Genomic DNA, 57,671 nt, shown 5'->3' with positions numbered 1-57,671 from the left:
GATCGCCAGCCGTCTGCATTATCTCTCCTCCCGTTGGCAAGGGCCGTTTATTTCTCTTAACTGCGCGGCGTTAAATGAAAATCTGCTGGATTCCGAACTGTTTGGTCACGAAGCGGGTGCGTTTACCGGTGCGCAAAAACGTCATCCAGGGAGATTTGAACGTGCCGACGGCGGTACGCTATTTCTTGATGAACTCGCTACAGCACCGATGATGGTGCAGGAAAAATTATTGCGCGTGATTGAGTACGGTGAACTGGAGCGCGTTGGCGGCAGCCAGCCATTACAGGTGAATGTACGGTTGGTATGCGCGACGAATGCCGATCTTCCGGCGATGGTCAATGAAGGTACTTTTCGCGCGGATCTGCTCGACCGGCTGGCTTTTGATGTTGTGCAACTGCCACCACTGCGCGAGCGCGAAAGCGACATTATGTTGATGGCAGAACACTTTGCCATCCAGATGTGTCGGGAAATCAAGCTGCCTCTGTTCCCGGGTTTTACCGAGCACGCCAGAGAAACATTGCTGAATTATCGCTGGCCGGGAAATATTCGTGAATTGAAAAACGTAGTGGAACGTTCAGTGTATCGCCACGGCACCAGCGATTATCCGCTTGATGACATCATTATTGATCCCTTTAAACGGTGTCCACCTGAAGAAGCCATCGCCGTTTCAGAAACCACCTCGCTTCCAACGCTGCCGCTGGATTTACGTGAGTTTCAGATGCAGCAGGAAAAAGAGTTGCTGCAACTCAGTTTGCAACAGGGGAAATATAACCAGAAACGCGCGGCTGAATTGCTGGGGTTAACCTATCATCAGTTCCGCGCGTTGTTGAAAAAGCACCAGATTTAGCGGAGTTGGGCAATGCGATTCGCCGGATGCGGCGTGAACGCCTTATTCGGCCTACATAATCAATACGTCATTTGTAGGCCTGATAAGCGCAGCGCATCAGGCATTATTGCGTTGGCCTTCGCTTCTGCGTATTAATCTCTCAGCGCATCCTGCAAAATTTTCATTGCCGCATCGAATTGCGCATCCGGGATGGTCAGCGGATACAGGAAACGAATCACGTTGCCGTATGCGCCACAGGTCAGCAGAAGCAGCCCCTGCGCCAGTGCGCGTTGCTGGATTTTCTGTGCAATCGCCGCTGACGGTTCGCCCGTTTGCGGATCGTTAAACTCTGCCGCAATCATCGACCCCAGACCGCGTACCGCAGCAATGGCCGTAACGCTTTCTTTAGCATCAATCAGCGTTTGCGTCAGACGCTGGCCCAGTTGATTCGCGCGTTCGCAGAGTGATTCTTTGTCGATAATGTTGAGCACCGCGTGCGCGGCAGCCACCGCCAGCGGGTTCCCGGCGTAGGTGCCGCCAAGCCCGCCCGGCGCGGGCGCGTCCATAATATTCGCGTTACCGACCACGCCCGAAAGCGGCATGCCACCCGCGAGGCTTTTCGCCATCGTCATTAAGTCTGGCTTATCGGCGTAATGATCCATCGCAAACAGCTTACCGGTACGCGCAAAACCGCTTTGCACTTCATCGGCAATCATCACAATGCCATGCTCGTCGCACAGGCGGCGAATCGCAGAAACCAACTCTTTTGGCGCCACGTTAAAACCGCCTTCGCCCTGCACCGGTTCGAAAATAATCGCCGCCACCTGCTTCGCTTCAATGTCCGATTTAAACAAGCGTTCGATGGCATCAAGGGAATCTTGCGTCGAAATGCCATGCAGTTCTGACGGATACGGCACGTGATACACCGAACCGGGGAACGGGCCGAAGCCGATTTTGTACGGCGCGACCTTTCCAGTTAACGCCATGGTCATATACGTGCGACCGTGGAAGCCGCCACTAAACGCAATCACGCCAGGGCGTCCGGTATGGGCGCGGGCGATTTTCACCGCATTTTCCACCGCTTCAGCACCGGTGGTGAAGAACGCGGTTTTAGCCTGCCCGCTCACCGGGGCAAGGGCGTTAATTTTCTCCGCCAGCGTGACGTAGCTTTCGTATGGCACAATCTGGTACGCCGTGTGGGTAAACTGTTGCAGTTGCTGCTCCACCGCCGCCACCAGTTCAGGGTGACGATGACCGGTATTCAGCACCGCAATGCCTGCGGCGAAATCGATGTACTCGTTGCCCTCAACATCCTTCAGCGTGGCGTTTTCAGCCGACTGGGCGAAGAAGTTACACATCACGCCAACCCCGCGCGGGGTGGCAGAAAGACGACGCTGATGGAATTCATTGTTGCTCATGTTTCACACCTTTTGACTCTTCACGGTTAATCGGAAATTAAACGCCCAGACGATCGCGCAGGCTGTAATAAGCCGCGCCCATCGCGGTAAACGGCACGCGAAGCGTACGCCCGCCGGGGAACGGGTAATGCGGCAGATTGGCGAAGGCGTCGAAACGCTCGGCGTCACCGCGCAGCAGTTCGGCAATCAAGCGCCCTGCAAGATGGGTACAGGTCACGCCGTGGCCGCTGTAGCCCTGCATGTAATAGATGTTGGTATCGAGGCGACCAAACTGCGGCATACGCGACAGGGTCAGCAGGAAGTTGCCCGTCCAGCGGTAATCAATTTTCACGCCCTTCAGCTGCGGGAAGGTTTTCAGCAGTTTCGGCACCACAAGACGCTCAACGTCATCCGGGTCGCGCGCGCCGTAGACCACGCCGCCGCCGTACAGCAGGCGGTTATCGGCGGTAAGACGGTAGTAATCAAGCAGATAATTACAGTCTTCAACGCAGTAGTTTTTCGGGATCAGCGAACGGGCTAACTCATCGGAAAGCCGCTCGGTGGTGATCACCTGCGTGCCGCACGGCATACTGCGCTTCGCCAGTTCCGGCTCCACTTTATCGCCCAGGTACGCATTCCCGGCGACAATCACATACTTCGCCGTCACCTGGCCTTTGGCAGTGCGCACCACTGCTGGCGTGGTGTGCTGGATCTGCGTCACCGCAGAAAGCTCATACACGCGCCCGCCGTTCAGGCGGATGGCATCGGCTTCACCAATGGCGAGGTTCAACGGGTGAATATGCCCGCCGCTGTGATCCAGCAGCGCGCCGGTATAGCGATCGCTGGCGACCTCGCGGCGAATGGCGTTGGCGTCCAGCATCTCCAGCTGTTTATTACCGTAGCGTTCCCAGTTCTCTTTCTGCTCTTCGAGCGTGGCGAGCTGTTTATCATTCATCGCTACAAACAGGCCGCCGGGGCGGTAGTCGCAGTCAATCTGATAACGTTTGATGCGCTCGCGGATGATTTCTCCACCCTCAAACATCATGCTGCCGAGCATACGGGCAGTGTCCATGCCGTAGCTTTTTTCGATAACGTCGATGTCGCGGCTGTAGGAGTTTACAAGCTGCCCGCCGTTGCGTCCGCTGGCGCCGAAGCCGATGCGTGAGGCTTCGAGAACCACCACGTCAAAGCCCGCTTCTGCCAGATGCAGCGCGGAGGAAAGCCCGGTATAGCCGCCGCCAACCACGCAAACATCACAGGTGATTGACTCATTCAGCGTGTCGAAAGGCGCATATTTATTCGCACTGGCGGCGTAATAACTACTGGTATGTTCGGTCATTTCAGGCCTCCAGGCTTATCCAGATGGTTTTCAGTTCGGTGAATTTTTCAAGGGCATGCAGGGATTTGTCGCGACCGTTGCCGCTCTGCTTATAGCCGCCAAACGGTACGGTCATATCGCCGTCGTTGTAGTTATTGACGAAGACGGAACCGGCTTTCAGGCGGCGGCTCATGCGGTGCGCGCGGGAGAGGTCGCGCGTCCACACCGCCGCGCCGAGCCCGTACTGGCTGTCGTTGGCAAGCTGTAGCGCCTGGTCTTCTGATGTGAAACGCGTAACCACCAGCACCGGGCCGAAAATCTCTTCGCGACTTAAGGACGCATTCGGGTCCACATCCACGAAGATGGTCGGGCCGATGGCCGCAGCCAGTTCGGCATTACGACCATCCAGCAGCAGTTGCCCTTTACCTTCGCCTTCCCGAATAAAACTATGAACCGAGTCGGCGTGAGCGCAGTCGATTAAGGTGCCCATGGTGGTCGCGGGATCAAGCGGATGGCCCGGCTGCCAGTTTTGCGCCTGCTGTTTTAACAGGGCTAAGAATTCATCGGCGATGCTCTCTTCCAGCAACAAACGCGTTCCAGCGATGCACACCTGGCCCTGGTTGTAGAAGATACCTGCGGCTGTTGCGCTCGCGGCTTTTTGCAGATCCGGGCAATCAGCGAAAACGATGTTTGCGCTTTTGCCGCCCGCTTCCAGCCAGACGCGTTTCATGTTGCTGTCACCTGCATCTTTCAGCAGCTGTTTCCCGGTGCGGGTTGAACCAGTAAAGGCAATGGCGTCGATATCGTTATGACGAGACAGCGCCTGCCCCGCTTCATGACCAAACCCCGTCACCACGTTCAGCACGCCATCCGGCAGACCGGCTTCTTTCGCCAGCCCCGCGAGACGAATCGCACTGAGCGGTGATTTTTCAGATGGTTTTAGAATCACGCTGTTCCCTGCCGCCAGCGCTGGGCCAAGCTTCCAGCAAGTCAGCAACAACGGGAAGTTCCACGGCACAATGGCGGCAATTACGCCGACCGGTTCACGCACGATCATCGCCAGCTCATGGCTACTGGTGGTCGCCACTTCGCCATACACTTTATCAATCGCTTCGGCGTACCAGCGAATGGCGCGCGCCGCGCCGGGAATATCATCACGCAGGCTGTGACGAATCGGTTTGCCGGTGTCGAGAGTTTCCAGCAGTGCCAGCTCTTCGGCGTGGGCTTCCATTAAATCGGCGAGTTTATTCAGTACCGCTTTACGTTTTGCCGGGGCGGCCTGCGACCAGTCGCCGCGTTCAAATACGCCGCGTGCTGCGCTCACCGCACGGTCGATATCGGCGCTCTTGCCGCGCGCAATATCCGCCAGCGGAGCCTGGGTAACCGGATCAACGGTTTCAAAGGTTTCATTTTCCGCCGCAGCAGTATATTCACCGTTAATAAATAAGCGGGTTTCAATGGCGAGACTTAACGCTTTATCCTGCCAGTAAGCCAGATGATGAAAATTCATTATGACTCCTGTTTCACGTCTATCAGATATATGCAGTTTGTGAACGTCAGGGCGCAGAGATCCCCGGGCCGCATGCCCGTTTATTTCTGGCGACATTCTTTATGGATTGCCGGGCGCATTGCGCTTACCCGGCTTACAGAACAAAAAGATTAAAACGTGGTGGGCGTATGGGCGCTGATAATTCGGCAAATGCCTGCCGACGTATTACTGAAACTGTGCGGGATGCCGGTATTAATGGCATAACTTTGCCCCGCGACGAGGTGGTAATCCTGACCATTAATCGTCAGAACAATTTCACCTTCCAGTACAGTGCCTATTTCCTCACCCTGATGCTTGATTCTTTCCCCAGTGGTTGTGCCCGGCTGGTACGTTTCAAAGATCATCGCCAGCGTGCGATTCGGGTTACCGTTATGCACCAGCTTCATCGACACACCCTGACTGCCCATTTCAATTAAGTCGTCCTGATTAATGACGACCTGCGGTTCATCAGGTTTTTCCGGCTCGGAAAAGAATTCCGAGAGTGACAGACCATACACCTTCAGCAGCTTTTGCAGCGTACTGATGGCAGGACTGACTTTATCTTGTTCTATCGTACTGATAGCACTGTGAGTCAGCCCGGAGAGTTCGGCGGCACGACGTTGTGAAAGCCCCTGCTGCTGGCGGATTTCTGACAAGCGTTTTCCTGGCGCCAGTCCCTCATCACTCATATTTGCATTTCCTTAACTGTAGTGGTCAGAGTCGCTGTTTTTCAGCGATATGGTTCTGACAAGCGGTGATAAAGCCCTCGAACAATATACGCGAAAGCGCGTACTCGCTACTGTTCCATTCCGGGTGCCACTGTACGCCCAGCGCGAAAGGATGATTGATGACGCTCACCGCCTCAACCAGGCCATCCGGCGAGCGAGCTTCAACACGCAACTGCGGGCTAACGACCTTCGCCCCTTGTCCATGCAGAGAGTTTACCCAAAAGTTGCTACATTCAGGTAACAATGCAGACAGTAATCCCCCCTCTTCAACCTGAACTTCGTGCGACGGCGCATATTGCTGCTCCACCGGCAGTTCGGGATCTTCACGATGTTCCAGCAATTCAGGCTGTTCGCACAGTTTGCGATGCAACGAACCACCTGTTGCTACCACCAGTTCCTGTAACCCCCGGCAGATGGCGAAAATGGGGATGCGCCTTTCGAGTGCGGCATTAATTAACGCCATGCTCAGAAGATCACGCCCGGGATCGGCGTCAGGCTCATCGCCGTTTTCACCATATAGGTGCGGCTGCACATTGCTGGGGCTACCTGGAAGATAAATGCCATCGAGTTTAGGCAGCAGTTCTTCAAGTAATGACGGTTCCGCCAGCGCATGTGGCAGCGCAATCGGCAAACCGCCCGCGTGGATGATGGCATTCAGGTACTTTTCTTGCAGAGTCTGGGTCGTATGACCCTTAAGCCTGTTCCTGCACATTACGACACCGATAACCGGATTGTTCATTATATTTTCCATGCTCAATCTCACAAAGTGGACTAAATTATCGCCATTACTGCGGTTTAAATGACCTTTATGTTCAATATTTTTTCAATCTAGCAGTGGGTTTTCATTTTTGCAAACTCAATTTAACATTTGACAAACATTTAGTTTGCATACAGATTCGAATAGTGGTCATTATATTTTACGCTTTGCTAACGAGCGGAAAACAAACCAAAGGCGAAGAATCATGGAAACCAATATCGTTGAAGTAGAGAACTTTGTTCAGCAGTCAGAAGAGAGGCGGGGTAGCGCCTTTACGCAGGAAGTGAAACGCTACCTGGAGCGCTACCCGAATACACAATATGTTGATGTTTTACTTACTGATTTGAATGGTTGCTTCCGTGGGAAACGCATTCCTGTTTCAAGTCTGAAGAAGCTGGAGAAAGGGTGTTATTTCCCGGCCTCGGTATTTGCAATGGATATTCTGGGCAATGTAGTAGAAGAAGCGGGCCTGGGTCAGGAAATGGGTGAACCAGATCGTACTTGTGTGCCAATACTCGGTACCTTAACCCCTTCTGCCGCCGATCCAGAGTTTATCGGTCAGATACTCCTGACCATGGTCGATGAAGATGGCGCTCCCTTTGACGTTGAGCCGCGGAACGTACTTAACCGCCTGTGGCAGCAGCTACGCCAGCGCGGATTGTTCCCGGTTGTAGCGGTAGAGCTGGAGTTCTATTTACTGGATCGCCAGCGCGACGCTGAAGGGTATCTGCAACCGCCCTGCGCGCCCGGCACCGATGACCGCAATACACAAAGCCAGGTTTACTCCGTTGATAACCTCAACCACTTCGCCGATGTGCTCAATGATATTGATGAACTGGCGCAGTTACAGTTAATTCCCGCCGACGGTGCGGTCGCCGAAGCCTCGCCGGGCCAGTTTGAAATCAACCTTTACCATACCGATAACGTGCTGGAAGCCTGCGATGATGCGCTGGCACTAAAACGCCTGGTGCGCCTGATGGCAGAAAAGCATAAGATGCACGCCACTTTTATGGCGAAGCCGTATGAAGAGCACGCGGGCAGCGGGATGCATATCCATATCAGTATGCAAAATAATCGTGGCGAGAACGTGCTTTCTGACGCAGAAGGCGAAGATTCGCCGCTGCTGAAAAAGATGCTCGCCGGGATGATCGACCTGATGCCGTCATCAATGGCGTTGCTGGCGCCGAACGTGAATTCCTATCGCCGCTTCCAGCCAGGCATGTATGTGCCAACGCAGGCGTCGTGGGGCCATAACAACCGCACCGTCGCCCTGCGTATTCCGTGCGGCGATCGTCATAACCACCGCGTGGAATACCGCGTGGCGGGTGCCGATGCCAACCCATATCTGGTGATGGCGGCGATTTTTGCCGGTATTTTGCATGGCCTTGATAACGAACTGCCGTTGCAGGAAGAAGTAGAAGGCAACGGGCTGGAGCAAGAAGGCTTACCCTTCCCGATTCGCCAGAGCGATGCCCTGTGGGAGTTTATCGAGAACGATCATTTGCGCCGCTATTTAGGCGAGCGTTTTTGCCATGTGTATCACGCCTGTAAAAATGATGAGTTGTTGCAGTTTGAGCGCCTCATCACAGAAACAGAAATTGAGTGGATGTTGAAAAACGCATAGTACCCCTTGCGGGGTTGTTTCATCGGCCTGAGCGGAGCCAGGCCTGACATTTGCTGGTAATCCAGACATTTCCCGGATGTCGCGTTATGGAGCGCAGGCGGCAACGGGCTTCCGTTAACGATTAAGACTGTGACGAGGAAATGAGATGATGCCGATGATTAAATCCCCGCATGGCGAGGGAGGCTGCGTGTGCGCCCTCCCTGCGACTGACTGGACTCCGCCCCCTTTGCTTCCCTTGCTAAAAAGGTTTGATTTCAGGTCGACACGACCTCAAACCTTATTACGCAGGGGAGGCAGCAATTATGGCTATTAATTCACCACTGAATATTGCTGCGCAACCTGGCAAAACCCGTCTGCGAAAATCACTAAAGTTGTGGCAGGTGGTGATGATGGGTCTGGCCTATCTCACGCCAATGACCGTGTTCGATACGTTTGGCATCGTTTCCGGTATTAGCGACGGTCACGTTCCGGCATCTTATTTGCTGGCGCTGGCGGGCGTGCTGTTTACCGCTATCAGCTACGGCAAACTGGTTCGCCAGTTCCCGGAGGCCGGTTCGGCCTATACCTACGCGCAAAAGTCGATTAACCCGCACGTCGGTTTTATGGTCGGCTGGTCATCGCTGCTGGATTACCTCTTTTTGCCGATGATCAACGTCTTGTTGGCGAAGATCTATCTCTCCGCCCTCTTCCCGGAAGTGCCACCGTGGGTGTGGGTGGTGACGTTCGTCGCCATCTTAACTGCCGCGAACCTGAAGAGCGTCAACCTGGTCGCCAACTTCAATACCCTGTTTGTGCTGGTGCAAATCTCCATCATGGTGGTGTTTATCTTCCTGGTGGTTCAGGGACTGCATAAAGGAGAAGGCGTTGGCACCGTCTGGTCACTTCAGCCGTTTATCAGCGAGAACGCGCACCTGATCCCGATTATTACCGGGGCGACGATCGTCTGTTTCTCGTTCCTCGGTTTCGATGCAGTGACCACACTTTCGGAAGAGACGCCAGACGCCGCACGCGTGATCCCGAAAGCCATCTTCCTGACGGCGGTCTACGGCGGCATTATCTTTATCGCAGCGTCGTTCTTTATGCAGCTGTTCTTCCCGGATATCAGCCGCTTTAAAGATCCGGATGCCGCATTGCCGGAGATCGCGCTGTACGTCGGCGGCAAGCTGTTCCAGTCGATTTTCCTCTGCACCACGTTTGTGAACACGTTAGCGTCTGGCCTGGCATCACACGCCAGCGTGTCGCGTCTGTTGTATGTGATGGGGCGTGACAATGTGTTCCCGGAGCGCGTGTTTGGCTATGTGCACCCGAAATGGCGGACTCCGGCACTGAACGTCATTATGGTCGGAATTGTCGCGATGTCGGCGCTGTTCTTCGATTTAGTTACCGCCACAGCGTTAATTAACTTCGGCGCGTTGGTAGCGTTTACCTTCGTTAACCTGTCGGTGTTCAATCACTTCTGGCGGCGCAAAGGAATGAATAAAAGCTGGAAGGAACACTTCCACTATTTATTAATGCCGCTGGTTGGCGCGCTGACGGTGGGCGTGCTGTGGATTAACCTCGAAGCCACCTCGCTGACGCTGGGTCTGGTATGGGCTTCGTTAGGCGGCGCATATTTGTGGTATCTGATCCGCCGCTATCGCAAAGTGCCGCTGAACGAAGGTGACAGAACGCCGGTGAGCGAAACGTAATATCCAGGATGCGCGGCGCATTATCCTGCCTGAGGGTAATGCACCGCGCCATTAACTATAAAAAGATGTATGACCCGGATCACGAGTGCTATCATCCGCCCTTATGCTTAGCGCATTAACTCCAGGGGCAAACAATGAACCACGATATCCCATTAAAATATTTCGATATTGCCGATGAATACGCGACTGAATGCGCAGAACCTGTCGCAGACGCAGAACGCACACCGCTGGCCCACTACTTCCAGTTACTACTCACCCGTTTGATGAACAATGAAGAGATCAGCGAAGAAGCCCAGCATGACATGGCCGCTGAGGCGGGGATTAATCCCGCGCGCATTGATGAAATCGCAGAGTTTTTGAATCAATGGGGTAATGAATAATTATTTAATTGCAGACGCTCGGTCAGTATCGTTGCCCGGATAAAGCGTTCACGGCGCATCCGGCTATAAATGACACGCACCGCAGCCTGCTTTAATGGGTTTCTCACGATCGTACCGCTCTGCTCTTCGCTAAGTTGTTCTGTGAGTTATAGTTATAGAGAAATCACGGGTACGAATGTTGAACAGATGGCGACACCACCTGTTCAACGACCAACCACACGGCCCTCATTACGACCCCTGAACACAAACGGTAATGGCAAATGTCATTAAATATTAGTAAGATAGCCTCTTTACATAAAATCCCTTAATATTATGCGCCAGGTATTATCGTCTCTTTTGGTGATTGCTGGACTTGTGAGTGGTCAGGCAATAGCCGCGCCTGAATCCCCCCCGCATGCTGATATCCGCGACAGCGGTTTTGTCTATTGCGTCAGCGGGCAAGTCAACACCTTTAACCCATCCAAAGCGAGCAGTGGGTTAATTGTCGATACCCTTGCCGCCCAGTTTTATGATCGACTGCTGGATGTCGATCCGTATACCTATCGCCTGATGCCGGAACTTGCCGAAAGCTGGGAAGTGCTCGACAACGGCGCGACATATCGCTTCCACCTGCGTCGCGATGTCCCGTTTCAAAAAACCGCCTGGTTTACTCCCACTCGCAAAATGAATGCCGATGATGTGGTGTTTACCTTCCAACGGATTTTTGACCGCAATAACCCGTGGCATAACGTCAACGGCAGTAACTTCCCCTATTTCGACAGTCTGCAATTTGCCGATAACGTTAAAAGTGTCCGCAAGCTGGATAATCACACCGTTGAGTTCCGTCTCGCCCAGCCGGATGCATCCTTCTTATGGCACCTGGCGACCCACTATGCGTCGGTAATGTCTGCAGAATACGCCCAGAAATTAGAGAAAGAAGATCGCCAGGAACAACTCGACCGTCAACCGGTCGGTACCGGGCCGTATCAATTGTCGGAATACCGCGCCGGGCAATATATTCGCTTACAACGTCATGATGAGTTCTGGCGTGGCAAACCGTTGATGCCGCAGGTGGTGGTGGATTTAGGCTCCGGCGGCACCGGACGATTGTCGAAACTCCTGACCGGTGAATGCGACGTTCTGGCCTGGCCTGCCGCCAGCCAGTTATCCATTTTGCGCGACGACCCGCGTTTGCGTTTAACGCTGCGCCCGGGGATGAACGTCGCCTATCTGGCATTTAACACCGCCAAACCTCCGCTAAATAATCCCGCTGTCCGCCATGCGCTGGCACTGGCTATCAATAACCAGCGCCTGATGCAATCCATCTATTATGGTACGGCTGAAACTGCGGCCTCTATTTTACCGCGCGCCTCGTGGGCTTATGACAACGAGGCTAAAATTACTGAATACAACCCAGCGAAATCGCGCGAACAACTGAAAGCGTTGGGGCTGGAAAACTTAACGCTGAAACTGTGGGTACCGACACGATCGCAGGCATGGAACCCCAGTCCGCTGAAAACCGCCGAACTGATTCAGGCGGATATGGCGCAGGTTGGCGTGAAAGTGGTGATTGTGCCGGTAGAAGGTCGTTTTCAGGAGGCGCGGTTGATGGATATGAGCCATGATCTGACGTTATCTGGTTGGGCGACGGACAGTAACGACCCGGACAGTTTCTTCCGTCCGTTACTGAGCTGCGCGGCTATTCACTCGCAAACCAACCTTGCCCACTGGTGCGATCCGAAATTCGACAGTGTGTTGCGTAATGCCCTCTCCTCGCAGCAACTGGCGGCGCGTATTGAAGCCTATGATGAAGCGCAAAGCATTCTGGCGCAGGAACTGCCCATTCTGCCGCTGGCCTCATCACTGCGCTTGCAGGCCTACCGTTACGATATTAAAGGTCTGGTACTGAGCCCGTTCGGTAACGCCTCCTTCGCGGGGGTGTATCGCGAGAAGCAAGAAGAGGTGAAAAAACCATGATTATCTTCACCTTACGTCGTATTTTGTTATTAATCGTCACCTTGTTCCTGCTGACCTTTGTTGGCTTCAGTTTGAGCTATTTCACGCCACACGCGCCGTTACAAGGCGCGTCACTGTGGAATGCCTGGGTGTTCTGGTTTAATGGCCTGATCCACTGGGATTTTGGTGTTTCCAGCATTAACGGCCAGCCTATTGCCGAACAGTTAAAAGAAGTCTTTCCGGCAACGATGGAGTTGTGCATCCTCGCTTTCGGTTTTGCGCTGATTGTCGGGATCCCGGTGGGCATGATTGCCGGGATTACACGCCATAAGTGGCAGGATAACTTGATCAACGCCATCGCCTTGCTGGGCTTTTCCATCCCGGTGTTCTGGCTGGCGCTTCTGTTGACGCTGTTTTGTTCACTCACGCTAGGTTGGCTGCCCGTTTCAGGGCGTTTCGATCTGCTCTATGAAGTGAAACCGAATACCGGCTTTGCGTTAATTGATGCCTGGCTTTCGGACTCACCGTGGCGAGACGAAATGATCATGAGCGCACTTCGCCATATGGTGCTACCGGTGATCACCCTGTCGGTTGCGCCAACAACTGAAGTGATCCGATTGATGCGTATCAGCACCATCGAAGTCTATGACCAAAACTATGTGAAAGCGGCGGCGACTCGCGGTTTGTCGCGCTTTACTATTTTGCGTCGCCACGTGCTGCATAACGCGTTACCTCCGGTTATTCCTCGCCTGGGCTTGCAGTTTTCCACCATGCTGACGCTGGCGATGATCACCGAAATGGTTTTTAGCTGGCCGGGTTTAGGGCGCTGGTTAATTAACGCCATCCGCCAGCAGGATTACGCAGCCATTTCCGCCGGAGTGATGGTGTGCGGTTCATTGGTCATTATTATTAACGTGATATCTGATATTTTGGGTGCCATGGCTAACCCTCTGAAACATAAGGAATGGTATGCCTTACGATAGCGTATACAGCGAGAAGCGCCCGCCGGGCACGCTGCGTACTGCCTGGCGCAAATTCTATGGAGACGCCGCTGCGATGGTCGGCCTGTACGGCTGCGCGGGGCTGGCGGTGCTGTGTATTTTTGGTAGCTGGTTTGCGCCTTACGGCATCGACCAGCAATTTCTTGGTTATCAATTGTTGCCGCCGTCATGGTCACGCTATGGCGAAGTCTCGTTCTTCCTTGGGACCGACGACCTGGGACGCGACGTTTTAAGCCGTTTATTGAGTGGCGCAGCACCTACCGTCGGGGGCGCATTTGTGGTGACGCTCGCCGCGACGATTTGTGGTCTGGTACTTGGCACCTTCGCCGGGGCAACGCACGGTCTGCGCTCAGCGGTGCTTAACCATATTCTGGATACTTTGCTGGCGATTCCGTCCCTGCTGTTGGCGATTATCGTAGTAGCATTTGCCGGACCGAGTTTATCGCACGCCATGTTTGCCGTCTGGTTGGCACTGCTGCCGCGTATGGTACGTTCGATTTACAGCATGGTTCATGACGAACTGGAAAAAGAGTACGTTATCGCCGCCCGTCTGGATGGCGCAACGACGCTGAATATTCTCTGGTTTGCGGTAATGCCTAACATCACCGCCGGACTGGTCACCGAGATCACTCGCGCATTGTCGATGGCAATTCTCGATATCGCCGCGCTGGGCTTTCTTGACCTCGGCGCGCAACTGCCATCGCCTGAATGGGGAGCGATGCTCGGTGATGCGCTGGAACTGATTTATGTCGCCCCGTGGACCGTAATGCTTCCTGGCGCGGCAATTATGATTAGCGTGTTGTTGGTTAACCTCCTTGGCGATGGCGTTCGTCGTGCGATTATTGCGGGGGTGGAATAATGCCATTATTGGATATTCGTAACCTGACCATTGAATTTAAAACCGGTGATGAGTGGGTTAAAGCCGTCGACCGCGTGAGTATGACCTTAACCGAAGGCGAGATTCGCGGTCTTGTTGGCGAATCCGGCTCCGGCAAAAGTTTGATTGCGAAAGCGATTTGTGGGGTGAATAAAGATAACTGGCGTGTTACCGCTGACCGAATGCGTTTTGATGATATCGATTTGCTGCGTCTCTCCGCACGCGAACGGCGCAAACTGGTTGGACACAACGTGTCGATGATCTTTCAGGAACCGCAATCGTGTCTTGACCCTTCAGAACGTGTGGGTCGCCAGTTGATGCAGAACATCCCGGCCTGGACCTATAAAGGCCGTTGGTGGCAGCGTTTTGGCTGGCGCAAACGTCGCGCCATTGAGTTGCTACACCGCGTGGGGATTAAAGATCATAAAGATGCGATGCGCAGTTTCCCGTACGAGTTGACCGAAGGTGAATGCCAGAAAGTGATGATTGCCATCGCACTGGCGAATCAACCGCGTCTGCTGATTGCCGACGAACCGACCAACTCGATGGAGCCAACAACGCAGGCGCAAATTTTCCGCCTGTTGACGCGTCTCAACCAAAACAGCAACACCACTATTTTGCTTATCAGCCATGACTTACAAATGCTTAGCCAATGGGCGGATAAAATCAACGTGCTTTATTGTGGCCAGACAGTGGAAAGCGCGCCAAGTAAGGAGTTGGTGACAATGCCACATCATCCTTACACCCAGGCACTAATCCGGGCAATACCGGACTTTGGCAGTGCGATGCCGCATAAAAGCCGCCTCAATACCCTGCCGGGCGCAATCCCGCTGCTGGAACAATTACCGATTGGTTGTCGTCTGGGGCCGCGTTGCCCTTATGCACAACGAGAATGCATTGTGACGCCACGTTTGATGGGAGCGAAAAATCATCTCTATGCCTGTCATTTCCCGCTGAACATGGAGAAAGAGTGAGATGATAGAAACTCTGCTCGAAGTGCGTAATTTAAGCAAAACGTTCCGCTACAGGACCGGCTGGTTTCGCCGCCAGACAGTCGAAGCGGTAAAACCCTTGAGCTTTACGCTGCGTGAACGCCAGACACTGGCGATTATTGGTGAGAACGGTTCCGGTAAATCGACGCTGGCAAAGATGCTGGCAGGAATGATTGAGCCAACCAGCGGCGAGTTATTGATTGACGATCATCCGCTGCATTTTGGCGATTATTCCTTCCGAAGCCAGCGTATTCGCATGATATTTCAGGATCCGTCGACCTCGTTGAATCCCCGTCAACGTATCTCGCAAATTCTGGATTTTCCACTGCGCCTGAACACCGACCTGGAACCGGAACAGCGCCGCAAACAGATTATTGAAACGATGCGTATGGTTGGGCTGCTACCGGATCACGTCAGTTACTATCCGCATATGTTGGCCCCCGGGCAAAAACAGCGTCTTGGTCTGGCGCGCGCGCTGATATTGCGCCCAAAAGTGATTATTGCCGATGAAGCCCTCGCCTCGCTGGATATGTCGATGCGTTCGCAGCTAATTAACCTGATGCTGGAGCTACAAGAGAAACAGGGTATTTCTTATATTTATGTTACCCAGCATATCGGAATGATGAAGCACATCAGCGACCAGGTGCTGGTCATGCATCAGGGAGAAGTTGTCGAACGCGGTAGCACTGCGGATGTGTTGGCATCGCCGCTGCACGAACTCACCAAACGGCTAATTTCCGGCCACTTTGGCGAAGCATTGACGGCGGATGCGTGGCGTAAAGATCGTTAGTATTCGGTACCTCATTCTGACAGGGGAAATCCCCGTCAGAATGAGGTATTCATTACTTTTGATTGTCGATTCTGGTGAAAGCAACCAGCAATGCCAGCGTATAACACACCGTAATTGCCAGGCTCATTTTTAACAGTGTTTCTCCGCCAAGCCCCGACAATGGCGCGGCTATACCGCCGAAGACAAACATACTCATCCCCATCAACGCAGACGCCGTTCCAGATTCTTGCGTCCCTACTGCACTCATAGCCTCTGCCCCACCAACAGTGCCGATGCCGCTACAAAATGCGATGGTGAAAAATAATGCCACCAGTGCCGGAATGGGTAATTGTATCCATGCGCATAAGACCGTGAGCAATGCACACAAAATTGCCGCTATCAGGCCACCTCTCAGCAATATAATCGCGTTAACTCGTCGCGCCAGGCGCGAGAAGATCCATGAAGCGATGATAAGTCCGATGCCGTTAAGGCCAAACACCAGGCTAAATTGCATTGGACTAAAGCCAAATTCCTTCTGCAACACGAACGACGAAGAGCCGATGTACGCAAACAAACCTGCCAGCATAAAACTTTGAATCAGGCAAAGGCGCATAAAACGGCGGTTCTGCACCACGCTTCGTCCGGTTAATAGCAATGATGAGCCCCTTTTATTTTCTGGCAATGTCTCATTGATAAATAACAGGCAGCCCAGCAACAGTACGGTGCTAATTTCAGCCATCACCCAGAATAAAGTGCGCCAGTCAAACGTGCTGACAATGTACCCGCCCAGCACTGGCGACAACACCGGTGCCAGGCCATTCACCGTCATTAACAGCGCAAAGAACTGGGTCAGCGTTACTCCCTGATATTTGTCACGAGCAATAGAACGAGAGAGCACCGAACCACCCGCCCCTGCGATCCCTTGAATAAAACGCCAGACCACCAGCCAGTAAATATTGTTCGTTGTCGCGCACAAAATGGAAGAAACAATAAACAATAGCAACGACAAGATTAACGGACGTTTACGCCCTATTTTGTCGCTCAGAGGGCCAAATAACAGTTGTCCGACGCCAAGACCGATCAGTGATGCGGTCAGCGTTAATTGCGTTATGGTCGTGGTTGCCGCCAGTTGCTCAGACATCTCCGGCAATGCCGGCAAATAAAGATCGGTACACATCGGGCCGATACCGGCTAAAAGACCAAGAATCAACGCCCATGAAAGAGAGACTCTAGCCATACTATTCCTTACTTGAGTGATGACATGCCGCCGCCCAGCGACTGCCAGATCGTGATCCGGTTCGTAAAATCAGTCAGTTGCAATGCCAGCAGCTCCTGCTGTGCGCTCCACAAGCTGCGCTGTGCCGTCAACACGGTCAGGTAATCACCAACACCCGCCTGATAGCGACGCAAGCCAACATCGACCGTTTGTTGTTCAGCTTTAACATACTGGCGCTGTGCATCCAGTTGCTCTTCAAGCGTGGTCCGCCGCGCCAGTGCGTTAGCGACATCTTTAAATGCGCTCTGAACGGTTTTTTCATAGGTGGCAATGAGTCCACGCTTTTGTGCTTCTGCGTAACGAAGCTGCGCCAGATTACTACCGCCGGTGAACAGCGGTAATGTTACCGATGGCGCAAATGACCAGATCTGCATTCCGTGGCTGAACAGCGATGACAATGCGTCACTGCCAACACCAGCGCTGGCAGTCAGCGAAATCGTCGGGAAAAAGTTAGCCCGCGCGGCGCCAATATCGGCATTGGCGCTCTTCAGATTATGTTCTGCTTCCTGGATATCCGGGCGACGCAGCAGAACGTCAGATGACACTCCCGCAGGAACCAGGCTTATCATCTGTTCCGGCAGGCTTTCCAGTGTTCCCGGTAGCAGATTTTCCGCAAGCGTTGTACCTGCCAGTAAGTTCAGTGCATTTTTATCCTGCATCACTTGTGTCTGATAGTTGGCAACGCTGGCGCGCGCTTGCTGATAAACACTCATCGCCTCACTGACATCTGTCGCTGCCGCCGTGCCAACCTGTTGCTGGCGCTGGATAATTTTCAATGAGTTTTCTGCACTGGCCATCGTTTCTTTTGCCAGGGCCAGATTGCTGTTATCAGCCGCCAGGGTCAGCCAGGCAGTGCTGATTTCAGCAATCAGCGTTAAACGGGTGTTCTGGGCTGTAAATTCACTGGCAAGCCAGGTTTCCCGCGCCGCCCGAGATAAACTCTGATTACGACCAAACAGATCTAACGTAAAACTGGACACCGTGCCGTCAGCCTCGGCAGTGGTTCCCGTACCATTCGTCAGCGAACGACTGCGGGTCGAACTTAAGGCCGCATTCACCGTCGGGAATAACGACGCATTAGTTTGCCCATAGAGCGCCCGTGCGGAGTCAATATCAGCTATCGCTTTTTGCACATCGCGGTTACTGTTCAGAGCAATGGTCACCACCTGCTGCAATCGGGGATCGTGGATCACCTGCTGCCAGTCATGGCTGATTGCCTTTCCCTGGCCCTGTGCTCCCGGCAAGGTCGCCGGGATTGGGGATTCAGGCGTGCTGTAGTGGGGATCGAGCGAGACACATCCCGCACTCAACAGCACCAGAAAAATAAGAGAACGACGCAACATAACTTACTCCTGACGGCGCGGTTTACTGGCAAACAAACGTTTCACCAGTACAAAAAACAGAGGAACAAAGAAAATAGCCAGCAACGTAGCGGTCAGCGTACCGCCAATAATGCCCGTACCAATGGCGATACGGCTGTTCGCACCTGCGCCGGTCGCCATCGCCAGCGGCATTACCCCCGCAATAAACGCCAGCGAGGTCATGATGATTGGGCGTAGACGAGTCTGCGCCGCGCGTAATGCCGCCCGACTCAGGGAATGGCCCTCAGCAAGTGCCGCTTCAGCAAATTCAACAATCAGAATGGCGTTTTTCGACGACAAGCCGATAGTGGTTAATAGCGCCACCTGGAAGTAAACATCGTTGTTTAAATCACGCATCCAGGCCGCCAGCGCCGCGCCAAGAAGCCCCAGTGGGATCACCAGAATGACCGAGAACGGGACTGACCAGCTTTCGTACAGGGCTGCAAGGCAGAGGAAAACCACCAGAATAGAGACTGCGTACAGACTTAATGCCTGACCGCTGGCCAGTTTCTCCTGCAATGACAAACCACTCCAGGCCCAGGTTGTTCCCGCAGGAAGACTGTTTGCCAGTTCCTCCATTTTTGTCATTGCATCGCCGGAACTAAAGCCAGTCGCGTTTTCGCCCTGAATTTCATAGGCCGCAGAACCGTTGTAGCGCACCAGTTTTTCCGGGCCATAGATCCAACGCGTAGTGGCAAAAGCAGAGAACGGTGTCATGGCGTTATCGCTACCGCGCACAAACCATTTTCCTAAATCTGACGGCGCAGAACGAAATTCACTGTCGCCCTGAATGTAGACTTTCTTCACACGACCACGGTCAATAAAGTCATTCACATAAGTACCGCCCCACGCGCTTGCCAGCGTGTCGGTGACATCACTTAAGCTCAACCCCAGCGATACGGCTTTATTGTTATCGATATCTACCTGCAATTGCGGCATTTGCGGCAGGTCATTGGCACGTACAGAAATCAGCTCAGGGCTTTGATTAGCCTGCTCAATCAACTGATTACGCATTTTAAGCAAGGTTTCGCGGTCAGTCGCACCACTTGCCATTAATTCAAACGTAAAGCCATTGCTATGCCCCAGACCATCAACTGCAGGCGGCGTCATGGCAAATACCGTTGCATCACGAATTGCCCCCAACTCTTTGGTTGCCCGTAAGGCGATAGCCTGGGCGGTATTTTCTGCCCCTTTACGTTGTGACCAGTTTTTCAACGAGACAAACGCCATCCCGGTATTCTGTCCGCTGCCACTAAAACTGAAACCATCAACGGTAAAGATGACATCGGTATTTGCTTTCTCGTTAATCAGGAACCAGTCAACAATCTGGCGATTCACTTCTGCTGTACGAGCTGCGGTCGCCCCAGCTGGCAACGTGTACTGCACCATGATTTCGCCCTGGTCTTCAGTGGGTAAGAAACTGCCCGGCAGTTTCCACATCATCAGGGCCATTCCGCCACCCAGCACGACATAAACACCCATCGTTCGGGCAGCACGGCGCAGGACATAAATTACGCCTCGCTTATATTTATCTTCAGTACGGCGGTAAAAGCGGTTAAATGCGCCGAAAAAGCCTTTTTTATGCGGCGGAACATGCTGGAGGACGGAACCGCACAGCGCGGGAGTCAAGGTCAATGCCACCACCACGGAAAGCAGCATTGCGGAGATAATGGTTATCGAAAACTGACGATAAATTACTCCCGTAGATCCCCCAAAGAAGGCCATCGGCAGGAATACGGCTGACAACACCAGCGCAATAGCAACCAGTGCGCCAGAAATCTCGCCCATTGATTTTTCCGTGGCTTCACGCGCGGGCAACGCTTCGTCACGCATAATGCGTTCGACGTTCTCCACTACCACAATGGCATCGTCCACCAGCAAGCCGATCGCCAGCACCATTGCAAACAACGTCAGGGTATTAATCGAATAGCCAAACAACGCAAGAACGCCGAATGTGCCCAGCAAAACGACGGGGACAGCTAACGCCGGAATCAGTGTGGCACGCAGGTTTTGCAGGAATAAATACATCACGCAAACCACCAATACGATGGCTTCAAAAAGCGTCTGAATTACGTCCTCTACGGAGATTTTAATAAATTCAGTGCTGTCTTTCGGGTATGCGATGTCGTATCCCTGCGGCATGTTCCGCTGAAACTCTGCGATTTTATCCTTGACCAGCGTCGCCGTATTCAGCGCATTCGCACCGGGCGAAAGCATTACAGCAACCCCGGCAGACGGGTGACCGTTAAGTTTGCCGATAGCGGTATAATCTTCACTGCCCATCTCAACGCGAGCCACATCTTTTATACGAACAACTGCGCCGTCTGACTGGCTTTTCACGATAATATTTTTGAACTGATCCACCGTCTGCAAACGAGACTGCGCACGTACCGTTGCGGTCAGTTGCTGAGTATCCGGTGAAGGCAATGCCCCTATTTTCCCGGCAGTAACCTGCACGTTTTGCGCTTCAATAGCACTTTGCACGTCTGAAGGCATCAGCGAGTAAGACGCCAGTTTGGCCGGGTCGAGCCAGATGCGCATAGCGTATTCTGCGCCAAAGACTTGCAGACTCCCCACACCTTCAACGCGCGCCAGCGGGTCCTGAACGTTACTGACCAACCAGTCGGCGATATCCGAACTGGAGGCTTTGTCAGTGGTGTCATACACGGCAGCAATCAGCAAAAAGTTGCTTTGTGATTTTTCCACTGTGACGCCAGTTTGCTGCACTTCACTCGGTAAGCGCGACTCCGCCTGCTGAATTTTATTCTGCACCTGAACCTGTGCAGTGTCGGGATCGGTACCTTGTTCAAAGGTCACATTAATACTGACCGAACCATCAGAGCTGCTGGTTGAGCTGAAATAGAGCAAATTATCCAGCCCGGTGAGTTGCTGTTCGATAACCTGGGTCACGCTGTTCTCCAGCGTTTCGGCTGAAGCACCGGTATAAGTGGCTGATATTTTAATGGTCGGCGGCGCAACGTCAGGATATTGCGCGACGGGTAATGTGCGAATGGCCAGAATACCCGCCAACATAATCAAAATGGCGATAACCCAGGCAAAGACCGGACGGCGGACAAAAAAGCGCGAAAACATCAGGCGTTGCCTCCATTAGCCTGAACTTCAACAGCCTTGACGGTCTGCCCTGAAGTGACTTTGGCGGAACCTTCAACAATCAGTCGGTCGCCGTTATGCAGGCCGTTCAGCACCAGCCATTTATCACCATACGTTTCTCCCGTTTCGAGCGTTCGCTGCTCTACTTTATTGTCTTTATTCACCACCAGCGCAGTTGCATTGCCTTTAGCATCGCGCGTGACGCCCTGTTGAGGCGCGAGAATAGCGTCTTCCATCACGCCTTCATCAACACGGGCGCGAACAAACATGCCTGGTAATAACTGTTGTTGTGGATTGGGGAAAATCGCCCGTAATGTCACCGAGCCGGTAGACTCATCCACAGCGACTTCGGTGAGTTCCAGACGCCCTTTTTCGCTGTAGGTTGTGCCATCTTCCAGAATAAGTGAGACGCTCATGGTGTCACTGTTGGTCGCCAGTGACTGTTTACGCAGACGTAATAAATCGACACTGGAGCGAGTGAGGTCGACATACATTGTATCCAGACCACGAATAGTCGTTAACGCTGTATCCTGCGACGCGGTCACCAGTGCGCCAGGGGTCACCGACGAAATGCCAATACGCCCCGAAATCGGCGCGGTTACCGTGGCCCAGTCAAGATTAATGCGCGCGGTTTCCAGTGCGGCTTTTTTCGCTTCAACACTGGCTTTATCTTGTGCGCAGGTAGACTGAGCATCATCAGCATCCTGTTGTGAGACACCGTTATCTTTCACCAGTCGGGCATAACGCTGCGCTTTCTGGCAATCGGCTTTTACCAGTGCCTGTGCCTGTTGTAATGCTGCCCGGGCTTCATTCCATGCCGCCCGATAACTGGCCGCATCAATTTGGTACAATGGTTGTCCGGCCTTAACTAAATCGCCTTCAGTAAATAGGCGTTTCTGGATAATTCCCCCAACCTGCGGACGTACTTCAGCACTGAGTGCCGCACTGGTGCGTCCGGTTAATTCACTGACTACCGAAACCGGTTGAGATTTGAGCGTAACAACGCCCACTTCTGTTTCCGACGGGGATGAATTGTTATTTTGCGTATTATCACAACCAGATAAGAGTAGCATTGCCACTACAGACGTTGCTATATACTTCATTATTTTCTCCAGGGTGAACAATACCCTCCCCATTAAAATTAATGAGGATATGTCAGGGATATTCAGATATAACGAACCCGCATCGCGAAATGAATTTCGCAATGAAATAAGGGGGATTAATATCCCCCACTATCGGTTAATTCTTTTCTTATTAATTTATCAACATACTAACAATGTCCTGATATATTTTTTGCAGACGTTGGGGATCGCTTTTTTGCGGTGTTAAGCGACGATAAACCGTACCTTCCATCATGGTGGCAAGCACTTCAACGCAGCAACGAATGTGCTCATCGCTAAGATGGGGATGCATTCTTTTCATATGTGCACAACCGTTAGCGAACATTCTGGCGTCAGCTTCCTCGAGCATCGCCATCACCCGTGGGTTGCGTGTGGCTTCTGCAGCCACTTCCAGCATCAACGCGTCGTCGTCCTCATTTAAGGATTTCCGCAAAGCAAGAACTTCCGGGAAGTGATCGGTACGCGCGTCAATGTCCATCTGGGCAATACGAAAGTCGATGATACGGCGAACCATCTCTTCAATAATGGCGTCTTTATTGGCGAAGTAACGATATATCTGACCCACGCTAAGTTGAGCTTCGCTGGCAATTTGCGACATACTGGCGGCGTGAAAACCGCAGCGACGAAAACACCGACGGGCGGCGTTGATGATTTCATCCTGACGCTGTTTGTGACGTATCTCCATCTTGCTGGTCATTTCTGTCTGCTGTCCTTCCACTTAGTGAGAACGATCGTTCTCATTTTTGCCAATTATACATTTCTCCAAAGTGAGGGAAAGTATTTTTATCTTATTCATGGTGTATATTCTGATAATGAAGAGATTGTGGAGATTCTGTGAAGATAGTTGACAATATTAAATTGGGGGCTATTTGTCAGAGATAAGACCGCGACTTGTTGTCGCCAGATTATTAATCGTCGATGACACAACAAACGCCGGACCTGATAAATCCGCGTCTGTTTTATCATCAAACTTACCGGAAGTAATACGAATAGTTTTAAAGCCAGACGCTATAAGATATTTCCACAATCGGCCCCTCGCAGGCGTCGCAAAATGCTCTGGACTGCTGATTCTCTCCGGTACAGAAAGCGCAACTATAGCCACCCACAGCCAGGTTGATTATAATAACCATTTATCTGTTCGTACTGTTTACTAAAACGACGAATCGCCTGATTTTCAGGCACAACAAGCATCAACAATAAGGATTAAAGCTATGGGTTTTCTTTCCGGTAAGCGCATTCTGGTAACTGGTGTTGCCAGCAAACTGTCCATCGCCTACGGTATCGCTCAGGCGATGCACCGCGAAGGAGCTGAACTGGCATTCACCTACCAGAACGACAAACTGAAAGGCCGCGTAGAAGAATTTGCCGCTCAATTAGGTTCTGACATCGTTCTGCAGTGCGATGTTGCCGAAGATGCCAGCATCGACACCATGTTCGCTGAACTGGGTAAAGTTTGGCCGAAATTTGACGGTTTCGTACACTCTATTGGTTTTGCACCTGGCGATCAGCTGGATGGCGACTATGTTAACGCCGTAACGCGTGAAGGCTTCAAAATTGCCCACGACATTAGCTCCTACAGCTTCGTTGCAATGGCAAAAGCTTGCCGCTCCATGCTGAATCCGGGCTCTGCTCTGCTGACCCTTTCCTACCTGGGCGCTGAGCGCGCTATCCCGAACTACAACGTTATGGGTCTGGCTAAAGCGTCTCTGGAAGCTAACGTGCGCTATATGGCCAACGCAATGGGGCCGGAAGGTGTGCGTGTTAACGCCATTTCCGCAGGTCCGATCCGTACGCTGGCCGCTTCCGGCATCAAAGACTTCCGTAAAATGCTGGCACACTGCGAAGCCGTTACGCCGATTCGTCGTACCGTTACCATCGAAGATGTGGGTAACTCCGCAGCGTTCCTGTGTTCCGATCTCTCTGCCGGTATCTCCGGTGAAGTGGTCCACGTTGACGGCGGTTTCAGCATCGCTGCAATGAACGAACTGGAACTGAAATAATCGTTCTGTTGGTCAAGATGGGCGGCGTTCTGCCGCCCATTTTCTCTGTTATACCTTTCTGATATTTGTTATCGCCGATCCGTCTTTCTCCCCTTCCCGCCTTGCGTCAGGATAACGATTTCCGTTATGACCAAGGAGCGCCCATGGAACAACGCCATAGTTCAGGCAAAAGCCACTGGTATCATGAAATCCAATCCAGCACTTCAGAGCATAACGTTCTGCCACTTGTACCCGAAGCCGCAAAGGTCAACGACCCTTTTTTGCTCGACGTGATTCTTGAGGAACAAACGCTGGCCCCCTTTCAGTCATGGCTGGCACCCGCACGTGCACTCGCCGGAGCGTTGTTCCCGGATCAGCTGGCCGTGACCCGCTTGCAGACATTCACCGCTTATGAACGCCTGTCTACAGCCCTGACTGTTGCTCAGGTCTGCGGCGTCCAGCGGTTGTGCAACTACTATTCCGCGCGCCTGACACCACTTCCCGGACCGGATCCCTCCAGGGAAAGTAATCATCGGCTGGCGCAAATCACACAATATGCCCGCCAACTGGCCTTCTCTCCATCTATTATCGACGGTCGGTCCCGTGAGCATCTTAAAGATGTCGGCCTTACCGCCTGGGACTGTGTGTTCATTAACCAAATTATTGGCTTTGTCGGTTTTCAGGCGCGAGTGATTGCCACATTGCAGGCTTATCTCGAGCAACCCGTTCGTTGGCTACCCGGTCTGGAGATGCAAAACTACGCCGATGCCTCACTGTTTGCGAATGAATCAACTCGCTGGCGTACCTGCTACGCCGTAGAAAAATTACCTGAAGATGCGGTGAATAGTTCGTCGGTTGAACTCAGCCAACTGACCGAAATACTCAATCTTCACCCCGCTCTACTTTCACGCCTTGAGGAGCTATTCGCCAGCACATTGGTTAGCGCCAAAACCAACCATCAACTTGCGACGTTGTTAACCGCGCGGATTAATGGCAGCGCCGCTTGCTTCGCTAGCCAAACATATTCAACAGCAGAATATAAAGAGGCAATCCTCGTTCTACGTCAGGGCGAAAATGAAATTAATCGGTGGGCTGATAGCCATTGTGTTGAGCGCGCTACCGTTCAGGCGATACAATGGCTGACCCGAGCACCCGATCGCTTTAGCGCCGCCCAGTTCAGCCCATTACTCGAACACGAAATATCATCAACGCAGGTTATTAATTTGTTGGTATGGAGCGGGCTTTGTGGCTGGATCAATCGCTTAAAAATCGCGTTGGGTGAAACATATTAACCTTGCTGCGTCAGACAGAATCGCGTAAAACTGTCAGCCGCTCTAATGGCCACCAAAATAGACAATTATGTTTCAGGACAACCCGCTGCTAGCGCAGCTTAAACAGCAACTGCATTCCCAGACGCCCCGCGCTGAAGGGGTGGTAAAAGCCACTGAAAAAGGCTTTGGCTTCCTGGAAGTCGATGCACAAAAAAGTTATTTCATTCCGCCGCCGCAAATGAAAAAAGTTATGCATGGCGACAGAATTATCGCAGTCATCCACAGCGAAAAAGATCGTGAATCTGCCGAACCAGAAGAACTGGTTGAACCTTTTCTAACCCGCTTCGTGGGTAAAGTTCAGGGCAAGAATGACCGTCTGGCCATTGTCCCTGATCATCCATTATTGAAAGATGCCATTCCTTGCCGCGCAGCCCGTGGCCTGACACATGAATTTAAAGAAGGCGACTGGGCAGTTGCCGAAATGCGCCGTCATCCATTGAAAGGCGATCGTTCTTTCTATGCAGAACTCACGCAGTACATCACTTTTGGCGACGATCACTTCGTGCCGTGGTGGGTAACTCTGGCGCGTCATAACCTGGAAAAAGAAGCGCCGAACGGCGTTGCTACTGAAATGCTCGACGAAGGTCTGGTGCGCGAAGATCTGACTGCACTGGATTTTGTCACCATCGATAGCGCCAGCACGGAAGATATGGATGACGCCCTCTTCGCGAAGGCGCTCCCGGATGACAAACTGCAACTGATCGTGGCGATTGCCGATCCAACCGCGTGGATTGCAGAAGGTAGCAAACTGGACAAAGCGGCAAAAGTTCGTGCATTCACCAACTATCTGCCAGGTTTCAACATCCCAATGTTGCCGCGTGAGCTTTCCGACGATCTCTGCTCACTGCGCGCCAATGAAGTTCGCCCGGTACTGGCGTGTCGGATGACGCTCTCCGCAGATGGCACCATTGAAGACAATATCGAGTTCTTTGCCGCTACTATCGAGTCCAAAGCGAAACTGGTTTATGACCAGGTTTCCGACTGGCTGGAAAACACCGGCGACTGGCAGCCAGAAAATGAGGCCATTGCCGAACAAATTCGCCTCCTTGCGCAAATTTGTCAGCGTCGCGGCGAGTGGCGCCATAACCATGCACTGGTGTTTAAAGATCGCCCGGATTACCGTTTTATTCTCGGTGAAAAAGGTGAAGTGCTGGATATCGTCGCCGAGCCTCGTCGCATTGCCAACCGTATTGTCGAAGAAGCGATGATCGCCGCTAACATTTGTGCGGCCCGCGTACTGCGCGATAAGCTCGGTTTTGGCATCTATAACGTGCATATGGGCTTTGATCCGGCAAATGCTGAAGCGCTGGCAGCATTGCTAAAAACGCACGGTCTGCATGTCGATGCTGAAGAAGTGCTCACGCTGGATGGTTTCTGCAAGCTGCGTCGCGAACTGGATGCGCAACCGACCGGTTTCCTCGACAGCCGTATTCGTCGTTTCCAGTCCTTTGCCGAAATCAGCATTGAACCAGGCCCTCACTTTGGCCTCGGCCTGGAAGCGTATGCCACCTGGACCTCACCAATCCGTAAGTATGGCGACATGATCAACCATCGTCTGCTGAAAGCGGTCATCAAAGGCGAAACGGCGACGCGTCCGCAGGATGAGATCACCGTTCAAATGGCCGAGCGTCGTCGTCTCAACCGGATGGCGGAACGTGATGTCGGTGATTGGTTATACGCACGCTTCCTGAAAGACAAAGCCGGGACCGACACCCGTTTTGCGGCAGAAATTGTCGATATCAGCCGTGGCGGCATGCGCGTGCGTCTGGTTGATAATGGCGCTATCGCTTTTATTCCTGCGCCATTCTTACACGCCGTACGCGACGAACTGGTTTGCAGTCAGGAAAATGGCACCGTGCAAATTAAAGGTGAAACGGTTTACAAGGTAACCGATGTTATCGACGTCACTATTGCCGAAGTTCGTATGGAAACTCGCAGCATTATTGCTCGTCCGGTAGCGTAATATTCTTTTGCGGCCCATTCATTACGGATGGGCCGTTTACTTGACTCGTCTCCGCATTCATTTTTATCCCCCCAGATTTTTTTCACAGACTTTCGTTTGTAAACTGGCGTTTTTCCAAAACTGGATTACAAATAAATATATAAATAAAACAATACGTTTAGCCGTCGCTAATTTTATGTAATTCATGTTGGACCTTTCTTTTAATCGCGAACTCCGCTGTTAACCGGAAGACACGCTTCATGAAAACAGTTAGGGAGTCCACAACGTTGTACAACTTTCTCGGATCGCACAATCCATACTGGCGTTTATCGGAAAGCAGCGATGTTTTGCGCTTTTCCACCACCGAAACCACAGAACCTGAACGTACTTTGCAGTTATCTGCCGAACAGGCTGCTCGCATCAGGGAAATGACGGTCATCACTTCCAGCTTGATGATGAGTCTGACCGTCAATGAGAGCGATCTTTCTGTGCATCTGGTTGGACGAAAAATCAATAAGCGCGAATGGGGCGGCAACGCGTCTGCATGGCATGACACACTTGCAGTAGCCCGCGATTTATCGCATGGGCTTTCTTTTGCTGAACAGGTAGTGTCTGAAGCTCATTCCGCGATAGTCATTCTTGACAGCCGGGGAAATATCCAACGGTTTAACCGATTATGTGAAGAATACACAGGTTTCAAAGAGCACGATGTCATTGGTCAAAGCGTATTTAAGCTGTTTATGAGCCGTCGTGAAGCTGCAGCATCCAGCCGCAATAACCGCGGCTTTTTTCGCAGTGGTAACGCTTATGAAATTGAGCTCTGGATACCAACGCGCAAAGGTCAACGGCTATTTCTGTTTCGCAACAAATTTGTGCACAGCGGTAGCGGCAAAAATGAGATCTATTTAATCTGTTCCGGCACCGATATTACCGAAGAGCGTCGCGCCCAGGAACGACTTCGCATACTGGCAAATACCGACAGCATCACTGGACTACCGAATCGTAACGCCATGCAGGCGTTAATCGATCATGCCATTGATCAAGCTAACGACTGTAAGGTTGGTGTTGTATATCTTGATTTAGACAATTTTAAAAAGGTAAACGACGCTTACGGGCATTTATTTGGCGACCAGTTATTACGTGAGGTGTCACTGGCCATTTTAAGCTGCCTTGAACAGGATCAGGTGCTGGCGCGTCCTGGCGGGGATGAGTTTCTGGTACTGGCACCCAATACATCACAAAGCGCACTGGAAGCGATGGCATCGCGTATTTTAACCCGGCTTCGCCAACCCTTCCGCATTGGTTTAATTGAAGTCTATACTGGCTGTTCCGTCGGTATTTCACTTTCGCCACAACATGGTATGGACAGCGCAGCCATTATTCGCCATGCCGACACCGCAATGTACACCGCAAAAGAAGGTGGGCGCGGACAGTTCTGTGTTTTTTCGCCAGAAATGAACCAACGGGTTTTCGAATATCTTTGGCTTGATACCAACCTGCGTAAGGCGCTGGAAAACGATCAGTTAGTGATTCATTATCAACCGAAAATCACCTGGCGCGGTGAAGTACGAAGCCTGGAAGCGTTGGTGCGCTGGCAGTCGCCTGAACGCGGACTCATTCCCCCGTTAGACTTTATTTCCTATGCAGAAGAGTCTGGACTAATTGTTCCATTAGGACGTTGGGTGATTCTCGATGTGGTGCGTCAGGTGGCAAAATGGCGTGATAAAGGCATTAATCTGCGGGTAGCGGTGAACATCTCTGCGCGCCAGTTTGCCGATCAAACTCTTTTTACCGATCTGAAGCAGGTTCTTCAAAAACTGAATTTTGAATACTGCCCTATTGATATCGAGTTAACTGAAAGCTGTCTGATAGAAAATGATGAACTCGCCCTCTCCGTTATCCAGCAATTTAGTCAGTTAGGCGCACAAGTGCATTTGGATGATTTTGGCACCGGCTACTCTTCGCTTTCGCAACTGGCCCGCTTTCCCATTGATGCGATTAAACTTGACCAGGCTTTTGTCCGTAATATTCACAAACAACCTGTCTCGCAGTCATTAGTGCGTGCGATTGTCGCCGTCGCCCAGGCATTGAATCTGCAAGTCATCGCCGAAGGCGTGGAAAGCACAAAAGAAGATGCCTTTTTAACCAAGAACGGCATCAATGAGAGGCAAGGATTTTTGTTTGCCAAACCAATGCCTGCTGTGGCCTTTGAACGTTGGTTTAAACGTTACCTGAAACGCTTATAAAGAGACGAATGTATATAATTAGCGATATATAATCTTATCACATATCATTTTCTCGAATGAAAATTGGCCTTTGCCACTATACGCTTCTCTTTTAGTGGCAATTTTTGCATTATTCATTTTTGCCTTTATTTGCCATAAGGATACCCTCATGTCTGAATTTGATGCCCAGCGCGTTGCCGAACGTATTGATATTGTGTTAGATATCCTTGTGGCGGGCGATCACCACTCTGCGATCCATAATCTCGAGATACTAAAAGCAGAACTCTTGCGCCAGGTTGCTGCATCTACGCCAGACATCCCGAAGGCACCGTGGGAGATTTAACAGTCGTGCTTTCAGGCTTTCCATTTAGCAGAAAAGGATGCCAGGCGCGTCAGCTTTTTTATTGAATATTATAACGTTATAAGAATTACAGCGATGAATTCCCGACAACAAACAATTCTACAGATGGTCATTGACCAGGGTCAGGTTAGCGTAACCGAACTGGCAAAAGCCACGGGTGTTTCTGAAGTTACTATTCGCCAGGATCTCAACACCCTCGAAAAACTGAGTTATCTGCGCCGCGCGCATGGTTTTGCAGTTTCGCTTGATAGCGATGATGTTGAAACCCGGATGATGAGTAATTATACGTTGAAGCGTGAACTTGCCGAGTTTGCGGCCTCTCTGGTTCAGTCAGGTGAAACTATCTTTATTGAAAATGGCAGCAGCAATGCCCTTCTGGCTCGCACGTTAGGCGAACAGAAGAAAGATGTTACCATCATTACGGTTAGCAGCTACATTGCGCATTTGTTGAAAGACGCGCCCTGTGAAGTCATTCTACTTGGTGGCGTGTACCAGAAAAAAAGCGAAAGCATGGTTGGCCCCCTGACACGTCAGTGTATCCAGCAGGTTCATTTCAGTAAGGCATTTATTGGTATTGATGGCTGGCAACCTGAAACTGGATTTACTGGACGCGACATGATGCGTACCGACGTAGTCAATGCCGTGTTGGAAAAAGAGTGCGAAGCAATAGTTCTGACGGACAGCTCAAAATTTGGTGCCGTACATTCTTACTCCATCGGCCCTGTTGAGAAAATCAAACGGGTCATTACCGACTCGAAGATACCTGCAAGCCACCTGTTGCATCTTGAGCATAATAGACTGACGGTTCACGTCATCAACAATTAATTTCCCCTCCTCTACGGATGATTTGCACTTTCGCAAATCATCCGCTCTAAGATGATTCCTGGTTGTTAATTAAGACTATTTACCTGTCCTTAAAACTTCAAAGTTGTAAACTTAACATTAGCGATATAACAGGAAGTGACTGTCACCTGCGTGATATAACCCTGCGCGAGAGGATTTCACGGAAAATAACTTTTTCAGAAAGCGTCTTAACTATTATAGTTAAAGAGAGCTTACTTCCGTGAATCATAAATTCAGGAGAGAGTATTATGTTTGTAACGAGCAAAAAAATGACCGCGGCTGTTCTGGCGATTACGCTGGCTATGTCTCTGAGTGCCTGTTCTAACTGGTCTAAACGAGATCGTAATACCGCAATCGGTGCGGGTGCAGGTGCTTTAGGTGGCGCAGTACTGACTGATGGCAGCACGCTGGGTACGTTAGGCGGTGCAGCAGTCGGTGGTATTATCGGTCACCAGGTCGGTAAATAATCGTAAATAAATGTCGATTAGCGACTCGCAATTATAATACGCTTAACTCTGTTCAGTACGAAATAACTGAATAATACACACAGTAAAATAAACGAAAGCCACGAATATTTTCGTGGCTTTTTTTGTTAACCGCCGGCGAGTTTTACCTTCATGCCTTTCGCTTCAAGCATTGATTTTAATAAATCACGCTTATCTCCCTGAATTTCGATAATTCCTTCTTTTACTGACCCTCCGCAGCCGCATTTTTTCTTCAGTTCTGCCGCTAGCTTTATCAGTTCAGCTTCATCGAGATCAACACCAGTAATCAGGCAAACACCCTTACCTTTGCGACCGCTGGTTTGACGTTGAATACGCACAACGCCATCACCTTTAGGGCGTACAGGGGCTACTTTCGGTTCATCGATACGTCCAGTCTCCGTTGAATAGACCAGACGGCTGTTGGAATCACTCATTATGCACTCCGCTGTAACGAGGCGTTGATCGCTTTCAGCGTTTGCGCTGGATCCGCAGATTGCGTCACCGGGCGACCAATCACCATATAATCAACCCCAGCTGCCAGCGCCTGTTCTGGCGTCATAATACGGCGCTGGTCTCCAGCATCACTCCCCTGCGGACGAATACCCGGCGTAACCAGTTTGAAGTCCTGACCAAACGCTTGTTTAAAACGAACGGCTTCCTGGGCAGAACACACCACGCCATCAAGACCACATTTTTGTGTCAGCGCCGCCAGACGCTCTGCATAATCCGCTGGTGACAGTGTCACGCCGAGATCCGCCAGATCGCTTGATTCCATGCTAGTCAGCACAGTTACCGCTATTAACAACGGCGCGTCTTTGCCAAACGGAACCAGCGCCTCACGAGCAGCGGTCATCATACGCGCCCCGCCAGAGGCATGAACATTCACCATCCACACACCTAAGTCAGCCGCTGCGGCCACGGCGTGCGCTGTTGTGTTGGGAATGTCGTGAAATTTCAGGTCAAGGAAGATATCAAAACCACGCTCTTGCAGTTCACGGACAAACTGTGGCCCAAACAGCGTAAACATCTCTTTGCCAACTTTCAGACGACAATCGCGTGGGTCGATTTTGTCGACAAATGCCAGCGCAGCATCACGATTATTATAATCAAGGGCAACAACGACGGGAGAACGCGTAACAGCGCGGGAAGAAGATGAAGCAGTTAACGTCATGACCAGACCTTCTTGATGATGGGCACCGGAAGTGGCGCGAAAAAGGTAAACGGCGTGCATTCTACCCGTGGAAATAAAAAATTAACAGTTGCGATTTCTCCCCTGTCAGGCTTTTCCATGCAGGCGTTACCGAAGCACATTTGTTGATAACAACCATTAGTATGTTGTAACTAAAGTCGATTTTTTTTTTTAAACTACAGGCCATCCAGACCACGAATTGGTTTAATGGTCGACCAGGCCCGACAGGACGGACAATGCCAGTAGAGGGTATAAGCTGTAAAACCACACTTCTGGCAGCGATAACGCGGCTTACTGCGTACCTTCTCACCAACCATATCGCGCAGCACCATCAGGCTCTCTTTTGCACGCCCTTCTTCCGCTTCATTGAGGTGGTAATCCATCAATTTGTGGAACACGCGCATGGTTGGATGACGTTGCAACTGCCGCGTAATGTAAACCTGAGCTGCATCGCTCCCGTCACGCGATTCAATGATGTCAGCAAGCATCAGTTCAGCATCAGCACCCGTATTTTCTTCCACCGCTCGCTGGAGAAACTCTGCCCATTCGTCAGTTTTACCCAACTGCTGATAGCAGGTTTGCAGCATTTCCAACGTTTCGCTGACCAGTTCTCTGTCCTGAGAAATAACGCGTTGCAGGCTTTCGACGGCTTTGCCGTACTCGCCTTTGGCCATAAACACACGCCCCATCATGATGGATACGCGCGCGCTGTTTTTGTCGGCCGCCGCCCCTTTTTTCAGCAAGGTCATGGCACGATCGAGATCGTCGCTGGCAATGTATTGAAGAGCTAATTCACAATAGAAATGAGCTATTTCGACCCGCTGTTTATCTTTACCCAGTTTAACCAAACGTTCGGCGACATCGATCGCCTTTTGCCATTCACTGGTGGCCTGGTAGATTTGCAGGAGTTGTTGCAAAGCGCCAACACGGAAGTCAGTTTCATCAGTCAATTGATTAAACATATCTTCCGCACGATCGTACAACCCGGCAGCCATGTAATCACGACCCAGTTGCTGAATTGCCAACAGGCGCTGTTCATAGGTCAGCGAGGCGCTTTCCATTAAAGTTTGGTGGATGCGAATTGCGCGATCGACTTCGCCACGGGATCGGAACAAGTTTCCGAGCGTAAGGTGGGCTTCAACGGTGCCGGTATCCTCTTTGAGCATATCGAGGAACAGGTCCACCGCTTTATCTTGTTGATTACTAAGCAGAAAGTTAACCCCCGCCACGTAATCACGTGACAGGCGGTTGGCTTCATCTTGCTTGTTTTGTTGCGCACTTCTGCGGCCCATATACCAGCCATAGGCAGCGGCTACAGGCAAAAGCAGAAACAACAACTCCAGCATAGAAGGTTATTCCTTCGCCACTGACGCATGCGGCGCTACCGCCACATCAGTCGCGGGTGAAAGCTGGTTTTCCAGTCGCTTTATTTTACGTTCAGCACGCGCCAGAGAAACACGAACTCGCAGCCAGAACAGTCCGCAAATTAACCAACCGATAGCAAAACCCGCAGCAAACAATACCGCCAGCAAAGTAGAGATACGATACTCCCCTTGCGCTAACAGATAGTTAAACGTCACCTGTTGATCGTTCTGCGCACCTAACGTGACCGAAATCACGAAAATCGCCAACACCAATAAGAAAATGAGTAAATATTTCACATTACTTCCCGTTATGTGGTTAGAGCGCATAAATTATGGTCAACTTACCGCAATAGCCCTTTAAAGTACCATTTTCACGCCGACTGCGAAATGGCAACTACGTGCATTGTTGGTGATTTAAGGGCGAAAATCAGAAAATCAACCAGCGTTAACTTTCTTCTTCTCGTTGCGCTATCTCACGATTTTCTTCCGGAGGTGGTGTTAATGGCCCACAAATTCGTTGAGCAAGCCAGGTTGCCACCGCCACCAGCGCCCACGAAATCAATGTAGCCACCACCAAATCACGCGGCCAATGCATCCCGAGCAGTAGGCGGCTTCCCATGACTCCCGTGGCCCAAACCAGCAAGAGTACAATGGTGAACGTTCGCCGACGCGGCCACAGTAACCCAACGGCCAGCAGCGCCCAACTGGCAGCAAACATCGTGTGACCGGAAGGAAAGGCAAATCCCGTCTCTTTCTGCCAGTGAGAGCGTAAATAGCCCGGTATATTATTTTCTGCAGCCAACTGTTCTTTCACTAAACTTCCGCGTTCCGCACGTTTTAAAGTGTAGAACTCCTCAACCGGAATATGATGTGTTTTTTCCAGCCATATCACAAAGGGGCGCGGCTCCTGAACTTTATCTTTTATCCAGGATTTCACGCCTTGTCCAATGAGGATCGCCGCAGCCAGAATGGTAAACAGCATAATTGCGGCTTTGAGGCGAAAACGCAGACACCAGAGAAACCAAGCGAATAAAATCAGATGTGTAATGACGCCCCAAGGCTGAGTAACGGTTTCAGTGACCCAAAAGGCCGCTTTTAACAGCCAACTTTGATCTCCTGGTTGCCAACGCCAGCCAGAAATCCATACAGCTACCGGCATTACAAGTAATAGTGCAGCTCCCACTGCGGTACGCCTGGCAATCGAACGCATGGCCTCTCCTTTTTATAATTCCCACAATCATAACTGAAAATGCCTGCTCCAGTAAAAATTGACAGATTTGTGCCATTCAGTGAACGATTGGCGCGTCGTGATTAGGAGAACCCCTTCGCGTTATGGCAAAATAAGCCAATACAGAACCAGCATTATCTGGAGAATTTCATGCAGCTTAAACGTGTGGCAGAAGCCAAACTGCCAACCCCATGGGGCGATTTCCTGATGGTGGGATTTGAAGAACTGGCAACCGGACACGATCATGTCGCGTTAGTTTATGGCGACATTTCAGGACATACTCCTGTCCTGGCACGCGTCCATTCTGAGTGTCTGACCGGTGATGCCCTGTTCAGCTTGCGCTGCGATTGTGGCTTCCAGCTTGAAGCGGCACTGACGCATATTGCCGAAGAAGGCCGTGGTATTTTGCTGTACCACCGTCAGGAAGGACGTAACATCGGTTTGTTGAATAAAATCCGTGCTTATGCGTTACAGGATCAAGGTTACGATACTGTAGAGGCCAATCATCAGTTAGGTTTCGCCGCTGATGAACGTGATTTCACCCTCTGCGCCGACATGTTCAAGTTACTGGGCGTTAATGAAGTCCGTCTGTTAACCAACAACCCCAAAAAAGTCGAAATTCTGACCGAAGCAGGTATCAACATTGTTGAGCGCGTGCCGTTGATTGTTGGCCGTAACCCAAATAACGAACACTATCTCGATACTAAAGCCGAGAAAATGGGCCATTTGTTCAACAAATAACCCTGTTCGCTACAGACTTAATATATTTGCCGGATGATCCACATCCGGCAAATAAAGCTGAATTACTTCAACATATTACGAATGACATAATGCAAAATACCGTCGTTCTGGTAATAGGTTAATTCTGTTGCAGTGTCGATACGACAACGGCACGGCACAACGTCCTGCACACCATCAGCTCGCGTTAGTGTCACAGGAACCGTAGCGCCAGGTTGCAGATTTTGCAGATCGGCAATATCAATCTTCTCTTCCCCCGTCAGCCCTAACGATTTACGCGTCACACCTTGCGGGAACTCCAGCGGCAAAATACCCATGCCGATTAAATTCGAACGGTGAATACGTTCAAACGATTCTGCAATCACCACGCGAATACCGAGCAGACGCGGGCCTTTTGCCGCCCAGTCTCGACTCGAACCTGACCCATATTCTTTCCCGGCAATTACCGCCAGCGGTGTTTTCTCTTGCTGATAGCGCATCGCCGCATCATAAATAGAGATAACATCATTGCTTGGTAGATGGCGCGTCATCCCCCCTTCAACACCAGGCACCATTTCGTTACGAATGCGAATATTGGCGAACGTGCCGCGCATCATCACTTCATGGTTACCACGACGCGAACCGTAGGAGTTAAAATCTTTACGCTCAACACCACGACCTTGTAGATATCGACCCGCGGGGCTATCAGGCTTAATGCTGCCTGCCGGAGAGATATGGTCAGTGGTAACCGAATCACCCAGCATTGCCAGAATTCGCGCGCCGTGAATATCTTCCACTGGCGCAGGGGTTGCCTGCATTTCATCAAAGAAAGGCGATAAGCGAATGTAGGTCGAATCATCCTGCCATCCGTAGGTATCTGATCGTACAACCTTAATCTCCTTCCACTCCGCAGTCCCTTCGAAAACTTCCGCGTACTCCTTACGGAACATTTCAGTGGAGACTTGCGCAACAGCGCGAGCAATCTCTTGAGTCGATGGCCAGATATCTTTCAGATATACCGGATCGCCTTTACGATCGTGCCCCAGAGGTTCGGAAGCCAGGTTGATATTCATATTGCCCGCCAGTGCATAGGCAACCACCAGCGGCGGCGAAGCCAACCAGTTGGTTTTAACCAGCGGATGAATACGTCCTTCAAAGTTACGGTTGCCAGACAGTACCGCGCCAACGGTTAAATCGCCCTTTTTGATCGCGGTTTCGATAGGATCGGGCAACGGACCAGAGTTACCAATACAGGTGGTACAACCATAGCCCACAAGGTTAAAGCCCAGTTCATCAAGATATGGCGTCAGTTTGGCTTTTGCCAGATAGTCAGAAACCACTTTCGAGCCAGGCGCGAGAGACGCTTTGACCCACGGTTGTCGTTTCAGCCCCAGAGTTACGGCTTTTTTCGCCAGTAATCCGGCCGCCATCAGCACGCTGGGGTTAGAGGTGTTGGTGCACGACGTTATCGCGGCAATAACCACTGCACCATCAGGCAACTGATACTGATGCCCGTTCATAACATAATCGACCGGCTGGCGATCTTTATGCGTGGCGTTGACTTCCAGTTCGTTACTGGCAGCAAAAGCTTTTGGCACATCAGGCAGCGCAACACGATCTTGTGGACGCTTTGGACCGGCAAGACTAGCGACTACGTCGTTCATATCCAATTCAAGCGTACTGGTAAACACCGGTTCATCACCTGCGTTCCGCCACATCCCCTGCGCTTTAGCATATTTCTCAACCAGTTCAACCTGGTCTTCACTACGGCCGCTTAACCGCATGTAATCGAGAGTGACAGCATCGATTGGGAAGAAGCCGCAGGTCGCACCATATTCCGGCGACATATTGGCAATGGTTGCACGATCCGCCAGTGGCAGTGAATCCAGACCATCACCGTAAAATTCGACGAATTTACCTACTACGCCATGTTTACGTAGCATCTGAGTAACGGTCAGCACCAGGTCGGTGGCGGTAATACCTTCACGCAGTTTACCGGTGAGTTTAAAGCCCACCACATCAGGAATAAGCATGGAAACTGGCTGACCTAACATCGCCGCTTCCGCTTCGATTCCACCAACGCCCCAGCCCAACACACCAAGACCGTTAATCATGGTCGTGTGCGAGTCGGTGCCGACGAGCGTATCCGGATAAGCAATCCATTCCCCCTCCTGCAATTCACTCCACACCGCTTTGCCGAGATATTCAAGGTTCACCTGGTGGCAAATCCCAGTGCCTGGTGGCACAACGCTAAAACGACTGAACGCCTGTTGCCCCCATTTCAGAAACACATAACGCTCGTGGTTGCGCTCCATTTCCAGGCGTACGTTTTCCTCAAATGCCTCATCATCGCCAAAGCGATCGACGGTAACCGAGTGGTCAATCACCAGATCGACCGGTGAGAGCGGATTCACCTTCGCGGTATCGCCACCGAGACGTTTTACTGCTTCCCGCATCGCCGCAAGATCAACAACAGCAGGTACGCCGGTAAAATCCTGCATCAGCACTCTGGCTGGACGGTAGGCAATTTCGCGATCGGCATGGGCATTTTTCAGCCATCCCGCCAGCGCATGAATATCTTCTTCGGTGACCGAATTGCCATCCTGCCAGCGCAGCAGGTTTTCGAGCAGAACTTTGAGTGACTTGGGCAGACGGGTGATATCGCCCAGTGATTTGGCAGCAAGCGGCAGGCTGTAGTAGTGGTAAGTTTTATCTTTGGCCTGCAACGTGTCCTTACTGGCTTCTCGTAGGGTTGACGACATAGCTCCTCCTTAATAACAGGGTTGCGATGCCCTGATTCTCTTCAGGGTGAATATTAAAGATAACACAAACATCGCGTAACGATTTGATAACAACCCAAATTGATAAAAGAGGAGAAACCTTGTGGCAACGCAAAAGAAAACCCCGCCGCAGCGGGGTCAGGGATCAGTGAGTAACGATCCAGATGAGTTCGGCCCAGAAGAGCATCGACAGAGAAAATGCGCCCATCCAGGACCAGTATTTCGTATTTGTAGTGATCATAGGCTACACCCTTAACTGTTATTACTTTATGTTGAGATAACTCAACCTGTTATTGCTGTGGTGTATTAAAAGCCGTTATATTCATTAATATATTGGGTAACAAGAATGATGATAATTATTGTTTCTGCTGATCATCTTCAGCAAACATCTCTATAAAGGCTTGCTGTTGCGGTGTTAGTTTCCAGCTATGGGGTATAACGACGGAACAATCCCGTTTCGTTTCCGTTGCATTGTCATTCTGCTGACATAATGGTGACGGTTCCTGATGTTGCTCCTGAACGACCATAGTTATCCCCACACTTTCCAAATCAGCAGTGCGACAACCACCCAAAAGAGCGCAGAACCAAGAAATACCGCAAGCCAGGCTTTGCGTTTTAATTCAGGGTCCCGGCGGGGGGCCTGATTTCCAGAAGGCATTGCTAACCTCATATAATCGCCATCACTTATCAGCAAGACGCTAAACGATTGGTATAATTAATCAAATGATAGGACAAATCCTAATGAAACTTTAGTCAAAAATCCAGCGAATTTACGAATCGTTTCCAGTGAATAATTCAATCTTTTGACCTGAAATAGATATTTGAAGAGTGGAGTTTGCAACGCGGATAAATAGACACTACTTTATGCTCGATTTGCCATAAAAATTTTGTGGATATTTATATTGTGAGCGACTAACAAATAAAAAGGAATAGAGAATATATTCCGGCACCTTTGTCACATAAAAAGATGCCGGAAATAACGTGGGTAATTATTTTTCTGGCAATTTGATATCTTTGAACATGACTTCAATTTCTTCATTGGAACGCAGTGCAACGGCGGCATCAACGACGTCTCGCGTTAAATGCGGCGCAAAACGCTGAATGAAATCATACATATAGCTGCGTAAAAACGTACTACGGCGAAAACCAATTTTAGTTGTGCTGTGGCTGAAGATATCATGTGCATCGACACGCACCAGATCGGGGTCTGAAACCGGATCGACCGCCATGCTGGCAATGACCCCTACTCCCAACCCAAGACGAACGTAGGTTTTAATGACGTCAGCATCAGTTGCTGTGAAGACAATTCGCGGCGTCAGCCCTGCGCGGTTAAAGGCTGTGTCCAGTTCGGAACGGCCGGTAAAGCCGAAGGTATAGGTTACTAGCGGATACTGCGCCAGTTCTTCAATCGTGATTTCCTTTTTGCCCGCCAGAGGATGATCCGGGGTTACCACAATGGCCCGGTTCCAGTGGTAGCACGGCAACATCACTAAATCTTCATATAAATGCAGGGCTTCCGTGGCGATTGCGAAATCGGCATTACCTTTAGAGACTGCATCAGCAATTTGTGTCGGCGAGCCCTGATGCATATGCAAAGAAACGCGAGGATAACGCTCGATAAAGCCTTTAATGACATTTGGCAGCGCATAACGTGCCTGAGTATGGGTAGTGGCAATATACAGCGAACCTTTATCAGGCCAGGTGTGTTCACCGGCTACCGATTTAATGGCGTCGACCTTTGACAACACTTCACGAGCAATACGGATAATTTCCTGCCCTGCGGGGGTTACCTGCGTCAGGTGCTTACCGCTACGGGAAAAAATTTGAATGCCCAGTTCATCTTCCAACATTCTGACTTGCTTACTGATCCCGGGTTGTGATGTGTAAAGTCCTTCAGCCGTTGAGGAGACATTCAGGTTATGATTGACTACCTCAACAATATAGCGAAGTTGTTGTAATTTCATGTTAAACCATCCAATTAGACGCCATCAGAACATCGTTTTTTCGCCACACCTGGCGGGTGACTAATACGATTTAATAATAAAAAAAGTGATAACTATAACCACTATATCATTTATAGCTTTAGTGTATAGGTGTGTAGAAAAAATAATATGCAATGAAAAAGGGCCGCTTTTGCGACCCTTTGTTTATAAAAACCTGACAGGCTTAAAGGTTATTTTTTCCCTTCAACCCATTTGCCATCAACATAAAATGCTGACCAGCCAGTTGCCTTTCCGTCTTTTTCCGAAGAGACATATTGCTGTTTGGTTTTACGGCTAAAGCGAACCATTGTCTTATTACCGTCTGGATCTTGCTGCGGAGCCTCCGCCAGATAACGCAGTTTTTCCGGCAGACGGTCGCGGAAGCGATAAAGCTCTTCAACCAGTGGCGCACGCGTTTCACGAGATTTCGGGAAGGTGTTGGCAGCCAGGAACACTCCAGCAGCGCCGTCACGGAGCACGAAATAAGCATCCGATTTTTCGCACGCTAATTCTGGCAGCGGAACCGGATCTTCTTTCGGTGGTGCCACTTCGCCGTTACGTAAAATCTTACGCGTATTTTTGCACTCTTCGTTGGTGCAGGCCATGTATTTACCGAAACGCCCCATTTTCAGGTGCATTTCAGAGCCACATTTTTCACACTCAACGATCGGGCCGTCATAACCTTTAATGCGGAATTCGCCCTCTTCGATCTCGTAACCATCGCAGGTTGGGTTATTACCACAAACATGCAACTTACGTTTTGGATCGATGAGATAGCTGTCCATCGCCGTGCCACATTTCGGGCAACGGCGTTTGGCGCGCAGGGCGTTAGTTTCAGCGTCTTCGCCTTCCAGTACGTTCAGTACTTCGTTTTCCGGCACCAGGTTAATGGTGGTTTTGCAACGCTCTTTCGGCGGCAGCGCATAGCCAGAACAGCCAAGGAATACCCCGGTGCTCGCTGTACGAATACCCATTTTGCGACCACAAGTCGGGCAGTCAATGCTGGTCAGAACCATCTGGTTCGGGCGCATACCGCCCTCTTCCGGATCTTTTTCCGCTTTATCAAGCTGCTGGGTGAAATCCGAGAAGAAGTGATCCAGTACGGCTTTCCATTCCGCTTCGTGATTTGCCACCTGGTCGAGACTGTTTTCCATCTGCGCGGTGAAGTCGTAATTCATTAATTCGCGGAAATTTTCCTCCAGGCGATCGGTTACGATTTCACCCATTTTTTCCGCATAGAATCGACGGTTTTCCACACGCACATAGCCACGATCCTGAATGGTCGAAATAATCGACGCATAGGTAGACGGACGACCAATACCGCGTTTTTCCAGTTCTTTAACCAGCGAGGCTTCGCTGAAACGGGCTGGCGGCTTGGTAAAGTGCTGTGCCGGAGTCAGTTCAACAAGCGACAGGGAGTCGCCTTTATCGACTGCCGGTAAAATACGATCTTCATCGCCTTTACGCAGCGCAGGCATTACTTTCGTCCAGCCATCAAAGCGCAGAATACGTCCGCGTGCTTTCAGGCGGAAATCACCTGCACCAACGGTCAGCGTGGTGGAATCATATTTCGCCGGGGTCATCTGACAGGCAACAAACTGACGCCAGATTAACTGGTAAAGTTTCTGTGCGTCCGCTTCCATATCCTTCAGCGATTCCGCCATCACATTGACGTCAGAAGGACGAATCGCTTCGTGCGCTTCCTGTGAGTTTTCTTTGCTGGCGTACTGATTCGGACTTTCTGGCAGATATTTATTACCAAAGTTATCGCTGATATAACCGCGAACCATATTTACCGCGTCCTGACTCAGGTTAGTGGAGTCGGTACGCATGTAAGTGATATAGCCTGCTTCATACAGACGCTGCGCCATCATCATGGTCTTTTTCACGCCAAAACCAAGACGGGTGCTGGCAGCCTGTTGCAGCGTAGAGGTAATAAAAGGAGCGCCAGGTTTACTGGTGGTCGGTTTGTCTTCACGTTCCAGCACGCTATAGCGCGCTTTTTCCAGCAGACTTACCGCAGCCTGAGTTTGTTCTTTATTGACCGGACGGAACGGTTTGTCATTCTGATGGGTCACCTGCAAAGCCAATGCCTCGCCGGATGGCGTGGTCGTGCTGGCATCCACTTCCCAGAACTCTTCCGGTACGAACGCTTTAATTTCACGCTCACGTTCAACCACCAGGCGGACCGCCACCGACTGCACTCGCCCGGCAGACAGACCACGAGCAATTTTTTTCCACAGCAGCGGAGAAACCATATACCCCACCACGCGGTCCATAAAGCGACGCGCCTGCTGGGCATTAACACGATCGATATTCAGCTCACCTGGCTTGTTAAATGCCTGACGAATCGCGTTTTTCGTAATTTCGTTAAATACCACTCGGCTATAGCGCGCATCATCACCACCGATCACTTCCCGCAGGTGCCATGCAATGGCTTCCCCTTCGCGGTCAAGGTCGGTTGCGAGATAGATGTGGTCGGCTTTTTCAGCCAGTTGTTTCAGTTCAGAGACGACCTTCTCTTTACCTGGCAACACTTCATAGTGCGCCTCCCAATTGTGCCACGGGTCAACCCCCATACGGTTGACGAGAGCGCCACGTTCATCCTTTTTAGGCTTTTTAGCCGTCTTGGTGGAGGTAGAGTCGGCACTCTTTTTGGCAGCTGAGCCACTGGTCGGCAAATCGCGGATGTGACCGACGCTGGATTTCACCACGTAGTCACTACCCAGATACTTGTTGATCGTTTTGGCTTTTGCCGGGGACTCAACGATGACAAGAGCTTTACCCATATTCACCTTACCTAATTTGATTCTTCCAGGAATGCGTCGCACATTGATAAACCTTCCACTGGCAACGAGTTACCGATATGGACTCGCTCTCTGCGGATATCAACCCCTTGTCGTGACTCTGTTCACGATAATTCAGGTGACTGAGTTAACAGGTCTTGGCCTACAGGCGCTATAGCACGACGTAATTTTGGTCGAATGTCAAGCAAATCTATTGCCAGATTGACGAAAGCGTCACACTGTACCTGATAAAATCCGTTACGCAACTTTATTAGCATGCAAAATCCAAAGTTGCCAGTAAGGCGCTCTTGCCGTCAGCGTGGTATATTTGTCTGCAAGCCATGCCTGGCGTAGACTAATGTCCTTGTTTAAGGAGTAAATAATGAACAAAGAGACACAACCCATCGACCGCGAAACGCTGTTGAAAGAGGCTAACAAAATCATACGTGAGCATGAGGATACGCTCGCAGGGATTGAAGCCACCGGCGTCACGCAGCGTAATGGCGTGCTGGTGTTTAGCGGCGATTATTTTTTAGATGAACAAGGATTGCCGACAGCGAAAAGCACCGCGGTGTTTAATATGTTCAAACACCTGGCCCATGTGCTCTCGGAAAAATACCATCTGGTCGATTAAAGCAAAACGCGAGGTTTTACCCTCGCGTTTATCTTTTACATCAACGGTTTTTGCCCGCGTTGCCACCAGCGTAGCAACAATCGGTCGGCGCTCTCTGCCGCGCTGCCAGTGAATCGATCGATCAACCGTTTACGCTGCATATAGCGTACATTGACCACTTCACGACCTTCCATCAGGCTAAGGATCACTTCATCACTGGTATTGATTTCGTCAACCAGGCCTTTCTCCACCGCCTGTTGTCCGTACCAGTGTTCACCGGTTGCCACCATTTCAATGTCCAGAGACGGACGCATACGCTTCACAAAATCTTTAAATAACTGATGAGTTTCGTTCAGTTCTTCGCGGAATTTCTCGCGCCCTTCTTCGGTGTTTTCACCCAGCACTGTCAGTGTGCGCTTATACTGCCCGGCAGTGTGCAGTTCGATATCAATATCTTTGCTTTTCAGGAAGCGGTTAAAGTTGGGCATTTGCGCCACAACACCAATAGAGCCAACAATTGCAAACGGCGCTGAAACAATTTTATCCGCCACACAGGCCATCATGTAACCGCCGCTGGCAGCCACTTTGTCTACCGTAACGGTTAAAGGAATATTTTTATCGCGCAGGCGCTGCAACTGTGAAGCCGCCAGGCCGTAACCATGTACCATGCCACCGGGGCTTTCCAGACGCAGAACGACCTGATCCTGCGGTTTAAATGCCGCGAGTACCGCAGTGACCTCTTCACGTAGCGCGTTCACTTCATGCGCGTCCATGCTGCCTTTGAAATCCAGCACCCAGACTCGAGGCTTGCTTTCGGCTGTCACCTCGCCCAGTTTGGCTTTTGCTTTCGCTGCCTTCGCTTCTTGCTTGTGCTTTTTCTTCTGCGCTTTGTGCCACTGTTTTTGCTGATGTGGATCCATCAGCGCCGCAGCCAGTTCTTCTTTCATCTCCTTATACTGTTCGCTGAGATTGTTGACCCGTAACTCGCCACGCTGGCGTTTATTACGTTGAGCAACATTGACAATAATGGCGGCAATAGCCGCAATCGCCACCACAACGGTGACGATTTTCGCCAAAAACAAACCATATTCAGACAACAATTCCACGAGTCCCACCTTGGTTAAACAACGCTTTGGCTCACAGTTTACAACAGGCATGTTAAGCCGTCTCGCAGAGATGTTATTGCAGGGAAAGTATGACAAAGTATTCATTTTACGGCGTTATCGCCCCAGGCTGATTGAAATGCCCTCCTGTTTCAGGCATAAAACCCCAAAGTCATAAAGTACACTGGCAGCGCGACTGTTGATGTCGTCGGGGAGTAGCCATGCATTACCAACCAAAACAAGATTTACTCAATGATCGTATTATCCTGGTGACAGGCGCCAGCGACGGCATTGGTCGTGAAGCCGCCTTAACTTATGCGCGCTATGGCGCGACGGTCATTCTGCTGGGCCGGAACGAAGAAAAATTACGTCAGGTGGCCCAGAGCATGTTCGAAGAGACAGGACGCCAGCCGCAATGGTTTCTTCTCGATTTGCTGACCTGTACGTCCGAAGACTGCCAACAACTGGCACAGCGTATTGCTGTTAATTACCCGCGTCTGGACGGCGTGCTGCATAACGCCGGATTGCTCGGCGATGTTTGCCCAATGCGCGAGCAAAATCCGCAGGTCTGGCAGGACGTCATGCAGGTCAACGTTAATGCCACCTTTATGCTCACCCAGGCACTGCTTCCTTTATTACTCAAATCGGACGCGGGTTCGCTGGTCTTTACCTCATCAAGCGTTGGGCGTCAGGGGCGAGCCAACTGGGGCGCATATGCGGTGTCGAAATTTGCCACCGAAGGAATGATGCAAGTGCTGGCCGATGAATACCAGCAGCGCCTGCGTGTGAACTGTATTAACCCAGGTGGTACACGTACTGCAATGCGTGCCAGTGCTTTCCCCACCGAAGATCCACAGAAACTCAAAACACCCGCCGATATCATGCCACTCTATTTATGGCTGATGGGCGATGACAGCCGCCGTAAAACCGGCATGACCTTTGACGCCCAACCGGGCCGCAAACCAGGAATTTCCCAATGAGTGATGAACGCTACCAACAGCGTCAGCAGCGTGTTAAAGAGAAAGTTGATGCTCGCGTGGCGCAAGCGCAGGATGAGCGTGGCATTATCATCGTCTTTACCGGCAATGGAAAAGGCAAAACCACCGCGGCATTTGGTACCGCAACTCGCGCGGTTGGCCATGGCAAAAAAGTGGGGGTCGTGCAGTTTATTAAAGGTACCTGGCCTAACGGCGAGCGCAATTTGCTGGAGCCGCATGGCGTCGAGTTTCAGGTGATGGCAACGGGCTTTACCTGGGATACGCAAAATCGCGAGTCTGATACCGCCGCCTGCCGTGAAGTCTGGCAACATGCAAAGCGGATGCTGGCAGATTCCTCAGTGGATATGGTTTTGCTCGATGAGCTGACGTATATGGTGGCGTATGACTATTTGCCACTGGAAGAAGTGATGCAAGCCTTAAATGATCGTCCACATCAACAAACGGTGATTATTACGGGTCGTGGCTGTCATCGGGATATACTTGAACTGGCAGATACCGTCAGTGAATTACGCCCCGTCAAACATGCGTTTGATGCAGGTGTTAAGGCGCAAATCGGGATTGACTACTAAGTGAAAGCACCTCAAAAGATTGCCTCTTGAGGTGCTTTAATCATAATTATATTCAAGCGGCAATAGCGAAATTCAGAATGCGTGTAATCTCATTCAAATGTCCCTGATATGCTTCATGATTCTCTGCGTCAACATCTTCAATAAATAATATCAATTCTGTAATTAACGCATTAGCATCGTCATAATTTATCTCGGCTAACTCTGGCGAAGTTTCAGTACCATAGTTAATCGTCAGGTTGTTCATAACTGTGAGGATATGGATAAAATATTTATGACAAACATTGCATGTGGTTTTATTTCCCAGGGTATTATACAGCATATCAAGTAATGCCAGTATCCTACGATTTTGTACATCGTTCATAAAAAGCCTCCTATAACATTATTCCGCTAGCAATAAGTAGTTTTGCCAGCCCCTCAGACGCCTTTAATCCACTAATTACTTGTGCGCGTAATATTTCATTTAATCTTTTTTGTTCAGCAGCCGTACGTGTTTTATTAACGTATAAGCTTTTCAGATAATCACCCTTATCTATAAAGGCATTTAAAGCCTCAATCGCAGGCATGGCAGGTGCCGATGCCTGTAGTCTGGTTTCATTCACATTGATTACTGAACTTAGAAACTCCTTCCTGTTTTTCAGAGTGTTAAACTCTGTATTCTTAGAGTTTTTAGATGCCGTATTATAATAAAACATATTATCATGCACATTCGCAAAGGTATAATTTTCAATCTTATTGCTTTTTGTATAAATATCATTGCGCAAAACTGCCATGTTCTTTATAAGTCTTACCCAGTTTTCATCTACCGTTTTGCCTATTTTTCCAGAATTGACTTTAATTATATATAACTCATTGAAATAATTTACCAAATCTTTAACCGCTGCTGCAGATTGAGCTAAATCTTTGCTATGTGAAACACCAAGTAGTGTTTGTGCGTTGTTTGCGTGATCCAGAGCCTGTTTAAGTAATGCCACTTGCTGACTTTCCGTAGTTGCCATATCCTCTGTCAGAAGTTCCACATAAGCGCTCATGCTATTAATGACTTCCATTGAAGCCAGTAATTTTTCTTTCTCGAAAGGGACTAATTGTACTTGTTTTGTATTTGGCCCTGAACGCTGACATAATTTTCCGCCATTCCCATCACCGCCTATATCAATGGTATAATCAGGTCGCAGGGCACAATCCGGATTAGTCGCGTAGAAATTAACAAGGAAGTTTTCACGAGAAGCATAGTATTGTTTAAAGAAACTTGCATTCGCCGCTACTGCTTTGTTACCCGCAGTAATAACAGTTTCAGCTTGTTCGTTTTTCAATGCTTCAGTTGCACAACCTGAAAGCATTAACAGCGATAGAAATATTCCACTATATCTAATCATAACCCACCTCTTGACGTTGAGTTTATCTCAGATAATTAAATAGTAATGTGGCTATTTCCGGGTATTATTCATAAGCAAGTATGAAATTAAATTAAAATACTGCGACTATTTATCATGCTTCAAATGAAGAAAAGGCCCCGCAGGGCCTTTATTTTATACTTATCTTAAATTAACCGTTATTATTACGTCCGCCAGAACGGCGACCACCGCTCACCTGGCTATGACGTTTCACCGCACGACGAATCTGATTCGCCTTCATACGACGACGGTCTTTTTCTACAGCGACTTTAGAGCTGGTTTCTGGCGGCAGTTCCACCAGTTCACGCAGATAGTTAGTCTGGGCGAGATCCAGCTCTGTCCAGCCGCCGCGTGGCAGTCCTTTCGGCAGTGGAATATCACCGTAACGCACACGGATCAGGCGACTTACCTGCACACCAACCGCTTCCCAAAGACGACGAACCTCACGGTTACGACCTTCGGTCAGAGTCACGTTGTACCACTGGTTAATCCCTTCACCACCGCTGAACTTGATGGTTTTAAAGGCTGCCGGACCATCTTCCAGTTGCACGCCACGACTTAAATCACGCAGTTTCGCGTCGTCAACCTGACCAAATACACGCACGGCATATTCACGTTCAACTTCACGGCTGGGGTGCATTAAACGGTTTGCCAGTTCACCATCGGTGGTAAACAGCAACAGACCGCAGGTATTAACGTCCAGACGACCAACGGCAATCCAGCGCGCACCGCGCAGCTTCGGCAGACGATCAAACACGGTCGGACGCCCTTCCGGGTCATTACGTGTACACAACTCACCTTCTGGCTTGTAATAGGCCAGAACGCGACAAATTTGCTCGGCGGATTCACGAACCGAAATCAGGTGACCATCGATACGGATTTTTAGCCCAGGGGTAACTTCAACGCGATCGCCGAGTTTAGCAATTTTGCCATCGACACTCACACGACCGGCTTCAATAATAGATTCGATTTCACGGCGAGAACCGTGGCCGGCACGCGCCAGCACTTTCTGTAACTTTTCGCTCATTGAGCTTCCTTTTGGTGTCGCCTTCCCAGGCGTCTGATATGCTTTTGTGCAACAGTGAGTCAGAACTTACATCTGACTCACTGATAGTAAAGTCTGTTTGAACTCTTCAGGCCTTAAGTAAACGACTCGACGTTTTAACTGGCCTGGCTTTGAGGCGCAACATACTACACTATCTTTATGGTTAAAGCTTGTTTCGATTAACGTCGATTTGGTTACCAACCACCACCGCCTCCACCTCCCGCACCGCCACCAGCGCCAGAACCACCACCGGAATAGCTCCGCCCCAACAAACTGGTATAGGCCCCGCAACTCAGGTGCGTCTGTAATGATAATAAAACGCCGTTACGGGCAATCTCTGGAGCGCGAATCGCCGAAGAAAGCGAAGGGGCAATGCGTAACGCCCATTCCCTCCCCAAATTTGCCGATATAGCCCAACCTAACAACGCGTAATCCAGTTTCCGAGTTTCCCCTTTCCGCCGCCGCCCACTGTGTGTTGCCGCCTCTTTACGCGCAAGATAGTTAACGATAGCTTCACCGTGGGCATAACGTTGCTGCCCGGTTTGGGTAAACTTTGGCAGAAAAATATACCCCATGCCAGTGAGATAACCGGTCAGGAAAACAGCGCTAAAATAACCCGCTGGCATATACCAGTAAAAGAATACATCTCCGACATTGATATAGAGAGAATAGAAGGCCACGCCTGAACAAATCAGTGGTAAAAACAAAGTGATGATTACACGATTAACGCAAGGCTTGTCATCATCGCGGGCAAACAAAAGCTCAAGGGAACAAAATAAAAAAGGAAGAAGCCAGCAGATCATAATAAACATATCGCCCACCAGACTCATTCCTGCCCAACCTACGGGACTCAGGTTACCGTAGAGAATGACCGCCAATATCGCCATTCCCCCCCATTGCAAAAACGCATCAGGTCGGTAAAACGAAGACTTTTTACGCGGCAGATAAAATTTCTGCATCCGTAAAAACGCCCTGCGTAAGACTCTGTTGCGCCTCCCCGTGAGAATGACCTTATCGCCTTTACGAAATAACGCTTCCAGTAATAACTGCTCTGCGGGCAGTAATACCGCATTATTTCTGGTGGCGCCTTCATTAACACGGATCAGGGTTTGCTGGTTCTTGTCATACTGATCTTCCAGATGAATTTTTCCTTTCACAATCAGATTTACGATATCGGCACAAAAACCTTTATCGTCGTAAACCAGTTTCGCATCGAGACGTAACATGCCGGGCGTGTAATCTGGCGGAATGACATCGGTTTCAATCACATCTACCGGCGTAAATTGCGGCCTGCGCTTCCAGAGATATAACCATCCGCACGCCAGGAGCAAACACGGTAACCAAATGATAAGAGACGATGTTGAGGGCCAAAAAAGATGGCTAAAAATATTCGTCGTGTGTTGTGCCGGGGCATTATCCAGCAAGGCATGAGGCCAGCGGTAGAGTACCGTGAAGTCTTCACGATAAAACGGATCGCGGGATTCAATTCTTCCGTCCTCAAGGATGCGGCCATTTCGATATGTGTCGCCCTCATCTCCGGTAAAGAGATCGATTTCACTAAATGGATTACCCGCAATATTAGAGAACTTGAGTGAAAATCGGGTCTTATAGATTTCAAACGACCAGTTGTTACCGGTCACGTTCCAGATTAGCAGGTCAGAATCACCCTCGCGTAGGAAAGCATTTTTAACCTGATAATGAATTTGATAATGATAGTCGCCTTGAGGCAAGAAACGTTGTTTATCGCCCACGACAATACTCATTAACCCGATATGCCAGTCAAGATGCCAGGGTTCAGGAACGCCGTCACGGGTGACGCCAACAATACGATAGTTCAGCAGTGCAGCATCCCCATTAGGCTGCATCCATAGTCGTGGTAAATCACGAGAAAACCCGTGCTTAATCTGCTGATTTCGCGCCTGAAAATAAATGTTCTCTTTGATGTCGAGCACCCCATCCGGTTGCAGAGTGGCTTCAACATCAAAGAGCGAGATCCCTTCTTCATATGAAGGGATCTTCGTGTTTTTCGCATAACTCAACGAAGAGAAAAAAAGCCCAACTATCAACAGCAAAATGCAGCGATTTATCCCTGCCATAGTCTTCCATCCGTGGAACGCAATTTGTTATAAGAAAGGCTTCACATCACCTACGCCTTCACGCACCACGACCGGCGTATCATCGGTAAGATCAATGACCGTTGTCGGTTTCTGCCCGAGATAGCCACCGTGAATAATCAAATCTACCTGTTTTTCCAGACGGTCTTTAATTTCTTCCGGATCGGATTCGGTAAATTCGCTGCCCGGTAGCATCAGCGATGTGGAAAGCATCGGTTCGCCCAATACTTCAAGTAACGCCTGCGCAATCGGGTTAGAAGGCACACGCATCCCAATGGTTTTGCGTTTTTCCTGCAACAGACGGCGTGGCACTTCCTTCGTCCCCTTCAGGATGAAGGTATAGTTGCCCGGCGTGTTGTTTTTCATTAAACGAAACGCAACGTTATCCACGAATGAATAGGTCGAAAGTTCAGAAAGATCGCGACACATCAGGGTAAAGTTGTGACCGTCCGGCAGCTGGCGAATACGACAAATACGCTCCATCGCGTTTTTATCTTCAATTTTACAGCCGAGCGCATAGCCGGAATCAGTTGGATAAACAATCACCCCGCCTTTACGCACGATCTCCACCGCCTGGTTGATCAGACGTTGCTGCGGGTTATCAGGATGAATATAAAAAAACTGGCTCATAATTCCCTCTCTGTGGTGTTCTGCGGCTGTTCCCATAGCTGCCAGACGCCTTCAACGCCTGCAGGCAGCCAGAGTTTACGACCCAGTTCGATCCACGGGCATGGCTGATGAAAATCAGATCCTTGTGATGCCCATAAATGATGCTGGCGGGCAAGTGTCGCCAGCTGGGTACGTTCATTGGGCGATTGCTGGCACTGCGCGACTTCCATCGCGTCGCCGTGGTGTTCGGCAAAATGCGCAACCAATCTTTTCAGCCATTTAGCACTAAGATTGTACCGCCCAGGATGAGCAAGCACCGCCTTACCGCCAGAATGATGAATGACATCAATAGCTTGTTCTATTGTACACCACTGTGGCGGAACGTATCCGGTTTTCCCGCGCGCCAGATACTTTTTAAAGACATCCGCCATTGAACTGGCTTTGCCGCACTCCACCAGGAAACGCGCAAAATGACCGCGCGTCACCGCGCCGCCCTGTGCCAGTCGTTGCGCGCCTTCCAGCGCCCCAGGTATTTGCGCTTTTTCAAGTCTTTCGGCAATTAGCTGCGCCCGCTGATTGCGCCGTTCTGTCTGCTGCGCGAGGAACTCACACATTAGCGGATGAGTAATATCAATATTCAGCCCGACAATATGAATTTCATGATTTTCCCAGACCGTGGAAATTTCCACGCCGGGGATAAGATTCAGCGCCAGTCCCGAACGTGAAATTTCCTCTCTTGCTGGCGCGATTGCAGCTGTGGTGTCATGGTCGGTGATCGCCAGGGTGCCAACGCGCATCTCGACTGCACGGTGCACCAATGCTTCTGGCGTCAGGCAGCCATCGGAAGCTGTGGTGTGGCTGTGCAGGTCGTAAATCACTGCGTAATTCGTGTCGCTCAAGGCGCACTCCCGTTTTGGATAATGTTTTTGGCGCCGACATCATAACGGTTCTGGCAAATATTCTGAAATGAGCTGTTGACAATTAACCATTGAACTAGTTAACTAGTACGAAAGTTCACGTAAAAAGGGTATCGACAATGAAAGCGATTTTCGTACTGAAAGGTTGGTGGCGCACTTCCTGAAACGGGCAGTGTATTCACCATGCGTAAAGCAATCAGATACCCAGCCCGCCTTATAAGCGGGCTTTTTTTTGAACAAAATTAGAGAATAACAATGCAAACACAAAAACCAACTCTCGAATTGTTAACCTGCGAAGGCGCTTATCGCGACAATCCCACCGCGCTTTTTCACCAGTTGTGTGGGGATCGTCCGGCAACGCTGCTGCTGGAATCCGCAGATATCGACAGCAAAGATGATTTAAAAAGCCTGCTGCTAGTGGACAGTGCGCTGCGTATTACAGCTTTAGGTGACACTGTCACAATTAAAGCACTCTCACGCAATGGCGAAGCCCTGTTGACGCTACTGGATAACGCCCTGCCTGCGGGTGTGGAACATGAACAATCACCAAACTGCCGTGTGCTGCGTTTCCCCCCTGTTAGTCCACTGCTGGATGAAGACGCTCGCTTATGCTCCCTTTCGGTTTTTGACGCTTTCCGCTTATTGCAGAATCTGTTGAATGTACCGAAGGAAGAACGAGAAGCCATGTTCTTCGGCGGCCTGTTCTCTTATGACCTGGTGGCGGGGTTTGAAGATTTACCGCAACTGGCAGCGGAAAATAACTGCCCTGATTTCTGTTTTTATCTCGCTGAAACGCTGATGGTGATTGACCATCAAAAAAAAAGCACCCGTATTCAGGCCAGCCTGTTTGCTCCGAATGAAGAAGAAAAACAGCGTCTCACTGCGCGCCTGAACGAACTACGTCAGCAACTGACCGAAGCCGCGCCGCCGCTGCCGGTGGTTTCCGTGCCGCATATGCGTTGTGAATGTAATCAGAGCGATGAAGAGTTCGGTGGCGTAGTGCGTTTGTTGCAAAAAGCGATTCGCGCCGGAGAAATTTTCCAGGTGGTGCCATCTCGCCGTTTCTCGCTGCCCTGCCCTTCACCACTGGCGGCCTATTACGTGCTGAAAAAGAGTAATCCCAGCCCGTACATGTTTTTTATGCAGGATAATGATTTCACCCTGTTTGGCGCGTCGCCGGAGAGTTCGCTCAAGTATGACGCCACCAGCCGCCAGATTGAGATCTACCCGATTGCCGGAACACGTCCACGCGGTCGTCGTGCCGATGGTTCACTGGACAGAGACCTCGACAGCCGCATCGAACTGGAAATGCGTACCGATCATAAAGAGCTTTCTGAACATCTGATGCTGGTGGATCTCGCCCGTAATGATCTGGCACGCATTTGCACCCCCGGCAGCCGCTACGTCGCCGACCTCACCAAAGTTGACCGTTACTCTTACGTGATGCACCTGGTCTCCCGCGTGGTCGGTGAGCTGCGCCACGATCTCGACGCCCTGCACGCTTACCGCGCCTGTATGAATATGGGGACGTTAAGTGGTGCGCCGAAAGTACGCGCTATGCAGTTAATTGCCGAGGCGGAAGGTCGTCGCCGCGGCAGCTACGGCGGCGCGGTAGGTTATTTCACCGCGCATGGCGATCTCGACACCTGCATTGTGATCCGCTCGGCGCTGGTGGAAAACGGTATCGCCACCGTGCAAGCCGGTGCTGGCGTAGTCCTTGATTCTGTTCCGCAGTCGGAAGCCGACGAAACCCGTAATAAAGCCCGCGCTGTACTGCGCGCTATTGCCACCGCGCATCATGCACAGGAGACGTTCTAATGGCCGACATTCTGCTGCTCGATAATATCGACTCTTTTACTTACAACCTGGCAGATCAGTTGCGCAGCAATGGGCATAACGTGGTGATTTACCGCAACCATATTCCGGCGCAGACCTTAATTGAACGTCTGGCGACCATGAGCAATCCGGTGCTGATGCTTTCTCCTGGCCCCGGTGTGCCGAGCGAAGCCGGTTGTATGCCAGAACTGCTTACCCGCTTGCGTGGCAAGCTGCCAATTATTGGCATTTGCCTCGGACATCAGGCGATTGTCGAAGCTTACGGGGGCTATGTCGGTCAGGCGGGCGAAATTCTTCACGGTAAAGCGTCGAGCATTGAACATGACGGTCAGGCGATGTTTGCCGGATTAACAAACCCATTGCCGGTGGCGCGTTATCACTCGCTGGTTGGCAGTAATATTCCGGCAGGGTTAACCATCAACGCCCATTTTAATGGCATGGTGATGGCAGTACGTCACGATGCGGATCGCGTTTGTGGATTCCAGTTCCATCCGGAATCCATTCTTACCACTCAGGGAGCTCGCCTGCTGGAACAAACGCTGGCCTGGGCGCAGCAGAAACTAGAGCCAACCAACACGCTGCAACCGATTCTGGAAAAACTGTATCAGGCGCAGACGCTTAGCCAACAAGAAAGCCACCAGCTTTTTTCAGCGGTGGTGCGTGGCGAGCTGAAGCCAGAACAGCTGGCGGCGGCGCTGGTGAGCATGAAAATTCGCGGCGAGCACCCAAACGAAATCGCCGGAGCAGCAACCGCGCTACTGGAAAACGCCGCGCCGTTCCCACGCCCTGATTATCTGTTTGCCGATATCGTCGGTACCGGCGGTGACGGCAGCAACAGTATCAATATTTCTACCGCCAGTGCGTTTGTCGCCGCGGCCTGTGGGCTGAAAGTGGCGAAACACGGTAACCGCAGCGTCTCCAGTAAATCCGGCTCGTCGGATCTGCTGGCGGCGTTCGGTATTAATCTTGATATGAATGCCGATAAATCGCGCCAGGCGCTGGATGAGTTAGGTGTTTGTTTCCTCTTTGCGCCGAAATATCACACCGGATTCCGCCACGCGATGCCGGTTCGCCAGCAACTGAAAACTCGCACCCTGTTCAACGTGCTGGGGCCACTGATTAACCCGGCGCATCCTCCGCTGGCGTTAATTGGTGTCTACAGCCCGGAACTGGTGCTGCCGATTGCCGAAACCTTGCGCGTGCTGGGGTATCAACGCGCAGCGGTGGTGCACAGCGGCGGGATGGATGAAGTTTCCTTACACGCGCCGACCATTGTTGCCGAGCTGCACGATGGTGAAATTAAAAGCTATCAACTGACCGCTGAAGATTTTGGCCTGACGCCCTACCACCAGGAGCAACTGGCAGGTGGAACACCGGAAGAAAACCGTGACATTTTAACACGCTTGTTACAAGGTAAAGGCGACGCCGCCCATGAAGCAGCCGTCGCGGCGAATGTCGCCATGTTAATGCGCCTGCATGGCCATGAAGATCTGCAAGCCAATGCGCAAACCGTTCTTGAGGTACTGCGCAGTGGTTCCGCTTACGACAGAGTCACCGCACTGGCGGCACGAGGGTAAATGATGCAAACCGTTTTAGCGAAAATCGTCGCAGACAAGGCGATTTGGGTAGAAGCCCGCAAACAGCAGCAACCGCTGGCCAGTTTTCAGAATGAGGTTCAGCCGGGCACGCGACATTTTTATGATGCGCTACAAGGCGCGCGCACGGCGTTTATTCTGGAGTGCAAAAAAGCGTCGCCGTCAAAAGGCGTGATCCGTGATGATTTCGATCTGGCACGCATTGCCTCGATTTATAAACATTACGCTTCGGCAATTTCGGTGCTGACCGATGAGAAATATTTCCAGGGGAGCTTTGATTTCCTCCCCATCGTCAGCCAAATCGCCCCGCAGCCGATTTTATGTAAAGACTTTATTATCGACCCTTACCAGATCTATCTGGCGCGCTATTACCAGGCCGATGCCTGCTTATTAATGCTGTCGGTTCTGGACGACGAACAATATCGCCAGCTTGCCGCTGTCGCCCATAGTCTGAAGATGGGTGTGCTGACCGAAGTCAGTAATGAAGAGGAACTGGAGCGCGCCATTGCATTGGGAGCAAAGGTCGTTGGCATCAACAACCGCGATCTGCGTGATTTGTCGATTGATCTCAACCGTACCCGCGAGCTTGCGCCGAAACTGGGGCACAACGTGACGGTAATCAGCGAATCCGGCATCAATACTTACGCTCAGGTACGAGAGTTAAGCCACTTCGCTAACGGCTTTTTAATTGGTTCGGCGTTGATGGCCCATGACGATTTGAACGCCGCCGTGCGCCGGGTGTTGCTGGGTGAGAATAAAGTGTGTGGCCTGACTCGCCCACAAGATGCCAGAGCCGCTTATGACGCGGGCGCGATTTACGGTGGATTGATATTTGTTACAACGTCACCGCGTTGCGTCAGCGTTGAACAGGCGCAGGAAGTGATGGCTGCGGCACCGTTGCAATACGTTGGTGTGTTCCGCAATCACGATATTGCTGATGTGGTGGACAAAGCAAACGCGTTATCGCTGGCAGCAGTGCA

54 protein-coding genes and 1 other annotated feature (2 of these 55 only partly in view) are annotated in these 57,671 nt (G+C 50.9%); of the genes, 25 read left to right on the top strand and 29 right to left on the bottom strand.

Annotated elements, in window-relative coordinates:
• A protein-coding gene (gene pspF / locus D9736_RS18945) for a phage shock protein operon transcriptional activator (RefSeq protein WP_130258938.1) crosses the window boundary here: on the top strand, positions 1-847 show its 3' portion. It extends 131 nt beyond the left edge of the window; 847 of the gene's 978 nt are visible here — the last part of the coding sequence; the start codon falls outside the window, past its left edge; its stop codon occupies positions 845-847.
• Between the two features lie 131 nt (positions 848-978).
• Here the strand turns inward: pspF and puuE are convergent, their stop codons facing one another.
• The 5 genes from puuE to puuD form a co-directional block, all read right to left on the bottom strand.
• A complete protein-coding gene (gene puuE / locus D9736_RS18940; protein ID WP_130258937.1) occupies positions 979-2,244 on the bottom strand; it encodes a 4-aminobutyrate transaminase in 1,266 nt (421 codons plus the stop codon).
• Between the two features lie 37 nt (positions 2,245-2,281).
• Positions 2,282-3,562 (bottom strand): gamma-glutamylputrescine oxidase, encoded by a 1,281-nt coding sequence (puuB, locus tag D9736_RS18935; protein WP_130258936.1) that lies wholly within the window; start codon positions 3,560-3,562, stop codon positions 2,282-2,284.
• Between the two features lies 1 nt (position 3,563).
• Positions 3,564-5,051: an aldehyde dehydrogenase PuuC gene (puuC, locus tag D9736_RS18930; RefSeq protein WP_130258935.1), complete on the bottom strand. Its 1,488-nt coding sequence runs from the start codon at positions 5,049-5,051 to the stop codon at positions 3,564-3,566.
• Between the two features lie 149 nt (positions 5,052-5,200).
• A complete protein-coding gene (puuR, locus tag D9736_RS18925) occupies positions 5,201-5,758 on the bottom strand; it encodes an HTH-type transcriptional regulator PuuR (RefSeq protein ID WP_001278727.1) in 558 nt (185 codons plus the stop codon).
• Between the two features lie 25 nt (positions 5,759-5,783).
• Positions 5,784-6,548 (bottom strand): gamma-glutamyl-gamma-aminobutyrate hydrolase, encoded by a 765-nt coding sequence (gene puuD / locus D9736_RS18920; protein ID WP_064527272.1) that lies wholly within the window; start codon positions 6,546-6,548, stop codon positions 5,784-5,786.
• Between the two features lie 211 nt (positions 6,549-6,759).
• Between puuD and puuA the strand changes: the two genes are divergently transcribed.
• From puuA to sapF, 9 genes are all read left to right on the top strand, one after another.
• Positions 6,760-8,178: a glutamate-putrescine ligase gene (gene puuA, locus D9736_RS18915; RefSeq protein WP_130216076.1), complete on the top strand. Its 1,419-nt coding sequence runs from the start codon at positions 6,760-6,762 to the stop codon at positions 8,176-8,178.
• 148 nt (positions 8,179-8,326) lie between these two features.
• Positions 8,327-8,491, top strand: a complete 165-nt coding sequence (locus tag D9736_RS18910) for a hypothetical protein (protein WP_130216151.1) — start codon at positions 8,327-8,329, stop codon at positions 8,489-8,491.
• Positions 8,481-9,866, top strand: coding sequence for a putrescine/proton symporter PuuP (gene puuP, locus D9736_RS18905; RefSeq protein WP_130258934.1), 1,386 nt, complete (start codon positions 8,481-8,483; stop codon positions 9,864-9,866). Before D9736_RS18910 ends, puuP begins: the two co-directional genes overlap by 11 nt.
• Before the next feature lie 134 nt (positions 9,867-10,000).
• Positions 10,001-10,246: a YmjA family protein gene (locus tag D9736_RS18900; protein ID WP_130208809.1), complete on the top strand. Its 246-nt coding sequence runs from the start codon at positions 10,001-10,003 to the stop codon at positions 10,244-10,246.
• A gap of 312 nt (positions 10,247-10,558) precedes the next feature.
• On the top strand, positions 10,559-12,202 hold the full coding sequence (gene sapA / locus D9736_RS18895; RefSeq protein WP_130208811.1) for an ABC transporter substrate-binding protein SapA: 1,644 nt from the start codon (positions 10,559-10,561) through the stop codon (positions 12,200-12,202).
• Positions 12,199-13,164, top strand: coding sequence for a putrescine export ABC transporter permease SapB (gene sapB / locus D9736_RS18890; protein ID WP_130258933.1), 966 nt, complete (start codon positions 12,199-12,201; stop codon positions 13,162-13,164). Before sapA ends, sapB begins: the two co-directional genes overlap by 4 nt.
• Positions 13,151-14,041, top strand: coding sequence for a peptide ABC transporter permease SapC (sapC, locus tag D9736_RS18885; protein WP_130208813.1), 891 nt, complete (start codon positions 13,151-13,153; stop codon positions 14,039-14,041). The genes sapB and sapC overlap by 14 nt, the downstream gene beginning before the upstream one ends.
• Positions 14,041-15,033 carry a peptide ABC transporter ATP-binding protein SapD gene (sapD, locus tag D9736_RS18880; RefSeq protein WP_130258932.1) on the top strand — a complete coding sequence of 331 codons (993 nt, stop codon included), beginning with the start codon at positions 14,041-14,043 and terminating at the stop codon, positions 15,031-15,033. Before sapC ends, sapD begins: the two co-directional genes overlap by 1 nt.
• Position 15,034: 1 nt before the next feature.
• A complete protein-coding gene (gene sapF / locus D9736_RS18875) occupies positions 15,035-15,841 on the top strand; it encodes a peptide ABC transporter ATP-binding protein SapF (protein ID WP_000573415.1) in 807 nt (268 codons plus the stop codon).
• Between the two features lie 52 nt (positions 15,842-15,893).
• Here sapF and D9736_RS18870 read toward each other — a convergent pair whose 3' ends face one another.
• From D9736_RS18870 to D9736_RS18850, 5 genes are all read right to left on the bottom strand, one after another.
• Positions 15,894-17,057, bottom strand: coding sequence for a multidrug effflux MFS transporter (locus tag D9736_RS18870; protein ID WP_130258931.1), 1,164 nt, complete (start codon positions 17,055-17,057; stop codon positions 15,894-15,896).
• Positions 17,058-17,065: 8 nt separating this feature from the next.
• Positions 17,066-18,439, bottom strand: coding sequence for a TolC family protein (locus tag D9736_RS18865; protein ID WP_130258930.1), 1,374 nt, complete (start codon positions 18,437-18,439; stop codon positions 17,066-17,068).
• 3 nt (positions 18,440-18,442) lie between these two features.
• Positions 18,443-21,550 (bottom strand): efflux RND transporter permease subunit, encoded by a 3,108-nt coding sequence (locus D9736_RS18860; protein ID WP_165383171.1) that lies wholly within the window; start codon positions 21,548-21,550, stop codon positions 18,443-18,445.
• Entirely contained in the window at positions 21,550-22,671 is a 1,122-nt protein-coding gene (locus D9736_RS18855; protein ID WP_130258929.1) for an efflux RND transporter periplasmic adaptor subunit, read from the bottom strand. The genes D9736_RS18860 and D9736_RS18855 overlap by 1 nt, the downstream gene beginning before the upstream one ends.
• A 151-nt stretch (positions 22,672-22,822) precedes the next feature.
• Entirely contained in the window at positions 22,823-23,386 is a 564-nt protein-coding gene (locus tag D9736_RS18850; protein ID WP_130258928.1) for a TetR/AcrR family transcriptional regulator, read from the bottom strand.
• 514 nt (positions 23,387-23,900) lie between these two features.
• On the opposite strand from D9736_RS18850, the gene fabI reads away from it, so the two are divergent.
• From fabI to D9736_RS18830, 3 genes are all read left to right on the top strand, one after another.
• Positions 23,901-24,689 carry an enoyl-ACP reductase FabI gene (fabI, locus tag D9736_RS18840; protein WP_000506490.1) on the top strand — a complete coding sequence of 263 codons (789 nt, stop codon included), beginning with the start codon at positions 23,901-23,903 and terminating at the stop codon, positions 24,687-24,689.
• A 143-nt stretch (positions 24,690-24,832) separates the two neighbouring features.
• A complete protein-coding gene (locus D9736_RS18835) occupies positions 24,833-25,960 on the top strand; it encodes a CMD domain-containing protein (protein ID WP_130258927.1) in 1,128 nt (375 codons plus the stop codon).
• A 67-nt stretch (positions 25,961-26,027) separates the two neighbouring features.
• A complete protein-coding gene (locus tag D9736_RS18830) occupies positions 26,028-27,962 on the top strand; it encodes an exoribonuclease II (protein ID WP_130216062.1) in 1,935 nt (644 codons plus the stop codon).
• Positions 27,963-28,025: 63 nt separating this feature from the next.
• Here the strand turns inward: D9736_RS18830 and D9736_RS18825 are convergent, their stop codons facing one another.
• Complete coding sequence (locus D9736_RS18825) at positions 28,026-28,148, bottom strand: hypothetical protein (protein WP_130208829.1); 123 nt, start codon at positions 28,146-28,148, stop codon at positions 28,026-28,028.
• A gap of 53 nt (positions 28,149-28,201) precedes the next feature.
• Between D9736_RS18825 and pdeR the strand changes: the two genes are divergently transcribed.
• From pdeR to osmB, 4 genes are all read left to right on the top strand, one after another.
• The gene (gene pdeR / locus D9736_RS18820; protein ID WP_130258926.1) at positions 28,202-30,187 is read left to right on the top strand and encodes a cyclic di-GMP phosphodiesterase; all 1,986 of its coding nucleotides are present in this window, start codon (positions 28,202-28,204) and stop codon (positions 30,185-30,187) included.
• A 148-nt stretch (positions 30,188-30,335) separates the two neighbouring features.
• Entirely contained in the window at positions 30,336-30,509 is a 174-nt protein-coding gene (yciZ, locus tag D9736_RS18815) for a protein YciZ (protein ID WP_130208833.1), read from the top strand.
• A gap of 93 nt (positions 30,510-30,602) precedes the next feature.
• Complete coding sequence (locus D9736_RS18810; protein WP_130216058.1) at positions 30,603-31,352, top strand: DNA-binding transcriptional regulator YciT; 750 nt, start codon at positions 30,603-30,605, stop codon at positions 31,350-31,352.
• A 266-nt stretch (positions 31,353-31,618) separates the two neighbouring features.
• Positions 31,619-31,837: an osmotically-inducible lipoprotein OsmB gene (gene osmB, locus D9736_RS18805; protein ID WP_000498252.1), complete on the top strand. Its 219-nt coding sequence runs from the start codon at positions 31,619-31,621 to the stop codon at positions 31,835-31,837.
• A gap of 125 nt (positions 31,838-31,962) precedes the next feature.
• On the opposite strand, the gene yciH is transcribed toward osmB, so the two are convergent.
• The 5 genes from yciH to pgpB all read right to left on the bottom strand — a co-directional run bounded on the left by yciH (position 31,963) and on the right by pgpB (position 35,618).
• Entirely contained in the window at positions 31,963-32,289 is a 327-nt protein-coding gene (yciH, locus tag D9736_RS18800; RefSeq protein ID WP_064527234.1) for a stress response translation initiation inhibitor YciH, read from the bottom strand.
• Positions 32,289-33,026, bottom strand: coding sequence for an orotidine-5'-phosphate decarboxylase (gene pyrF, locus D9736_RS18795; RefSeq protein ID WP_130258925.1), 738 nt, complete (start codon positions 33,024-33,026; stop codon positions 32,289-32,291). The genes yciH and pyrF overlap by 1 nt, the downstream gene beginning before the upstream one ends.
• A gap of 194 nt (positions 33,027-33,220) precedes the next feature.
• Positions 33,221-34,390, bottom strand: a complete 1,170-nt coding sequence (gene lapB / locus D9736_RS18790; protein WP_130216054.1) for a lipopolysaccharide assembly protein LapB — start codon at positions 34,388-34,390, stop codon at positions 33,221-33,223.
• A 6-nt stretch (positions 34,391-34,396) separates the two neighbouring features.
• Positions 34,397-34,705 (bottom strand): lipopolysaccharide assembly protein LapA, encoded by a 309-nt coding sequence (lapA, locus tag D9736_RS18785; protein ID WP_130208843.1) that lies wholly within the window; start codon positions 34,703-34,705, stop codon positions 34,397-34,399.
• A 148-nt stretch (positions 34,706-34,853) separates the two neighbouring features.
• Entirely contained in the window at positions 34,854-35,618 is a 765-nt protein-coding gene (gene pgpB / locus D9736_RS18780) for a phosphatidylglycerophosphatase B (RefSeq protein WP_130258924.1), read from the bottom strand.
• 168 nt (positions 35,619-35,786) lie between these two features.
• On the opposite strand from pgpB, the gene ribA reads away from it, so the two are divergent.
• On the top strand, positions 35,787-36,377 hold the full coding sequence (gene ribA, locus D9736_RS18775) for a GTP cyclohydrolase II (RefSeq protein ID WP_130208847.1): 591 nt from the start codon (positions 35,787-35,789) through the stop codon (positions 36,375-36,377).
• Between the two features lie 62 nt (positions 36,378-36,439).
• On the opposite strand, the gene acnA is transcribed toward ribA, so the two are convergent.
• From acnA to topA, 6 genes are all read right to left on the bottom strand, one after another.
• On the bottom strand, positions 36,440-39,115 hold the full coding sequence (gene acnA / locus D9736_RS18770; protein WP_130258923.1) for an aconitate hydratase AcnA: 2,676 nt from the start codon (positions 39,113-39,115) through the stop codon (positions 36,440-36,442).
• A 163-nt stretch (positions 39,116-39,278) separates the two neighbouring features.
• Positions 39,279-39,374, bottom strand: a complete 96-nt coding sequence (ymiC, locus tag D9736_RS18765; RefSeq protein ID WP_130216048.1) for a small membrane protein YmiC — start codon at positions 39,372-39,374, stop codon at positions 39,279-39,281.
• Positions 39,375-39,489: 115 nt separating this feature from the next.
• Complete coding sequence (locus D9736_RS18760) at positions 39,490-39,660, bottom strand: hypothetical protein (protein WP_130208853.1); 171 nt, start codon at positions 39,658-39,660, stop codon at positions 39,490-39,492.
• 2 nt (positions 39,661-39,662) lie between these two features.
• On the bottom strand, positions 39,663-39,803 hold the full coding sequence (locus D9736_RS18755) for a YmiA family putative membrane protein (RefSeq protein ID WP_214251104.1): 141 nt from the start codon (positions 39,801-39,803) through the stop codon (positions 39,663-39,665).
• A 319-nt stretch (positions 39,804-40,122) separates the two neighbouring features.
• Complete coding sequence (cysB, locus tag D9736_RS18750; protein ID WP_064527218.1) at positions 40,123-41,097, bottom strand: HTH-type transcriptional regulator CysB; 975 nt, start codon at positions 41,095-41,097, stop codon at positions 40,123-40,125.
• 209 nt (positions 41,098-41,306) lie between these two features.
• The gene (gene topA / locus D9736_RS18745) at positions 41,307-43,904 is read right to left on the bottom strand and encodes a type I DNA topoisomerase (RefSeq protein ID WP_130208855.1); all 2,598 of its coding nucleotides are present in this window, start codon (positions 43,902-43,904) and stop codon (positions 41,307-41,309) included.
• A 379-nt stretch (positions 43,905-44,283) separates the two neighbouring features.
• Here topA and D9736_RS18740 point away from each other — a divergent pair, with 379 nt between their 5' ends.
• Positions 44,284-44,535 (top strand): YciN family protein, encoded by a 252-nt coding sequence (locus D9736_RS18740; RefSeq protein WP_130208857.1) that lies wholly within the window; start codon positions 44,284-44,286, stop codon positions 44,533-44,535.
• Between the two features lie 35 nt (positions 44,536-44,570).
• Here the strand turns inward: D9736_RS18740 and sohB are convergent, their stop codons facing one another.
• The gene (sohB, locus tag D9736_RS18735) at positions 44,571-45,620 is read right to left on the bottom strand and encodes a protease SohB (RefSeq protein WP_130216044.1); all 1,050 of its coding nucleotides are present in this window, start codon (positions 45,618-45,620) and stop codon (positions 44,571-44,573) included.
• Positions 45,621-45,838: 218 nt separating this feature from the next.
• Here sohB and D9736_RS18730 point away from each other — a divergent pair, with 218 nt between their 5' ends.
• Both D9736_RS18730 and cobO read left to right on the top strand, forming a co-directional pair.
• Positions 45,839-46,597 (top strand): YciK family oxidoreductase, encoded by a 759-nt coding sequence (locus D9736_RS18730; RefSeq protein WP_130222779.1) that lies wholly within the window; start codon positions 45,839-45,841, stop codon positions 46,595-46,597.
• Positions 46,594-47,184, top strand: coding sequence for a cob(I)yrinic acid a,c-diamide adenosyltransferase (gene cobO / locus D9736_RS18725; protein ID WP_130258922.1), 591 nt, complete (start codon positions 46,594-46,596; stop codon positions 47,182-47,184). Before D9736_RS18730 ends, cobO begins: the two co-directional genes overlap by 4 nt.
• A 52-nt stretch (positions 47,185-47,236) precedes the next feature.
• On the opposite strand, the gene D9736_RS18720 is transcribed toward cobO, so the two are convergent.
• From D9736_RS18720 to rnm, 6 genes are all read right to left on the bottom strand, one after another.
• Positions 47,237-47,545, bottom strand: a complete 309-nt coding sequence (locus D9736_RS18720) for a hypothetical protein (protein ID WP_130258921.1) — start codon at positions 47,543-47,545, stop codon at positions 47,237-47,239.
• Positions 47,546-47,555: 10 nt separating this feature from the next.
• A complete protein-coding gene (locus D9736_RS18715; protein WP_130258920.1) occupies positions 47,556-48,557 on the bottom strand; it encodes a hypothetical protein in 1,002 nt (333 codons plus the stop codon).
• Between the two features lie 169 nt (positions 48,558-48,726).
• Positions 48,727-49,602: a 23S rRNA pseudouridine(2605) synthase RluB gene (rluB, locus tag D9736_RS18710; RefSeq protein WP_001291217.1), complete on the bottom strand. Its 876-nt coding sequence runs from the start codon at positions 49,600-49,602 to the stop codon at positions 48,727-48,729.
• Positions 49,603-49,814: 212 nt separating this feature from the next.
• Entirely contained in the window at positions 49,815-51,716 is a 1,902-nt protein-coding gene (locus tag D9736_RS18705; RefSeq protein WP_130258919.1) for a DUF2207 domain-containing protein, read from the bottom strand.
• A gap of 27 nt (positions 51,717-51,743) precedes the next feature.
• Complete coding sequence (locus D9736_RS18700; protein WP_001516499.1) at positions 51,744-52,364, bottom strand: L-threonylcarbamoyladenylate synthase; 621 nt, start codon at positions 52,362-52,364, stop codon at positions 51,744-51,746.
• On the bottom strand, positions 52,361-53,242 hold the full coding sequence (rnm, locus tag D9736_RS18695; RefSeq protein WP_001285663.1) for an RNase AM: 882 nt from the start codon (positions 53,240-53,242) through the stop codon (positions 52,361-52,363). Before rnm ends, D9736_RS18700 begins: the two co-directional genes overlap by 4 nt.
• Before the next feature lie 137 nt (positions 53,243-53,379).
• On the opposite strand from rnm, the gene trpL reads away from it, so the two are divergent.
• From trpL to trpCF, 4 genes are all read left to right on the top strand, one after another.
• Positions 53,380-53,424: a trp operon leader peptide gene (gene trpL / locus D9736_RS18690; RefSeq protein ID WP_001700591.1), complete on the top strand. Its 45-nt coding sequence runs from the start codon at positions 53,380-53,382 to the stop codon at positions 53,422-53,424.
• Positions 53,401-53,494, top strand: a sequence feature (Trp leader region). It overlaps the preceding gene by 24 nt.
• 21 nt (positions 53,495-53,515) lie before the next feature.
• Positions 53,516-55,078, top strand: a complete 1,563-nt coding sequence (gene trpE, locus D9736_RS18685; RefSeq protein WP_130216036.1) for an anthranilate synthase component I — start codon at positions 53,516-53,518, stop codon at positions 55,076-55,078.
• Entirely contained in the window at positions 55,078-56,673 is a 1,596-nt protein-coding gene (trpD, locus tag D9736_RS18680; RefSeq protein WP_000763524.1) for a bifunctional anthranilate synthase glutamate amidotransferase component TrpG/anthranilate phosphoribosyltransferase TrpD, read from the top strand. Before trpE ends, trpD begins: the two co-directional genes overlap by 1 nt.
• A protein-coding gene (trpCF, locus tag D9736_RS18675) for a bifunctional indole-3-glycerol-phosphate synthase TrpC/phosphoribosylanthranilate isomerase TrpF (protein WP_205712931.1) crosses the window boundary here: on the top strand, positions 56,674-57,671 show its 5' portion. The gene runs 364 nt beyond the window's last position; the window shows 998 of its 1,362 coding nt (coding positions 1-998); its start codon is at positions 56,674-56,676; the stop codon falls past the right edge of the window.

Origin of the sequence: Escherichia sp. E10V10 (assembly GCF_004211985.1) — a bacterium.
Lineage (GTDB): Bacteria > Pseudomonadota > Gammaproteobacteria > Enterobacterales > Enterobacteriaceae > Escherichia.
This window is presented reverse-complemented; position numbering and strand designations above follow the sequence as displayed.

What these genes read in the sequence shown, in the direction of transcription:
- D9736_RS18810 (WP_130216058.1), top strand. Translation starts at nt 30,603, where the DNA reads ATGAATTCCCGACAACAAACAATTCTACAGATGGTCATTGACCAGGGT.
- D9736_RS18715 (WP_130258920.1), bottom strand. Translation starts at nt 48,557, where the DNA reads ATGATTAGATATAGTGGAATATTTCTATCGCTGTTAATGCTTTCAGGT.
- trpE (WP_130216036.1), top strand. Translation starts at nt 53,516, where the DNA reads ATGCAAACACAAAAACCAACTCTCGAATTGTTAACCTGCGAAGGCGCT.
- osmB (WP_000498252.1), top strand. Translation starts at nt 31,619, where the DNA reads ATGTTTGTAACGAGCAAAAAAATGACCGCGGCTGTTCTGGCGATTACG.
- pgpB (WP_130258924.1), bottom strand. Translation starts at nt 35,618, where the DNA reads ATGCGTTCGATTGCCAGGCGTACCGCAGTGGGAGCTGCACTATTACTT.
- D9736_RS18825 (WP_130208829.1), bottom strand. Translation starts at nt 28,148, where the DNA reads ATGAATTACATAAAATTAGCGACGGCTAAACGTATTGTTTTATTTATA.
- D9736_RS18720 (WP_130258921.1), bottom strand. Translation starts at nt 47,545, where the DNA reads ATGAACGATGTACAAAATCGTAGGATACTGGCATTACTTGATATGCTG.
- sapA (WP_130208811.1), top strand. Translation starts at nt 10,559, where the DNA reads ATGCGCCAGGTATTATCGTCTCTTTTGGTGATTGCTGGACTTGTGAGT.
- D9736_RS18865 (WP_130258930.1), bottom strand. Translation starts at nt 18,439, where the DNA reads ATGTTGCGTCGTTCTCTTATTTTTCTGGTGCTGTTGAGTGCGGGATGT.
- D9736_RS18900 (WP_130208809.1), top strand. Translation starts at nt 10,001, where the DNA reads ATGAACCACGATATCCCATTAAAATATTTCGATATTGCCGATGAATAC.
- D9736_RS18850 (WP_130258928.1), bottom strand. Translation starts at nt 23,386, where the DNA reads ATGACCAGCAAGATGGAGATACGTCACAAACAGCGTCAGGATGAAATC.
- puuD (WP_064527272.1), bottom strand. Translation starts at nt 6,548, where the DNA reads ATGGAAAATATAATGAACAATCCGGTTATCGGTGTCGTAATGTGCAGG.
- D9736_RS18760 (WP_130208853.1), bottom strand. Translation starts at nt 39,660, where the DNA reads ATGGTCGTTCAGGAGCAACATCAGGAACCGTCACCATTATGTCAGCAG.
- D9736_RS18830 (WP_130216062.1), top strand. Translation starts at nt 26,028, where the DNA reads ATGTTTCAGGACAACCCGCTGCTAGCGCAGCTTAAACAGCAACTGCAT.
- puuA (WP_130216076.1), top strand. Translation starts at nt 6,760, where the DNA reads ATGGAAACCAATATCGTTGAAGTAGAGAACTTTGTTCAGCAGTCAGAA.
- D9736_RS18910 (WP_130216151.1), top strand. Translation starts at nt 8,327, where the DNA reads ATGCCGATGATTAAATCCCCGCATGGCGAGGGAGGCTGCGTGTGCGCC.
- acnA (WP_130258923.1), bottom strand. Translation starts at nt 39,115, where the DNA reads ATGTCGTCAACCCTACGAGAAGCCAGTAAGGACACGTTGCAGGCCAAA.
- cobO (WP_130258922.1), top strand. Translation starts at nt 46,594, where the DNA reads ATGAGTGATGAACGCTACCAACAGCGTCAGCAGCGTGTTAAAGAGAAA.
- D9736_RS18855 (WP_130258929.1), bottom strand. Translation starts at nt 22,671, where the DNA reads ATGAAGTATATAGCAACGTCTGTAGTGGCAATGCTACTCTTATCTGGT.
- cysB (WP_064527218.1), bottom strand. Translation starts at nt 41,097, where the DNA reads ATGAAATTACAACAACTTCGCTATATTGTTGAGGTAGTCAATCATAAC.
- puuP (WP_130258934.1), top strand. Translation starts at nt 8,481, where the DNA reads ATGGCTATTAATTCACCACTGAATATTGCTGCGCAACCTGGCAAAACC.
- trpD (WP_000763524.1), top strand. Translation starts at nt 55,078, where the DNA reads ATGGCCGACATTCTGCTGCTCGATAATATCGACTCTTTTACTTACAAC.
- puuB (WP_130258936.1), bottom strand. Translation starts at nt 3,562, where the DNA reads ATGACCGAACATACCAGTAGTTATTACGCCGCCAGTGCGAATAAATAT.
- D9736_RS18740 (WP_130208857.1), top strand. Translation starts at nt 44,284, where the DNA reads ATGAACAAAGAGACACAACCCATCGACCGCGAAACGCTGTTGAAAGAG.
- pyrF (WP_130258925.1), bottom strand. Translation starts at nt 33,026, where the DNA reads ATGACGTTAACTGCTTCATCTTCTTCCCGCGCTGTTACGCGTTCTCCC.
- D9736_RS18835 (WP_130258927.1), top strand. Translation starts at nt 24,833, where the DNA reads ATGGAACAACGCCATAGTTCAGGCAAAAGCCACTGGTATCATGAAATC.
- puuR (WP_001278727.1), bottom strand. Translation starts at nt 5,758, where the DNA reads ATGAGTGATGAGGGACTGGCGCCAGGAAAACGCTTGTCAGAAATCCGC.
- D9736_RS18700 (WP_001516499.1), bottom strand. Translation starts at nt 52,364, where the DNA reads ATGAGCCAGTTTTTTTATATTCATCCTGATAACCCGCAGCAACGTCTG.
- yciH (WP_064527234.1), bottom strand. Translation starts at nt 32,289, where the DNA reads ATGAGTGATTCCAACAGCCGTCTGGTCTATTCAACGGAGACTGGACGT.
- D9736_RS18730 (WP_130222779.1), top strand. Translation starts at nt 45,839, where the DNA reads ATGCATTACCAACCAAAACAAGATTTACTCAATGATCGTATTATCCTG.
- sapB (WP_130258933.1), top strand. Translation starts at nt 12,199, where the DNA reads ATGATTATCTTCACCTTACGTCGTATTTTGTTATTAATCGTCACCTTG.
- fabI (WP_000506490.1), top strand. Translation starts at nt 23,901, where the DNA reads ATGGGTTTTCTTTCCGGTAAGCGCATTCTGGTAACTGGTGTTGCCAGC.
- D9736_RS18860 (WP_165383171.1), bottom strand. Translation starts at nt 21,550, where the DNA reads ATGTTTTCGCGCTTTTTTGTCCGCCGTCCGGTCTTTGCCTGGGTTATC.
- ymiC (WP_130216048.1), bottom strand. Translation starts at nt 39,374, where the DNA reads ATGATCACTACAAATACGAAATACTGGTCCTGGATGGGCGCATTTTCT.
- D9736_RS18705 (WP_130258919.1), bottom strand. Translation starts at nt 51,716, where the DNA reads ATGGCAGGGATAAATCGCTGCATTTTGCTGTTGATAGTTGGGCTTTTT.
- yciZ (WP_130208833.1), top strand. Translation starts at nt 30,336, where the DNA reads ATGTCTGAATTTGATGCCCAGCGCGTTGCCGAACGTATTGATATTGTG.
- puuE (WP_130258937.1), bottom strand. Translation starts at nt 2,244, where the DNA reads ATGAGCAACAATGAATTCCATCAGCGTCGTCTTTCTGCCACCCCGCGC.
- puuC (WP_130258935.1), bottom strand. Translation starts at nt 5,051, where the DNA reads ATGAATTTTCATCATCTGGCTTACTGGCAGGATAAAGCGTTAAGTCTC.
- ribA (WP_130208847.1), top strand. Translation starts at nt 35,787, where the DNA reads ATGCAGCTTAAACGTGTGGCAGAAGCCAAACTGCCAACCCCATGGGGC.
- D9736_RS18870 (WP_130258931.1), bottom strand. Translation starts at nt 17,057, where the DNA reads ATGGCTAGAGTCTCTCTTTCATGGGCGTTGATTCTTGGTCTTTTAGCC.
- sapC (WP_130208813.1), top strand. Translation starts at nt 13,151, where the DNA reads ATGCCTTACGATAGCGTATACAGCGAGAAGCGCCCGCCGGGCACGCTG.
- sapF (WP_000573415.1), top strand. Translation starts at nt 15,035, where the DNA reads ATGATAGAAACTCTGCTCGAAGTGCGTAATTTAAGCAAAACGTTCCGC.
- lapB (WP_130216054.1), bottom strand. Translation starts at nt 34,390, where the DNA reads ATGCTGGAGTTGTTGTTTCTGCTTTTGCCTGTAGCCGCTGCCTATGGC.
- pdeR (WP_130258926.1), top strand. Translation starts at nt 28,202, where the DNA reads ATGAAAACAGTTAGGGAGTCCACAACGTTGTACAACTTTCTCGGATCG.
- topA (WP_130208855.1), bottom strand. Translation starts at nt 43,904, where the DNA reads ATGGGTAAAGCTCTTGTCATCGTTGAGTCCCCGGCAAAAGCCAAAACG.
- D9736_RS18755 (WP_214251104.1), bottom strand. Translation starts at nt 39,803, where the DNA reads ATGAGGTTAGCAATGCCTTCTGGAAATCAGGCCCCCCGCCGGGACCCT.
- sapD (WP_130258932.1), top strand. Translation starts at nt 14,041, where the DNA reads ATGCCATTATTGGATATTCGTAACCTGACCATTGAATTTAAAACCGGT.
- rluB (WP_001291217.1), bottom strand. Translation starts at nt 49,602, where the DNA reads ATGAGCGAAAAGTTACAGAAAGTGCTGGCGCGTGCCGGCCACGGTTCT.